Genomic DNA, 57,671 nt, shown 5'->3' on the forward strand with positions numbered 1-57,671 from the left:
ATGCGGGGGCGCTCGGAGGAGGTCGACGACTTCGGGTTCGATCCCGTCTACGATCAGAAGCTCCGCGGCGTCCTCGAGTTCCTCTACACGCGGTACTTCCGCGTCACGACGACGGGCATCGATCGCGTCCCCGCGCGCGGGCGCTGCCTCCTCGTCGCGAACCACTCCGGCACGCTGCCCCTCGACGGCCTCATGCTGAAGACGGCGGTGAAGCTCGAGCACCCCGCCCCGCGTGACGTGCGCTGGCTCACCGAGGACTTCATCACGCACATGCCCTGGCTCGGCTCCACCATGAACCGCCTCGGCGCGGTGCGCGCGCACCAGGAGAACGCGGAGCGGCTCCTCGCCAAGGAGCAGCTCGTCGCCGTGTTCCCCGAAGGCGTGAAGGGGATCGGCAAGCTGTTCGGCGAGCGCTATCGACTCCAGCGGTTCGGACGCGGCGGCTTCATCAAGCTGTGCCTCCGCACGAAGACGCCGATCGTGCCCGTCGCCGTCGTCGGCGCGGAGGAGACGAACCCGCTCCTCTTCCGCTTCGAGTACCTCGCGAAGACGCTCGGCGTGCCGTACGTCCCCGTCACGCCGACCTTCCCCGCGCTCGGCCCGCTCGGCCTCGTCCCCGCGCCGACGAAATGGCAGATCGAGTTCGGCGAGCCGATCGACCTCGGCAACCACGGCCGCGACGCGGCGGACGACGAGCTCCTCGTCGGCAAGCTCGCCGAGCGCGTCCGCGCGACGATCCAGGCCATGCTCGACCGCGCGGTGGGCGCGCGAAAGAGCGTCTTCTTCGGATAACGAATGCGTGAGCGAGAGCCGCACGGCGTCCTCGTCGTCGACAAGCCGCGCGGACCGACGAGCCACGACGTCGTCGCGCGCGTACGCAAGGCGCTGAAGACGCGCGCGGTCGGACACGCCGGCACGCTCGATCCGATGGCGACCGGCGTCCTCGTCGTCGCGGTCGGCGAAGGCACGAAGCTCGTGCCGTGGCTGACCGCGGACGACAAGACGTACGCCGCGACGATCCACCTCGGCACGACGACGCACAGCCTCGACGCCGACGGCGACGTCACCGCGTCGGCGCCCGTCCCCGACGACCTCGCGAGGCGCCTGCCCGCCGCGCTCGAGGCGGAGCGCGCGCGCAAGGAGCAGGTGCCGCCCGCCGTCTCCGCGATCCGGATCGGCGGCGAGCGCGCCCACGCCCTCGCGCGCGCCGGCAAGCTCGGCGAGGCCGCCCTCCCCCCGCGGCCGGTCGAGGTGCGCTCGCTCACGCTCGAGCGGATCGCCGGCGCCGACGTCGACGTCGTCGTCGAGGTCATGAAGGGCTACTACGTCCGCTCCCTCGCGCGCGACCTCGCCGCCGCGCTCGGCACGGTCGGGCACCTCACCGCGCTCCGCCGGATCCGCTCCGGCGCGTTCACGATCGAGCACGCGATCGCGCTCGACGACGTCGGCCCCGAAGCGCTCATCCCCCTCGATCGCGCCGCCGCCATCGCGCTCCCCGTCACGGTCCTCGACGACGACGGAGTCCGCGCGGTCTCCTACGGCCAGCGCGTCGCGCCCGCGCAGATGCGCGATCCGCATCGCGCGCCGTCGGCGTGGCTCGACCAGAGCGCGCACCTCGTCGCCGTCGGCGAGTGCCTCGAAGACGGCACCGGCCGTGTCCTCCGCGGCTTCCCGCGACCGACGTGAGCTACTTCTTCTTTTTCTGCGCGAGCTCGATCTTCTTCTTCGCCGCCGCGGCCATCGGACCGTCGGGCGAGAGCTTCAGATACGTCTCCCACTCCGCGATCGCGTCGGCGAGCTTGCCCGCGTCGGCGAGCGCGTTGCCGAGCGAGTAGTGCGCGACGGCGTTGTTCGGCTCCTTCGCGACCGCCTCCTTGAAGTCCGCCGTCGCCGCGGGCAGGTCCTTCGACCCGAGCTTGCAGGTGCCGCGATAGATGCGCAGCTCCGCGACGTCCTTCACGCCGATCGCCTTGTCGAGGACGAGGACGCACTGCTTGTAGTCCTTGAGGTTCTTGTACTCGAGCGCGACGGACGCGAGGACGCCCGGATCCGACGCCGCGATGCCGGCCGCCTTCTGGAGCTGCGTCGCGGCCTCCGCCTTCTTGTTGTTGCGCCCGAGGTGCGCGGCGTACGTGACGATCGTGATCGCGTTGTTGGGATCGAGCTTGATCGCCTCCTCGAACTCCTTGTTCGCGGCGGCGGGGTCTTCGCCCTTGCCCGAGAGCGCCATCGCGAGGTTCACGCGGATCGCGGCGCTGCGCGCGTTCTTCGCGACCGCGCGCTTCATCAGCGCGATCGCGTCGTCGAACTTGCCGGCGTCGATCTGGAGCGCGGCGAGGTTCACCGCCGACTCCTCGAGCGCCGGATCGAGCTCGAGCGCCTTCTTGTAGTCCTTCTCCGCCTCCGCCCTCGCGCCGGTCTGGTCGTTCACGACGCCGCGGTAGTGATACGCGTCCGCCTTCTTCGGGTCCTTCTGGATCGCCGCGTCGAACGCCGCCTTCGCGCCCGGCATGTCGCCGGCCTTCAGCGCGGCGATGCCCTTCTTCACGTCGTCGCCGCTCGGCGGCGCGGTCGGGCCGGAGAGCGCGCCGGTCGGCGCGGGCGCGCTCGAGGGCGGATCTTGCGCCGCGCCGGTGGAGGCGGGCGGGGTCTCCGGCGGCTTGCTCTCGCCGCCGCACGCCGCGGTGAGGGCGAGCACGAAGAGACCGGGGATCGAAAAGCGCATCGGGTTCTCCTATTCGGGCCGCGCGGCCGAGGCCGCGACGACGCGCATGCTCTCACGTGCCTCGGGCCCTCCGCGAGCGGCTTCGAGCAGGGCCTCGCGGATCTCTTTGAACCGCGCGCCGGGGGCGACCTTGGCTCCGTCGAGCTCGTTCACGTAGAAGACGTCCGCGACCTTGGTGCCCTCGGTGTTGATCTTCGAGAGCGCGATCGAGAGCCCGAGGTCGTGGAGCGCGCGCGCGAGGCTGTAGAGGAGGCCGGGGCGGTCCTTCGCGAACACCTCGACGACGGTGTGTCGCGGCGATGCGCGGTCGTCGACGACGACCTCGGAGAGGACCGCGGGCGACGGGCGCTCGCGCCACGGCGACGCGCTCCCGACCCGATCGCGCAGGAGCTCGTCGGCCGACCGCTTCCCCGCGCAGAGCTGCTCGAGATCGCGGAGGAGCCGCGGCAGCGCGCGCGCGACGCCGTCGGCGCCGCTCCGTGCGTCGCGGATCCAGAACAGGTCGACCGCCTCGCTCGCCTCGTGCGCGCGGCCGGCGGGGCGGATCCCGCGCGAGTAGACCTGCGCGCCGAGGACCTCGAGCCGCGCGGCCGTGATCGCGGCCGCGATGCGGGCGAGCAGGCCGGGCGCGTCCTCCGCGACGACGCAGAGCTCGCTCACCTCTGGATGGCGCGACGGCACGAGCGCGGCGTGGACGACGGCGTCGGTCGCCGCGCGCTCGATCGCGACGCGGGCGTGCGCGACGATCGACTCCGGCGGGTTCGCGAGGAGGTAGCGGTCCGGCATCGTCTGGAGGAACGCGCCGAGCTCGGCCTTCTTGCCGCTCCACGCCGAGAGCGCCATCGTGCGCACGCGCTCGGTGCGCGCGACGTCGAAGGTGTCGCGCGCGCCGGCGAGGTGCGCGTCGGCGGCGAAGTACAGCTCGTCGAGCATGCGCGCCTTCCACGACGTCATCGCGGTGGGCGAGGTCGTCGTGATGTCCGCGACGGTGAGGAGGTACAGGTTGCGGAGGCCTTCCCTCCCCCGCACGACCGGCACGAACTCCTGCGCCGTGCTCGGATCGTCGAGGTCGCGGCGCGTCGCGGTGTGGTACATCGCGAGGTGCCCGAGCACGAGCGATCGGATCTCGGCCGCGTCGTCGCCGCCCACGCCGAGGCGCGGGAGGATCGCGTCGCACAGCTCGGCGCCGCTCACGGAGTGGTTCTTCCGCGAGCCCGACGCGTCGGGGTAGCCCTTGCCGACGTCGTGGAGCAGCGTCGCGAGGAAGAGCGGGAGCGGCCGCGCGATCTCGGCCGCGAGCCGCGACGCGAGCGGGCGCTCGTGCGCGAGGTCGCCGCGGCAGATCGCGCGGAGGCAGTCGACCGCGGCCACGCTGTGAACGTCGACCGTGTACACGTGGTAGACGTCGTGGTGCACGCGGCCGGTGACGGGCTGAAACTCCGGGATCATCGCGAGGAGGAGCCCGACCTCGTGCAGCTCGCCGACGACGGACCCGCGCTTGAGCGGCGCCTCGGGCACGGTGCACAAGAGCGAGAGGAAGAGGCGCGCGGCCTCCTCGCTCGCGCGGAGGCGCGAGGACCACGTCGGGTCGGCGGCGAAGCGAGCGATGAGATCGCGCGCGAACGGGAGCACCGGCGCGCGCTCGTGAATGCATGCATCATACACGCGTAGCGCGAGCGCGGGATCGTCGAGGAGCGCGTTCGAGTCGACGGTGACCTGCCCGTCGAAGAGGCGCACTCCGTCGCCGAGGTCCTTCTCCACCGGCTTGCCGCGGCGCCTCGGCGGCTTCGCGCGGAGGAGGAGCGCCTCGCGGCTGCGCGACACGACGCGCGCCTGGCCGAAGTAGTCCTGCATGAAGCGCTCCGCCGCCTCCGCGCGCGCCTCCGGCGACGCGCTGGAGGGCGCGGCCTCGATCGCGTCCGACTCGGCGTCGGACTCCGCGTCACCGCCGGGCGGGCTCGACGGCTTGCGCGCGTAGCCGAGCTCGATCGCGATCGTCTCCTGCTGATCGAACGTGAGGCGATCGCTCTTCCGTCCGGCGTGCGCGTGGAGCCGGTTCCGCACGCGCCACAGGAGCTGCTCCGCGCGCGCCATCTCCTGCGCCTCGCGCGGGACGATGACGCCGAGGCGCACGAGCTCGGTCCACGGATCGGCGCCGACGCGGTACCGCGCGCGCGCGGCCCAGCGCGCGATGTCGATGTCGCGCAGGCCGCCCGCGCCGGACTTCACCTCCGGCTCGAGGAGGTAGAGCGACTCACCGAAGCGAGCGTGCCGCGCGGTCGCCTCTTCTTCGAGGCGCTCGACGAAGCGCCCGAGCTCACCCTCGCTGAAGAGGCCGAGGTACGCGCGGTCGACGAGCTCCTGCACGAGGCCGCCCTCGCCCGCGATGACACGGAGATCGAGGAGCGACGTCGCGGTCGCGAGATCGGTTTGCGCGAGCTCCAGCATCTCGGACTGCGATGTGACCTGGTGCCCCACTGACAGGCCGGCGTCCCACAATGGATAGAGGAGAGCGTCGGCGACCTTGGCGGCGGCGGCCTGGCGGCGGGCGCCGTCCTTCGTGACGAGGCGGACGTCGATGTCGGATCGCAGGGCGACAGCCCCGCGCCCGTAGCTCCCAACCGCGGCGAGGGCGATCGGCTCGGTCACGCCGGTCTTGGCGAGGGCGAGGTCGAACATGCCTAGAAGGAGCTCGTCGAGCATCCCGGCCCGCCGGCGCCCCATCCGCACCCCGTCCAGGTGCTCGTCTTTCCTCTCTTTTTCCGCGCGCCCGGGCCGCCGGCGCGCGGACGCGGCGAGGAGGTCTTCGTCGAGGGCCGCCCAGTGGCCGGCCACGCGGGCGGCCACGTCGGCGCTGAATCGACCGGGCTTACCTCCGTCCAAAGCAGGCTGACGCTAGCACACGGCTAGCGAGCGAACGGGCCGCACCCCGCGGACCATTTTGTCGTAGCCCTTCCCAACCGGGCGGGTTTCTCGTAGCGTCTCGCCAGCTCAAACAATGGGGCCCCGTCATTTGCGCGGGGCGGGAGCTCGGGGGCACCGCCCTCGAACCCCGAGGAAGAGCGCCGGCCGTGGCCATCGCTCGTCGAGTTTGGCCGAACGTTCGGCATCTGAGGAGGCATCATAGTCATGTCCAAGAAGGTCATCTTCCCGCTTATGGCGGTGTTTGCGTTGAGTGTTGGCGTTGGTTCGCTCGGCTGCCAGGCCGAAGCCAAGATCGGTAACGCGGAGCCGAAGGCCGCGACGCCGCCCCCGCCGGAGCCCCCGCCGCCGCCCGCGTCGACGCCCGCGCCGGAGCCCCCGCCGCCGGCGCCGATCAAGTCGACCGGCAAGGCAAAGGTCGAGGGCGACACGATCAAGATCCCGGGCAAGATCCACTTCAAGGTCAACAGCGCCGTCATCGAGGAGGACAAGGAGACGAAGGAAATCCTCCAGACGGTCGCGGACGTCCTGAAGGAGAACACGCAGATCACGAAGCTGCACATCGAGGGTCACACGGACGCGGACGGCGGCCACGACCACAACCAGAAGCTCTCGCAGGACCGCGCCGACGCGGTCGCGAAGTGGCTGACGGAGAAGGGCGGCGTCGACAAGGGCCGCCTCGATCCGAAGGGCTGGGGCGAAGAGCGCCCCCTCGCGAAGAACGACACGCCGGCGAACAAGGAAACGAACCGCCGCGTCGAGTTCAAGATCTGGGAAATCAACGGCAAGCCGACCGACGCGCAGAAGAACGACGCCGCCCCGCCCGCGGCGAAGTGAATCCCACCCCGGCCAAGCCAACCTGATCACGGCGCGCTTTCGAAAGAGAGCGCGCCGTTTTTTTCTACAAACGCGGGGCTTCGGCCCTGCCCGGCGTCCGCTTGGAAGCGGAGGCTTGGGCGCGCGAGGGGGGTGCTTTGGCACGGTGGTGCCGCGAGGCGTTGCTAACGGCAGATCCTCACAGCGCCCCAGACCGACGACGTAGCGGCGTACTGGCTCGCCGTGCGGGCCATTAAATCGCTCCCTGAAGCGACCGCACCGCGAGGGCGAGAGGCGGGCAAGGCCCCAGAAGCAACCCGAGCGCAGAGCGCGAGGGCCGTGTCTGGGGCCTGGGGGTGTCGGGGGCGAAGCCCCTGACCGCAACAGCGCCTGCTAGGTGCCGCCGAAGTCCTTGCAGGTGCCGGATTCGCTTGGGTAGAGGCGCGTGCCGCAGGCGTTCGCGGTCGGGTTGCAGTAGGTGCTCGCGCACTGGTCGTCGTCCGTGCAGGGCTGGCCGGTCTGCGCGATCGCGATGCAGGTCGTGCCGTTGCAGAACGCGGTGTCGATGCACGGCGTCTCTGCGTTGCAGGCCTCGCCGAGGGCGCGCGCCTTGCGGCAGAAGCGCGAGCCCGCCGGGCCGTCGCAGAAGAGACCGTCGTCGCAGATGTCGCCGGCGTTGTTGCAGGCGTCGGCCTCCTTGCGCGCGGTCTTGTCGGCGCAGAAGCCCTTCTGCAGATCGCACACGAGGCTGCCGCTGCAGTCGTACTCGTTGGCGCACGGCTCCGACTTGTTCTTCGCGCCTGCGAAGACGCGGGCGCAGGCGTCGTTGCGCGCGTCGAGCTTCGCCTTCGAGGTCGGCTCGTTGTACGCCGCCGTCGTCGCCGCGAGGCAGGCGTCGACGCGGGCCGACGTGTACCCGCGGCCCTGGCCCGTCGCGCGCGAGGACGCGTCCAGGCAGGCCGCCTTTCGCGCGTTCTTGCATGCGTCGGGAGTGACCGCGCACTTGCCCGCGGTGTCCTTGCATTCGGTGTCGGCGACGGCGGCGCAGAACGCGTCCGTCGAGGGGTACTTGTCGACCGGGTCGTCGTCGCCACACGCGGCGACGCAGACGGCGGCAGGGGCGAGCAGCATCAACAATCCAAGCGTCTTGCGAATCATCAGGCCTCCAAGCTCAGTCGGTGAGTCTCTTCGTTTTCGGCCCAAGGAGCAATTGTCCGCATGGTTCCGATGGGCATGAAGCTGACCCTGGTGACTTCGACGATGGCGGCCCTCGCCCTGTTCACCCTCTCCTCCTCGGCCGGGGCGCAGACGCAGACGACGCGGACCGCCGACTACACGGAGCAAAAGGACCTCGCCGGCGATCAGGTCGTGAAATTCACGGGCGACGAGCTCGGCGGCCTGACGGGCGACGCGGATGGGCTCATCAAGGTGCGGACCGGTCCCGTGAAGGTCCCGCTCATCCGCCCGCGGCTGAACTTCGTCCCGGAGCTCTTGAAAAGCGTCGAAAATCTCTAGTCCTGCGGCGCGCGAACGGTTATGTATGCCGCGCCTTCGCGAAGGTGGCGGAATTGGCAGACGCGCTGGTTTCAGGTACCAGTACCGCAAGGTGTAGGGGTTCAAGTCCCCTCCTTCGCACCACAATCGACCGCCGCGCCATGAGCGCGGTCAGTTTAGCGGGTCGGCGCAGCAGCGGAAGCCGATGTCGTTCTGGCTCGTGTTGATCGGGACGTCGGCGTACTTGCCGGTGGGGCCGATGTTGCAGCGGTCGTAGATGCCGGGGTTGCCGGCGCGCGCCGAGCCGCCCCGGACCAGGCACCGGCGGAGGCCCTCGCGGAGCTCGCACGCGTCCTCCCACTCCCAGACGTTGCCGACCATGTCGCAGACGCCGGCGTCCGTTCGGCACGTCGGGCGGTTGCAGACCGTCGGGGCGACGTCGGTGTCGACGTTGCAGCTCGCGGAGAGCTGGTCCTCCGCGTTGCCGTAGGGGTACGTCGTCGCGCCGAGGTTCGAGCAGGCGGCGTACCACTCGCTCACCTCCGGGTTGACGTACGCGCCGTAGTCGAGCTGCGTGCGCTCGCCGATGCGACCGCATAGGTGCTTCCCCTTCCAGGCGCAGTACGCGCGCGCATCGCACCAGTCCGCGCACGTCATCGGGACGTCCGGTCTCGTCGCCGGGTCGAGCTGGAAGACCGGCCGGCTCAGCTCGCACTCGGGCGAGCCGCCGGGGTCCTGCGGCTTCGAGAAGTCGGTGTTGAACGCGCACTCCGGCGGCTGCGTGCTCGCGTCGGCGGCCGTGCTCTTCAGGAACTCGTCGTAGGCGCTCGTCGTGACCTCGGTCGTGTCGATGCAGAAGCGCTTTCCTCCCGGCGTGGCGATCAGCGTCATCTCGCGCGGCGCGCCGGGACACCGCGTGGCGACCGGCGGGCCGCCGTCGCCGGCGTCGCCGCCGCCGTCTCGCTCCTCGGCGCCGCTGCACGACGGCGCGCTCGGGACCGTGCCCGTGAAGTCGGTCGTCGTCGTGACGTCGGCGCACGTCGCGCCGCACGCGCGGCAGAGCGACAGGTGCACGAGCGTGCTCTTGCCGTCGGTCATGCGGACGACGGCGGTGCGGCGGAGCACGTCCGCGCCGCCGCGCTTCGCGACCGCGACGATGGTCAGGTCCGCGCTCGGGTTGCTCCCGGCCTGCACGCTGAAGCTGAGCGGGAGCGACGCGGCCTCGGCGGAGCGATCGCCCGCGTTGCCGTTCGGGCCGGTCACCGTCACGTCGACGCGATCGACGTCGGAGGGCGCGAGGTCGGTGTCGACGACGATGACGACCTGCGTGAGCTCCGAGCAGTCCGTCGCCGCGACGACGGCGCCGCTCGCGAGGAGCGAGAGCAGCGCGAGGCGCGGGAGACTTCCGCGGAGGGCCATCGTAGGCGGACGATACTGCGTTCGTCGTGGGCGCGCGACTGTGCGAACATCTCGGGTCAGCGCATGCCGTCGGTCGGGGACACGCTCGGACGTTACGAGCTCCTCGCGCGCCTCAAGGCGGGCGGGATGGCGACGCTCTTCGTCGGCAAGCGCGTCGGCGCGGCCGGGTTCGCGCGGCCCGTCGCGATCAAGGTGATCCACTCCCACCTCGCCGACGATCCGAAGCTCACGCGGATGTTCATCGACGAGGCGATGCTCTCGGCGAAGATCCAGGACCCGCACGTCGTCCACGTCGAGGAGTTCGGCGAGTCGGACGGCACGTACTACCTCGTCATGGAGCTCGTCGCCGGCGTCTCGCTCGGCGAGCTCCTGCGCGCGCTGCGGACGAAGAAGCGCGCGCTCAGCGTCGACGTCGCGGTGTGGCTCGCGGCGCAGGTCGCGGCCGGGCTCCACGCCGCGCACGAGTCGTCGACCGAGACCGGCGAGCCGCTCGGGATCGTGCACCGCGACGTGTCCCCCCAGAACGTGCTCCTCGCCTTCAAGGGACACGTGAAGCTCATCGACTTCGGGATCGCGAAAGCGCAGTCGAAGGACACGCAGTCGTCGGTCGTGCGCGGCAAGGTCGCGTACATGCCGCCCGAGCAGGCGCGCGGCGAGGAGATCGATCGGCGCGCCGACGTCTACGCGCTCGGCGTCATCCTCTGGGAGATGCTCACGATGCGGCGGCTCTTCGACGCCGAGAACGAGTTCGTGCTCCTCGACATGGTGCGAAACCCGAAGGTCGTGCCGCCACGCGAGCTCGTCCCCGCGATCCCGCCGGCGCTCGACGCGATCGTGATGGAGGCGCTCGCGCCGGATCCCGCCGCCCGCATCGCGACCGCGGAGACGCTGCGGATCCGGCTGCTCGAGGCAGTGCCGGCCGCGAGCACGAAGGGATCGAGCCAGCTCGCGGCCCTGCTCGCCGCGACGATGCCGGACGCGATCCAGAGGTCGCGCGACCTGCTCAAGGACGTGCTCGCGGCCGAGGGCGGCAGCGGCGAGCGCTCGGTGCCGCCGCCCGCGGCCGCGCCGGCCGAGGCGCTCGAGACGCTCACCGTCGCGCTCGACGAGGTGGAGCTCGAGGCCCAGCGCCGGCGGAGCCGCGAGAGCATGCCCGAGCGCGCCGCCGACGCCGGCACCGGCGCGATCCCGATCGAGCTCGAGTCGCAGCCGAGCGTGGAGCGGCCGGCGCGGCGGGGCGTCGGTCTCGTCCTCGGCCTCGGCGCGCTCGTGGGGATGGGCCTCGTCGCCGGTGTCTTCGCCTACCGCGCGACGACGCCGCCGCCCGCCGAAGCGCCGCCGCCACCACCGCCGCCGCCTGTGACGAGCGTCGTCGAGATCGAGAGCGTGGACGCCGGGCCCGCGGTCGCGCCGCCGACGCCGCCACCGCCGCCGTCGGCGGAGCCCGTCGCGTCGACGCGTCGTTCGACGAGGCCGCGGACGGGACCGAGGCCGGCGGCGCCCGCCGCGTCGAACGTCGAGATGCACGAGAGCACGCCGATCTTCAAGCGCGGGCCGTAGCGCTACGGCAGCACGATGCCCGGGACGCTGCCGCGGTAAGGATCGTCGGCGCGGCAAAAGACGGTGACGCAGAGGGTCGCCGTCGTCGCGCCGGCGACGACCACGCCGGCGATCACCCAGAACCACGGCGAGCTCGTGATCGGCCGCTCGCGCGGGCGCTCCGGCGTCGTGACGACGGGCTTGTCCGGCGCCGGCTTCGGCTGGAGCACGATCGAGACGTTCTCGGACGCGCCCTCGGCGAGGGTGACGGTGAGGTGCGCGGGCTCCCAGCCGGGCCGCGTCGCGGTGATGGAGCGCTTTCCCGGGTTCACGGGGTAGTCGACGCCGAGCGCGGCGGGCGCGAGCACGGCGCCGTCGACCTCGACGCGATCGGCGGCGGTGGCGGCGGCGACGTCGATGCGGACGTGCGCGAGGCGCGGCTCCGCCTTCTTCATCGCGCCCTCGACCAGCGCGGCCTCCTCCTTCGTGAGGTCGCCGCGCTTGAGGCACTGCCGGTAGTGCTCGACGCCCGCGACGATGTCGCCGGTCTTCACCTCCGCGCCGGCGAGGTTCGCGAGGATGATCGTCGACGACGGATAGAGCGCGTGCGCGCGGGAGAACGCGTCGAGCGCCTCCGCCCAGCGCTCCTTCGCCGCCTCGGCGACGCCGGTCCGGTAGAGCGTGTTCGCGACGCGGACGTCCGCTGCGCTCGGCTCCGCGTGCGCGGTGCCCATGAGCGCGACGACGAGCGCGCAAGCGAGGAGGATCCGGGCGAGCGACATCGGCCTCGCAGTATCGCAGCCTGCGCGGCCGGATCCGAGCGCGTCGTGTCAGAGCTTCGTCGAAGCGGTGACGAACCCGCCGAGGACGCGGCGCGCGAGGTCGCTCGCCTCCTTCGCCGCGGGGAGCTTCGCGTGGTCGGTGGACGGCAGCTCGACGTGCTCCACGCAGCTCGGGTGCCGCCCCGACTCCTCGCTCACGAGGACGTCGTTGACGCCGCGCATGCAGCGGTACGCCGGCGCGCGCGGGAGCTTCTCCTCCGCCGCGAGGAGGAGGTTCGGCCACGTGTCCGTCCCCGATTCGCCGCAAGGCATGAACTTCGTCTGCGCGAAGACGCCGTTGCGATCGAGCTCGGCGAGCTCCTTCGCCGACATCCAGGGTTTGTTGGCCTCGTTGATGATCGCCTCCGCCGACGCGAACGGGACGCCGAGGTGGGGCGTCGCGAGGAAGAGCACGCTCTCCACCTTCTCCGCGCCGCCGACGAACGTGATGAACGAGCGCGTGACGAGGCCGCCCATGCTGTGCGTGACGATGTCGACCTTCGCCGCGCCCGTCGCGCGGAGCACGCTGTCGACCATCTGCGCGAGGTCGTTCGCGAACTCGTGCTCCGTCCCGTCGTCGTAGACCGTCGCGCTCGGACGGATGTGCCCCTTCCCCGCCGGCGCCGCGCACGTGAAGTCGCCGTTGCTCCCGATCCGACCCGGGCCTGCGGTGTAGGAGCCGCGCTTGTCGGTTTTTGCATGTTTCACGTAATAGTCGAAATTGAAGAGCCAGGACCGGCGCGGGACGCTCTTCGCCTCCCAGGCCTGGTGGTCCTCGGTGCCGACCGGCTGCCAGTCGTCCCAGCGCTCGCCCTCGACGAGCATGCGGTCGAGCAGCACCTTCCCGTCGTCGATGCTCCCGGTGTGGCCGTGGATGAAGATGACGGGCCGCTCCGCGCACGGGCTCTTGGGGCACGGGAGCGCGTCGGAGACGGGCGGCGGGGGCGGCTCGCTCGTGTCGACCGGCGAGACGGGCACGGGCTTCGGGCCGGCGTCGACCGCCTCGCGCGCGGGCGGCGAGGACGCCGGCGCGTCGTCGGAGCACGCGACGGCGCCGACGAGGATCGCGAGCACTGCCACCACGCCGCGCACCCAGGTGGGTTAGCACGCCTCACCTCACGTGGGTAGGCGCCCGGAATTACGGCTCATTTGCCGCAGCCGCGTCGGTGACCTTGTCGTTGGAGCTGACGGTGCCGGCGGAGGGCTTCGGCGCGGCCGCCGCCTCGGCGCGCTCGGCGACGGTCTTCTCCGTCGGCCGCTCGGAGGCGCTTCGGTCGCACGCGGCCACGAGCAAGAACGCCAAGGACGCGAGGCAGAGGGAACGAGCCATGAACGCGAAGCGTGCAACGTTCGTGCGAGCGGCGGTCGTTTCGCGGTATCTCTGGGGCATGCGTTGGGACATGCGCTCCGCACTCGTCGTCGCCGCGCTCGTCGTCGGGATCCCCGCCGTCGCGTACGCGGAGCCGACGCCGCAGGACATCTCGCAGGCCCGCGATCTCGGGCAGCAGGGGCAGGCCGCGTACGAAGCGGGGAACTTCGCGGAGTCGGAGCGGCTCTTCACCGCCGCCTCGAACCTGTACCCCGCCGCCCCGACGCTGACGCTCGGCGCGGCGCGCGCGCAGGTGAAGCAGGGCAAGCTCGTCCTCGCGCGCGAGAGCTACAACAAGATCATCCGCGAGCAGGGCAACAATCCGAGCGCGTCGCAGGCGTTCAAGGACGCCGTCGCCGCGGCGCAATCCGAGGTCAACGACGTGGCGGCGAAGATCGCGCGCGTCACGATCAAGATCGAGGGCGGCGCCGAGAACGCGCGCGTCACGATCGACGGCGAGACCGTTCCGCCGGCCGGCCTCGGCGTCGCGCGGCCCGTCGATCCGGGGAGCCACACCGTGAAGGCGGAGGCCCCCGGCTACACCCCCGGCGAGACCACGTTCGAGGTCGCGGAGGCGGGGAGCGCCGAAGCGACGCTCTCGTTGACCAAGGTGCCCGACGCGCCTCCGCCGCCGCCTCCTGCCGGCGGCGCCGTGACCGCACCACCGAAGCGCGATCGCACGCTCGCGATCGTCGCGCTCGGCGTCGGCGGCGCGGGGCTCGTCTTCGGCGGCGTCACCGGCGCGCTCGCGATGAGCAAACACGGCGACCTCGACACGCAGTGCCCCGCCGGCCGCTGCCCGCCGAGCGCCTCCGGCGACGTCGACAGCTTCCGGACGATGGCGACGCTCTCCACCGTCGGCTTCATCGTCGGCGCGGTCGGCGTCGCGGCCGGCGCGGTGCTCTGGTTCACCGCGCCGAAGAAGCAGACCGGGTTCGAGTGGCACCCGTACGTCGGCGGCGTCGCGGGTCGCTTCTGACGGCATGAAGGCATGAAGGTCGAGCGCGCTTCGGTCTGGGCCGAGGCCGTCTTCCACGTGCTCGCCCACGTCGACGTGCCGTTCGCGTCGTCGTGCTTCGATCCTGTGTATATTGCATGGATCCGGGAGCGCCTCGGACGCCCGGTCGAGACGCTCGCGCACGAGATGTTCGCGCTCACGCACGACACGTTCGCCCGCGCGCAGGCGCTCGCGTGGGTCTTCGGCTCGGCGGACGAGAACCGACGCTGGAGCGATCGCGACCTCGACGAGATCGAGGTGCACGACGACGAGGCGCTCCACGTCGCGCGCGCGGCGGGGGCGTTCGCGGAGGTGCTCCGCGCCACCGCGGAGCTCGAGATGCCCGATCTCGAGGCGCTGGCGCCGGCTCCGTTCGACGCGGCCGCGCTCGAGCGCGCGCTCCACGCGGTGCTCCCCGCGGCGCCCGCGCTCGCCGGCTTCACCGTCGCGGTGACGCCGCCGCTCCCGCGCCGAGGCCGCGTCCACCGGCGCGTGATCTTCGCCGGGGTCCCCGGCGTCGCCGGCGCGACGAACGAGCACGTCGCGTGGCAAGCGGCGCACGAGGCGACCGTGGTCGAGGCGGCCCGCGACCACGACGCGTTCCTCGCGGTGGAGCGCGAGGCGATCCAGCGCCTGCGCGCGCGCGCCGGCGCGGCCGGCCTCGCCGGCGCGCACGCGGCGTGGCTCGCGACGCTGGACCTCCGCGCGCTCGGTCCGCTTTGAGCGCGGCGACGCCTCTGCGATACTCGTCGGATGTTTCGGCTTCGCAGCGTCGCGCTCGCGCTCGCGCTGACCGCGTGCGGCGGCGCGATCGCCCCGACGTCGAGCGACGAGCCGGAGGCGACGCCGGCGACGCCGACGGAGAGCCCACCGTCACGCCCTTCCAAGCCGCCTTCCTCGCTTCCGCCGCCGCCGCCTCGCGTCGACCCGGCGCCTCCGTCGCCGTTCGCGCCGAGCGGCGAATGCGCGACGTACACGGCGGGCTCGGCGAGCCTCGGCGCGGGCGACTTCGGCTGCCAGGTCGTCACGCGCGAGGGCGCGTCGTTCCGGCACGTCACGACCGGCTCCGCCGGCGGCGCGGAGCTCGACGACGAGACGCTGGTCCTCTGGTGCGGAGAGGGCACGCGCGTCTTCTTCCAGGCGGCGCTGCGCTGCTTCCAGGGCAGCGGCGACTACACGATCGCGCCGGGCGACCTGAAGCTCGGCGACGAGCTGTCGAACCGGAGCTGCACGGTCTCGCTCCAGCTCGGGAGCGACCACGTTCGCGGGTTCATCTCCTGCGACGACCCGCTCGACGATCCCACCGACATCTTCGCGCAGACGCTAGCGCCCGTGGGCATCGGCTCCTTCATGCTGAAGCGCGCGTTCTGAGCGATCGCGGACGTAGACGACGGGGCCGAGCGCCCGGCGCGCGATCGCGCCGTCCGCGTCCTTGTCGACGACGACGAGCTGGCCGCCCGCCGGCGCGACGAGGCGGCCGCCGGGCGCGAGCGCTTCGAGCCACGCCGCGGGGATCGCGCCGACGTCGAAGCCGGCGACGACCTTCCGCGCGCCGCGCCAGAGCGCGACGTCGTGCGCGTCGCCCGCGACGACGTGCACGTTGCTCGGGCACTGCGCGCGCGCGACCGCGGAGAGGGTCGGGTCGATCTCGATCGTCGTCACCGCCCGCGCGACGCGCGCCGCCAGCGCGGCGCCGTAGCCGCTGCCGCCGCCGAGGTCGACGAGCTCGTCGTCCGCGCCGAGCTCGAGCGCGCGGAACGCGGCGGCGTAGGCGTGGAACGCGGACACCGTCGCGAGCCCCGAGTCGTCGAGCGCGAGCGCGCGATCGCGATGCACCTCCGGCAGCGCGTCGATCGGGACGAACCGCTCGCGCGGCACCTCGACGAGCGCCCGCGCGACCGCGTCCTCCTCCGCGCCGTAGAGCTCCGCCCGCGCGGCCCGCGAGGCGCGCGCGAACGCGGCGTCGTCCTCGATCCGCGCCGGCTCCGCGTCATCGAGCAACGTCGACCAGAGTCGATCGAGGCCGAGCGTGCGCGCCTCCTTCTCCGGACGCACGAGGTCGATCTGCTCGGCGATCGCGCGGCGGAAGTAGTCGGGCGCGGGTCCGCCGTAGCAGAACGCCTTCGCGATGCCGGCGACGAGCGGACGAAACAGCTCGTGACGGAGCGCGAGGCAGCGGCGGAAGTCGAGGTCGTGCGAGGGATCGACCCACTCGGAGAGGAAGTCCTGATCGCCGTCGTGCCACCACGGGTAGCGCTTCACGCGCACGCCGGTGGACGCCTGCCAGTCCGCGAACTCCTCGTCGATCGGCGAGCCGGGGTAGAGCCGGAACGGATCGACGGAGAGGAAGCCGGTCGTCCCGCCGGGCCCGAGGAAGAGCCGCTCGAGGTACTTCACGGTGGTGCGGATCGACCGCTCCGTCTCGCCGGGGTGGCCCACGATGACGTTCGCGCCCCACGGCACGTCGAGCTCCCGCGCCCACCCCGCGACGCGCATCATCTGATCGAGGTAGTCCGAGAGGCGGCCGACCTTGCGGATGCGGCGGACCTGCTCCGGATCGCCCGACTCGAGGCCGAACCCGGGCGCCACGTTCGCGCGCGCCATCAGCGCGATGTCCTCGCGCTCGAGGAGGTCGATCCGGACGAGGAGCCAGACCTTGCGCGCGCGGATCGGCCGCGCCGCGAGCGCCTCGAGGAACGTGCGCCGCCACGCCGTCTTCATCCCGAAGAGCGCGTCGGCGATGAACAGCGTCCAGCGCGACAGATCGAGGAACCGATCGAGGCGGTGCATCTCCTCCACCGCCTGGAGCGGCTCGAGCGCGCGCCACGAGGTGTCTCGCTTCGCGCGTTCCATGCAGAATGCACAGTCGTAGGGACAGCCGCGCGAGAGGTAGATCTCGGCCTGCGCCGCGACGCTGCGCGCGACCGGCCGGTAGCGATCGAGGAGCGTCCAGTCGACGGGGGGCATCTTGCCGGGGTCCGCGACCGCCTCGGGGCCGAGGACGCGGAGGAGCGGGCGCCGCCCGGTCTCGAGCGCGGACGCGAGGCGCGCCATCGGCCCCTCCCCGTCGCCGACGACGACGTAGTCGAACGCGGTCCCTTCGAAGTCGGCGGGGCGCGCGCTCGCGTGGTAGCCGCCGGTCACGAGCCAGGCCTTCGGGAGGAGCGCGCGGACGCGGCGCGCGAGCTCGACGACCTTGAGGTAGTCGTACGACGAGTAACACGCGATGCCGACGAGGTCGTAGCCCGGCGCGGTGAGGCGCGCGAGGTCGACCGGCCCGAACGCGCGCTCGATGTCGAGGTCGACGACGTCCACGTCGACGCCGGCGGCGGCCTTCATCGCGCTCGCCATCGCGAGGATCTGCGGCACGCCGAAGTTCGCGCCGCCGCCGAAGAGACCGCCCGGCCAGACGAGGAGCGCGCGCGGCCGGTCGCGGCGCGCGGTCATTTCTTGGTGCTGTCCGGCGGTCTCACCGGCGTCAGGCACGGTTGCGGCCGCGGCGGCGGCGGGCCGGCGTCTTCCCGTTCCGGGTTCGCGACCGAGAGGCACGGGTGCGGCGCCGGCTCGGGCAACTTCATGGTCGTGCTGCCCGCGTCGACGGGGGGCTGCGGCGGCGGCGCGAGGCACGGCTGCGGCGCGGCGGCGGCGTCGGGCTTGTGGTCGATCGGCACCGCGAGGCACGGCCCCGGCGCGGCCTCGGGGTTGTAGTCGATCGGCACCGCGAGGCACGGCTCGGGCTTGTCCGCCGGCTCCTTCTGGCAGGCCACGCCCGCGAGCGCGGCGGCGATGAAGGACGCGCGGCGCGCGAGGATCTTGCTCTTTGCGTCGTCGCTCATCGGATCACCTCGAGCCGGATCGGCTTCTTCTTGCGCTCGTGCTCGAGGCGCGCGCCGAACTCGTCGTCGACGTGCTGCCAGACGAACGGGTCCGGTACGTCGCGCGCGCCGAGCACCCACTCCGAGGCCGCGCCGCAGCCGCCGCCGCACGACGACGCGTGGCTGCAGCCGGCGCAGAACTCCGGGAGCGTCCGCTTGTAGTCGCGGACCTCGCTCCCGGTCACGATCGCGGCGACGTCGGTCTCGAGCACGTCGCGATCGCCGCCGAGCGCCGATCCATGCAGAGTGCAATGACGGAGGCGGCCGTCGGGCCCGAGCGCGAACTCCTGGTACTTGGTCCCGATCGCGCAGGTGCCGAACTCGAGCGGCGCGAGCTCCTCGACCTCCACCGCGCACGGCGGCACCGGCATCGTGCAGGTGAAGCGCATCGGATCGTCCGCGAGCTTGGCGAACGGGATCGCCTGGCGGAACGCGACGAGGAGGTCGTCGCGCGAGGGCAGGAGCTCGGCGGCGTGGCGCGCGGCGTAGCCCGCCGGGCTGAAGCGCGAGAGCGCCATGTGGCGGACGCCGAGCGAGCGGAAGAGCGCGATGATCTCGCCGAGGCGCGCCGCGTTCTTCCGCGTGATGACGGTGCACCCGACGACGGGCACGCCCGCGCGCTTCATCGCCGCGATGCCGGCGATCGTCTTGTCGAAGTGGCCCTTGCCGCCGACGTGCGCGTCGTGGAGCTCGGCGTTCGGGCCGTCGAGCGTGCATTGCACGTACGAGACCTGGTACGGCGCGAGCCGCGTCGCGATCGCGTCGTCGATGAGCCCGCCGTTCGAGATGATCTGGATGCCGACCTTCTGCGCGCGGACGAGGTCGAGCAGCTCGAAGATGTCCTTCCGCGCGAACGGCTCGCCGCCCGTGATCGTGACGTGGTCGACCTCGATCGCTGAGAGCACCTTCTCGACGCGCGCGTGGAGCTTCTTCTGCGCGCCCGCCTCCATCCCGGCGCCGTTGTCCTCGCGCCACGCGTTGTAGCAGTAGTCGCACTTCTGCTGGCAGTGCGCGGTGACCTCGATCGCGACGGAGTAGACCTTCGGCCGCATCGTCACCCCGCGTCCGGAGGCGGGAGCGAGAGGCACGGCTGCGGGTTCGCGCCGTCGTCGCCCGCGTCGCGCGGCAGCGGCGGTGAGAGGCACGGCTGCGGGTTCGCGCCGTCGTCGCCCGCGTCGCGCGGCTCCACCGGCGGCTCGAGGCACGGGCGCGGGGAGAGGCACGGCTGCGGGTTCGTGGTCGGCGCGACGGAGAGGCACGGCTGCGGGTTCGGGTTCTTCCCGCCGCCGTCCGGCGACTGGCTCGGCTCGTCGGCGGTGCTCCCGCCGCATCCCTCGAGCCCGGCCACCGCGGTCGCCGCGACGCCGGCGAGCGCGGCCGCGACGAAGCGGGCGCGCCGCGCGAGGATCAGGCGTTTGGCTTCGTCGAGCGGCTTCTTCGGGTCGTCCCCCATCGCGGTTCTCGCATGATACCCGAAGCTCGGCCGGGCGCACGCTTCCGCCGCTCCGCAGCGCGTGCTACTGCGACGCATCGATGCAGGATCTCCTCGTGTTTCGTCGCGTGCGGGCGATCGATCCGGCGCGCGGGCTCGACGCCGAGATCGACGTCGTCGTCGAGAAGCGGCTCATCACCCGGGCCGGGCCGCGCGCGGCCGAGCGGCTCGAGGCGGATCCGAGCCGCATGAAGGTCTTCGATGTCGCAGGGGCGCTACTCTTCCCGGGGCTCGTCGACATCCACGCGCACCTCCGCGAGCCGGGTCAGGAGTACAAGGAGGACATCGCGAGCGGCCTCGCCGCCGCCGCCGCCGGCGGCTTCACCGACGTGTGCGCGATGCCGAACACGCGACCGGTGAACGACTCCCGCGCGGTGACGGAGCTCCTCATCCACAAGGCGCGGGCGATCGGCGGGACGCGCCTCCACCCCATCGCCGCGATCACGATCGGCCAGAAGGGCGATCAGCTCACGGAGATGGCGGACTTGAAGGACGGCGGCGCGGTCGCGGTGAGCGACGACGGCCGGTGCGTCACGCGGAGCGACGTCATGCGGCGCGCGCTCGAGTACGCGACGACGTTCGATCTTCCGCTCATCCAGCACGCCGAGGACCACGCGCTCACGGCGGGAGCGGAGATGCACGAGGGCGGCGTCTCGACGCGCCTCGGTCTCCGCGGCTGGCCGCGCGTCGCGGAGGACGTCATCGTCGCGCGCGACGTCATCCTCGCGGAGTACGTGAAGGCGAAGTACCACGTCGCGCACCTCTCCACGCTCGGCGCGGTCCGCATCCTCCGCGAGGCGAAGTCGCGCGGCATCACGGTGACGGCGGAGGTGACGCCGCACCACCTCCTCCTGACCGATCAGAAACTGATCGGCTACGACACCGCCTGCAAGGTGAACCCCCCGCTCCGCGAGGACGCCGACCTCCTCGCGCTCCGCGAGGCGCTCGCCGACGGCACGATCGACTGCATCGCGACCGATCACGCGCCGCACTCGCCGCTCGAGAAGGACTGCCCGATCGACGAAGCCGCGCCCGGGATGATCGGCCTCGAGCTGTGCCTGCCGCTCATGCTCGGCCTCGTCGACAAGGGGATCCTCCCCATCGCGCGGCTCGTCGACGCGCTGACGCGTGCGCCGGCGAAGGTCGTCGGCATCGGCGCGCCCACGATCGCGGAGGGCGCGCCGGCGAACCTGTGCTTCGTCGATCCGGCGCGACAGTGGCGCGTCGATCCGGAGCGCCTCCGCACGAAGAGCAAGAACACGCCGTTCCTCGGCCACACGATGAAGGGGCTCGTGCTCGCGACGGTCGTGAACGGCGGCGTCGCGTTCGAGCACCACGATCCGAAAGCATCATGAGCGATCCCACGAAGAGCGAACGGATTCACCTCGTCCTCGCCGACGGCGCCGTCTTCCCGGGCGAGCCGTACGGCGCGCGCGGCACCACGGTCGGCGAGGCGGTCTTCACGACGACGATGACGGGCTACCAGGAGGTCCTCACCGATCCGTCGTACAAGGGCCAGATCGTCACGATGACGGCGCCCGAGATCGGCAACGTCGGCGTCAACGCGCTCGACGCGGAGTCGGTCGACGGCAAGCCGCACGTCGCGGGCTTCGTCCTGCGCGACGCGTCGCCGGTCGCGTCGAGCTGGCGCGCGGAGCAGACGCTCGACGCGTACCTCGCCGAGAGCGGCGTCGTCGCGATCACGGGCGTCGACACGCGCAAGCTCACGCGCCACCTCCGCGACCACGGCTCGCAGAACTGCGCGGTGGGGCCGGAGCCGATCGAGGCGCTGCGGAAGAAGGCGCGCGAGGCGCCGGACATGTCCGGCTCCGACCTCGTGAAGCTCGTCACGCCGAAGGAGCGCTACGCGTTCGCGGACGGCCGCGGCGCGTGGAACGTCGATCCGAAGGGCGAGCGGAAGCGGTTCAGGGTCGTCGCGATCGACTACGGCGTGAAGAAGAACATCCTGCGCTGCCTCGTCGACACCGGCTGCGACGTGACGGTGGTGCCGGCGTCGACGAGCGCGGCGGACGTCCTCGCGCTCTCGCCCGACGGCGTGTTCCTCTCGAACGGCCCGGGCGATCCGGCGGCGGTGAGCTACGCGGTCGAGACGATCAAGGGCCTCCTCGGGAAGAAGCCGCTCTTCGGCATCTGCCTCGGGCACCAGCTCCTCGCCCTCGCGCTCGGCGGCAAGACCTACAAGTTGAAGTTCGGGCACCGCGGCGCGAACCAGCCGGTGAAGGACCTCGCGACCGGGCGCATCGAGATCACGACCCAGAACCACGGCTTCTGCGTCGACCTCGCCTCCCTGCCCTCCAGCGTCGTCAGCACCCACGTCCACCTGAACGACGGCACGAGCGAAGGCCTCGCGGCGAAGGACCTCGGGGCCTTCAGCGTCCAGTACCACCCCGAAGCCGCCGCCGGCCCCCACGATTCTCTCTATCTTTTCGAGCGCTTCCGCGAATCTATGGCGACCAAGCACTGACCTCCTGGCACACGTAGGAGACAGTGCTAAACCAGGACACATGATCCAGGGGCACCTCCGATCCTGGTCCACTTACCTGGCCGGTCTCGTCGCTTCGCTTTCGCTCGTCGCCTGCATCCAGGAGGCGCCGAAGCGGGCGCCGCTCTCGACCACGCCGGACGACAAGTCGGCGATCGAGGAGACGGAGACGTCGATCGACACGCTGGAGCCGGAGACGAACACGGACTCGGGGGCGTTCGGCAAGACGGCGTCCTCCTCCGGCAGCGGCATCGCGCCGAAGAAGCTCTGCGCCGGCGAGCTCAAGGCGGGGGACCTCGCCGTCGTCGAGATCATGATCTCGTCGAAGAGCGGCTCGGGCGACAGCGGGGAGTGGGTCGAGGTGAAGAGCACGCGCGACTGCTGGCTGAAGGTCGGCGGCGTGGTGGTGGAGTCGCCGCGCGGCACGACGTCGACGGACTCGGCGGTCGTCGACGAGGGCTTCGAGCTCGCGCCGGGCGGCACGTTCGTCGTCGCGAACTCGCTCGACGCGACGAAGAACCACAACCTCCCGGGCAAGGTCTTCTCCTGGGACGCGACCGACGTGCTGAAGAACGACGGCGACACGATCATCGTCCGCGCCGGCGCGGTCGAGATCGACAAGGTCACGTACCCTTCGCTCCCGCTCACGCCCGGCGCCGCGCTCGCGTTCCCGGAAGAGTGCGGCGACCACAAGGACTTCACGCGCTGGGTCGAGACGACCGACAGCTACGACGCGACGTTCCGAGGCACCCCCAACGCCGTCAACGACGACGTCGTTTGCCCGCGCTAGCGCTTGCCTGAGCGGCGAAGTCGACTACGGTGCCGGCTTCCTGTGGCGAAGAAGCGCATTCATTTCGTCAGTCTTGGCTGCCCGAAGAACCGGGTGGACACCGAGGTCATGGTCGGCGTCGCGGGCGAGCAGCGGTGGGAGCTCACGAGCGAGGCGGACGAGGCCGAGGTCATCGTCGTCAACACGTGCGGCTTCATCGGCGAGGCGAAGAAGGAGTCGATCGAGACGATCTTCGAGATGGCGGAGCTGAAGAAGCTCGGCGCGTGCAAGAAGCTCGTCGTGACGGGCTGCCTCTCGCAGCGCTACCCGCAAGAGCTCGAGTCGCAGATGCCGGAGGTCGACCACTTCCTCGGCTCGAGCGACATGCTCTCCCTCGGCAAGGTGCTCGCCGATCCGCTCGACGTCGCGAAGCGCAAGGTCCCTCGCATGCTGGTCGGGAACCCCGCCGACTGGGTGATGAAGGCCGAGAGCCCGCGCGTCGTCACCGGCTCGACCGCGAGCGCGTACCTGAAGATCGCGGAGGGCTGCAACCGCGCCTGCGCGTTCTGCACCATCCCGCAGTTCCGCGGGAAGCAGCGCTCGCGCACCGCCGACGACGTCGTCCGCGAGGCCTCGCACCTCGCGGCGCAAGGCATCGTCGAGCTGAACCTCATCTCGCAGGACACGGTGAGCTGGGGCCGCGACCTCCCGAAGGCCGGGCGCGAGTCGCTCGCGCGGCTCGTCGAGCGCGTCGCCGACGTCGCGGGCGTCCGCTGGGTACGTGTATTTTACCTGTATCCGGAGACGATCGACGAGGCGCTCCTCGACCTCCTCGCGAGCCACCCGCGCGTCGTGCCTTATGTCGACATGCCGCTCCAGCACGCGTCCGACGCGATGCTCGCGCGCATGAAGCGCGGCCACGGCAAGGACCGGCAGAAGCGCGTCGTGGAGCGGCTCCGCAAGCACATCCCGGGCCTCTTCCTCCGCACCGCGTTCATCGTCGGCCACCCCGGCGAGACGGACGCGGATTTCGCGGAGCTCGTAGACTTCGTCGAATGGGGGCAGTTCGACAACGTCGGTGTATTCAAGTACTCGGACGAGGAGACGGCGAAGAGCTTCGCGCAGGACGGCAAGCTGAGGCCGGTCGTCGTCTCGAACCGCTGGCGCAAGCTGATGAGCCTCCAGCGCAAGATCGCGCGCCGGAACAACAAGCGCCTCGTCGGCCGCGAGATGGACGTGCTCGTCGAGGGCCCGTCGGAGGAGCACGAGCTCGTGATGGCGGGCCGCCACGCGGGCCAGGCGCCGGACGTGGACGGGAAGGTCTACCTCGGCGGCGGCGAGGTCACGCGCGGCGAGATGCGCCGCGTCCGCATCACCCAGTCGGCCGACTACGACCTCGTCGGCGACGTCATCGACGATCCGCCCCCCCGCGCCGCCGCCGCCGCGAAGCCAAAGAAGCGCGCCCTCCCCGTCTTCGGCTCCCAGCTGATGTCCCGCGGCGCCTGACCCCCCCGCGCCGCCGCTGATGTCGCGCGGGCGTCTGATGTCCGCCGCGCTGCGATGTCGGGGCTGCTACCTCGCCGGGAGCGTGATCGCGATCGACGGCGACGTGCCGGTGCCGCTGTCTTGCGTGAGGTCGATGACGTCCTGGGGCTGGCCCTTGACCGTCATCTCCCACGTGCCCTCCGCGTTCGCGATGGTGCCGTTCACGCGCTCTTCGGGCAGCAGCGTCTCGTTCCGGCTCACGGCGACGAGGAGCGCGTTCGGGATCGCGCCGCGCTCGCTCCGCAGCGTGTAGCTGTTCGGCTCGGTCCCCGCGGAGATCGTGGGGAGCGCCGGCGGAGGCAGCGGAAGCGTGGGGCTCGTGCACGCCGCAACGGCCACGATCATCAGCGCGCGCGCGAGCCACCGCCGTCCCATAGCAACGTCGTAGCATGCCCCCACGCGGCGCCGCCACCAGCATTCGCCCGATTTTTGAGGCACATAGACAACTCAGTTGGCACTAGCCCGCCGGCTGCCATGAGCGACGTGCTTGGGCTTGTTCCAACAACCGCCGTAGGCTGGGGAGAACAGCCCGGCGACGCTCGGGCGTTACCTCGCAGGATCCCGTGAAGATCTGGCTCCGGCCGCTCCCCTTCGCACTGCTCGCGGCCTACGGCGTCGCGAAGGCCGGTCGAGCGCCCGTCGACGACGCGGCCCCGAGCCGATCGGCCGCGCTCTGCGGCGCGCTCGAGAAGCTCCACGACGTCACGTGCGACCCGAACGACGTCGTGTGGCTCCAGGGTCCGTCCGGCGTGAGCGGCGCGATGCGCGGCAAGGGTCGGGCGCTCGTGCGCGGCAAGGAGAAGAGCGTGGTCCCGTCGTCCGCCGATCCGAGCGCGCCGCCGGACGCCGAGACGTTCGACCTCTTCACGGTCGACGCGCGGCTCTCCCCCGAAGGGCAGCTCCTCGACGTCGGGGACATGCACAACCTCACGAAGTCGACCAACGCGGACGAGACGCTCCCCGTCACGCGCGGCTCGCTCGTCGCGTACGTCGTCGAGGTCGACGGGCATCCGCAGGCGGTGCAGGTCCTCGACCTCGCCGGCCACGACACGCACGCGTACGAGGAGCTCACGCGCACCGAGCGCTGGCAGGTGAAGATCGCAGACCTCCAGGCCACCGGCTCCACCCACGGCGTGAAGAAGACGGTGTTCGCGCTCGTCCCGCCGCCGAAGACGGCCTCGGTCGCGTTCCGCGACGACGGGACGCTCGAGGTGAAGACCGATCCGCCGTCGGAGCCGCCGCTCGTCTTCGACCCGGTGAAGGCGACCGTGCCCGAGGGCGCTCACGCGCGCGCGACGCCGGAGGGCGTCCTCGCGAAGCCGCCGACGTTCGGACCATGGATGAGCGATCGTCTCCGCGCCGCGTCGTGGTTCGGCGACGAGAAGAACCAGATGCTCAAGGCCGTCGTCTTCACCACGCTCGAGTGGGTGAAGGGCAAGAAGGCCGCGCTCACCGGCGACACCGGCGCGGAGCAGGCGCAGGAGGACCTCGGGTCGATCGTCACGATGCAGACGGTCAACGTGACCGATCCCGAGCTCGGTTGGCCGCCGAAGCCGCTCGAGCCGATGCTGAAGCCGCCGCTCACGGGCGAAGGCCAGTGGATCCGCCTCGACGACGATCCGTTCATCACGCCCGTCGCCGGCAACGCGACCCCGTTCGTGACGACGTTCGTGCGCACCGATCCGAGCGCGCAGCAGACGCGCGTCTACGTGACGCTCTGGGACCCGCGCCTCGTCGCGCTCCACATGGAGGCCGGCTCGGTCGAGCCGGTCAGCTCCACCGGCGAGGCCGGCACCGGGCAGATCCCGCGCGAGCCGCAGGTGATCCGGAAGCTCGTCGCCGGCTTCAACGGCGGCTTCCAGGCGACGCACGGCGAGTTCGGCATGCAGGCCGACGGCGTCCTCTACCTGCCGCCGAAGCCGTACGCCGCGACCGTGCTCGAGATGAAAGACGGCGCGACCGCGTTCACCGCGTGGCCGCCCGACCAGCGCACCGTGCCGGAGGACGTCCTCTCGTTCCGCCAGAACATGACCCCCATGGTGCAGAACGACAAGTACAACCCGTGGGGCCGCGCGTGGTGGGGCGGCGTCCCGCCGGGCTGGAAGGACGCCGTCCACACGACGCGCTCCGGCCTGTGCCTCACGAAGGAGGGCTTCGTCGCGTACCTCTTCGGCCACGACATCGGCCCCGAGCCGCTCGGGCGCGCGATGCTCGCGGCGCGCTGCCAGCTCGGCATCCACCTCGACATGAACCCGGGCCTCGCCGGCTTCGAGTTCTACAACATGCAGTCTGCAAGTACCTTCAAGCCGCTCGGCCGTCCCCTCCAGCCGGACTGGGAGTACGAGGGCACGGTGAAGGACATGCCGGACTTCAAGTACCGGTCGCGCCGGATGACGAAGACGATGGGGCACATCCAGTTCCCTCGCTACATCCAGCGCGACGGACGCGACTTCTTCTACCTCACGAACCGCGCGGTCCTCCCCGGCGCGCCGCTCGAGCCCGAGAGCGAGTGGCGCGTGAAGGGCCTCCCGCAGCACGGCTTCCCGTACGCGAGCGCGATCACGACCGCGCGCCTCTTCCCGAACGGCGACCCGAGCCGCAAGGTCCGCGTGCTCCGCGTCGATCCGCGCGCCGTCGACCTCGACAAGCCGGACGCCGACGAGAAGGTGCAGACCGTCCTCGTCCTCGGCCGCCCGCCGAAGGTGAAGCCGAGCGCCGAGGCCGGCGACAAGAAGCTCTGGCTCGGCGCGCACGTCTTCTCCGTCTCCGCCTCCGCGCCGCCGAACGCGTCAGCGCTCGTGCCCGTCCTCGCGCCCGGCTCCGTCACCGCGCGCGGCGCGGTCGGCGTCTCGGACGAGGACGGCTTCTTGCACTGGCTCGAGCTCCCGCCCGACGATCCCCCGAGCAGCGACGCGAGCGCGGCGATGCTCGACCTCCTGCAACGCGCAGGTTGCACGTCGCGCGGCCTCGTCGCCGGCGATCTCCGCGCGTACCTCGGCGGCGGCCTCGACCTCGCGGGCGAGCCGGCCGGCCCGACAGCGGTCGCGATCCGCCTCGCGCGGACCCCCTCCCCCGCCGCGAAGCAGATCTTCGAGGACGTGGCGATCGTGCAGCAGGCGGTCTGGGCCCCGCTCCAGGCCCAGCGGGTGAAGTGGCGGCCGACCCTCGCCCCGCCCGAGAAGCCCGCCCCCTCCGCCAGCGCGTCGGCGTCGTCGTCGGCCGCGCCTCCCCCGAAGCCGCCGCGCTAGCGCTGCTTTGAGATTCGGAAGAGACGTTCGACCTTGGGGCCGACCCGCGCGGAACGCCGTTGTTTCCATGGGTCGCGCGGGGCCTCCCCTCGAAAGCTGAGAAACCGCATTAAGTCGCTCGCCAACACCAGGACCCGGCGCTATGAGGACCCGCCCTCCCTGGTTTTGGCGGAAGTTTTCGCTTCAGCCGGATCCCGCGGGGGGTGAGCCCATCGAACGGCGACGGCCGGCACCCACGGCGAAGGTGCCCGGCATCGCTGTTAAAACAGGAGTGCGGGCGATATGATGCAGTTTCAGGAGCGGCGGATGTCAGACGAGAACAAGCGCGGCGGCGGATCCGACCTCGATATCTTCGAGGGTCTCGGTCGGAAGAACTCCGAGAAGATGCCGATCGCGCCCCCGCCTCCGCCAGGCTCCTCCTCTTACGTCCAGGCCGCGCGTCCTGCCCCCATCGACGCGAAGAAGACGCTGCTCGGCATCCCCGGCCCCGCCACGCCGCTCGCTGCGCCGCCGCCTCCCCCGTCGACGCGCCCCTCGAGCGCGGGCCTCATCGACGCCGCGCACCCGGCGTCGGGCTCGATGCGCGCGAACGGCAAGTCGTCGGACGCCCCGCCGGGCCGCGGCTCGCTCCCGAACCTCGCGGCGTCGAAGAGCAATCCGCCGATCGAGGCCGCCGCTCCGCACCGCGCGAGCGGCCCGCACCGCCTCCCCTCCGATCCCCCGCCGCGCCCGCACAACCCGGCGCCGCGCCATCACTCGAGCCATCCGCCGCCCGCGATCGTGAAGGCCCGCGCGGGCAAGCTCGATCCGGATCCGTACACGGACGAGGACGACGCGGCGGACACGCACGTCTTCGAGAAGCACAAGGTCAACGAGGCGCAGGCGAAGGCCGCCCTCGGCCACGCGCCGACGCAGGCGTTCGAGCAGGTCCCCTCGACGCAGAACGCAGGCGGCTCCAACGATCGCACGCTCGCGCGCACGAACGACGGCGAGTCGCTCGACACGCTCGTCGCGTCGTCGGAGCAGCGCGCCGCGTCCGAGCGCACGTCGGCGCGGCTCGCGACCGCGAAGACCGAGATGGCGATGCCCGCGCAGCCGATGCCGCAACCGGCGCCGATGCCGCAACCGGCGCCGGTCCCGGAGCCGCCGGACACCGCGTCGCTCTCCGCCGCGTTCGGCGCCCTCGGTGAGCCGGAGGCCGCGTCGATCTCGAAGAGCCTCCGCTCCTCGCAGCCCGCGAGCGGCTCGATGCGCTCGGCGCCCCCGCCGCCTCCGCCGTCGATGAAGCCGGGCCTCACGACCCAGCCCGCGATGCCGCCGCCGCCCCCTCCGCCGCCAGGCGCGGCCGCGCCCGGGATGCAGACGCTCCCTTCCGCGCAGCAGATCGCGCTGCCGCCGCAGTCGGTCCCGCCGCCGCCCGTCACGCAGCCGTACGCCGCCGGCGCCGTGTCGCCATCGGCGCCGCCGCCGCCGGTGCAGTCCTATCCGCCGGCCGCCCCGCAGCAGAGCCTGCCGCCGGTCGCGCGGATGGATGCAAGCTACACGTTCCCGGAGAAGAAGGAGCCGAAGAGCAACGGCTTCGTCTTCGCGGTCCTCCTGACCGTAATGGCGATCGCCGGCGCGGCGGTGTTCTTCTTCATGCCGCGCACGGGCACGGTGGTCGTGAACGTCGCCGACGCGAAGGGCGGCGTGGTCTCGAAGCTCGAGGTCACGATCGACGGCGCGAAGAAGTGCGACAGCGCCCCGTGCATCGTCCGCGACCTCCCCGCCGGCACGCACGAGGTGAAGGTCAGCGCCGCCGGCTACGAGCCGGTCGCGGCGAAGGCGGTCGCGATCTCGGGCGGCAAGGACGTGACGACGGACTTCCAGCTCGTCGCGGCGAAGCCTTCGAACGGCACCGGCTTCAAGGTCGCCGGCCCGGCGGGCGCGAAGCTCACCGTCGACGGCAAGGAGATCGGCGTCCTCCCGCAGGAGCTGAAGGACCTCGAGCCGGGCGATCACAAGCTCCACTTCAGCGGCGATCGCTACGCCCCGCTCGACAAGACGATCACGGTCGGCAAGGACGAGATCGTCGACGTCGGCACGGTCCCGCTGAAGGTGACGAAGGGCAAGGCGACGATCCAGCTCGGCACGCCGGGCGCGAAGGTCACGCTCGTCAACGGCGCCACGAAGAAGGAGGTCCCGCAGTTCCCGATGGCGATCGAGTTCGATCCCAACGAGAAGTGGGAGCTCCAGGCGACGAAGGACGGGATGGACCCCTACAGCGAGAAGATCGCGTTCGAGGACGGCCAGGCCGAGAAGACGTTCACGATCACGCTGAACCCGAAGGGCACCGCCGCCGCGAGGGCAGCCGCGGAGAAGCCGGCCTCCGCCCCGGTCGCCGCCGCGATGACGCCGAAGGCAAAGGTCTCCTCGTCGTCGAGCGACGACGAGAAGCCGAGGAAGTCCACCGCATCGGAATCGACCGGCGAAACGGCGCTGAAGATCAACTCCCTCCCCGCCTCCTCGATCGTCCTCGACGGCAAACCCATCGGCGTCACCCCGCAGGCACACGTCACCGTGACCCCGGGGACCCACACGATCATGTTCGTGAACTCGGAGCAGTCCCTGAAGAAGACGATCACGGTCGAGGTCAAGGCCGGCGAAACAAAGGCCGCCTTCGCGAAGCTGCGGGACGAGTAACCGCGTACGCTCCCTCCACGTGAGGGAAGCGTGAAGGAAGCTACACGCGACGAGCTCCGCAAGGCGCTGCTCTTCGCAGCGGCAGTCGCGTCGCTCGTCTTTGTCGCGCTCGCGTATCGCCCGGCGCTCGAGGCTCCCTTCGTCTGGGACGATCACGTGCTCCTCGACGGTGCGGCCTCGTATCGCCGTGCGCCGTTGCTCGATCTGCTGACCGAACCATTCTGGCCCGAAGGATCGCTCACGGACGCGCGACCACGGTACTACCGGCCGCTGGTCCTCTTGTCGTACCGCTTCGACCTCGCGCTCGGCGGCGCGCCGGACCAGTTTCACTTCACGAACGTTCTGCTTCATCTCGCGACGTGCACGCTCTTCGCGGTGTGCGCGCGTCGCCTCGGCGCATCGTGGGAAGCCGCCGTGCTCGCGGCGCCCACGTGGGGCGTGATGCCGAGGCTCACCGAAGCCGTCGCGTGGGTCTCGGGACGGGCCGACGTGCTGGCCTGCTGTTTCGGGCTCGGCGCGCTCGCGGTGTGGCCGGCGGCGCGAAGTGACGCTGAGCCCAGGCGCACGTTGATCGGTACATGGGTGCGCGCGGTGCTCGCCGGCGCGCTCGTCTTCGCGTCGTGCCTAAGCAAGGAAGTCGGTCTCGCCTTCGCGCTCGTCGTCGCGATTCTCGCCGGGCGGCGCGACGCGCGTCGCGCGGGCCTGTGCCTTGGTCTTCCTGTCCTCGGCTACGCGGCGTTGCGGACCATTGCGCTCGCCGGCCCCTCATCGGCCTCGCGAGACCTCGGGGCGGGCACGCGTCTTGGCACCGTCTTCGAAGCGGTAGCGCGCTACGCCGAGATGATCCTCGATCCCTTTCGTTCGCGCACGAGCATCGGGCTCGTCGGAGAGGTTGATACCGTTCGTGCTGCCGTCGGCGGAACGCTAGCCGCGTTGGCGCTAGTGATCGCCGCGGTGTTCGTGCGACGCGCGCACGCGAAGGGTTCGACATCGAGACAGGGCATGCAGGTCGGCCTCGTCCTCGCGGCGACCTCCCTCGGTCCCGTCCTTCACGTCGTACCGCTCGCACTCGCCGGATCCGTCGCGGCCGATCGCCTCCTCTACGTGCCGCTCGCCGGCATCATGCTCGCGATCGCGTGCGCACCCTTGCCACGTCCGCGCGTCTTCGCCGCCGCGGCGCTCGCCGGAACGCTCCTCCTTGGCGCGACGACCACCGCACGCGCGAACGACTACACGGAGGAGCTCCGTTTCTGGATCGTCGCCGCCGAACAAGCCCACCCGCACAACACGATGCCGAGGATGGCGCTCGCAGGAGTGCTGCTCGGACGTAGAGAGCCCGAGCTCGCCTGCCGCCTCTATGATCGGTCCCTCGAGACGCTCGCGCAATCGCGCGCTGCGCCGTCCGCCGAGCGACGGGCGAGAGAGAACCGAGCGGTGTGTGCGGTGAGGCTCGGCCGGTACGAGGAGGCGCTTGCCCTCACCGAGGCGCTCGCGAGATCGCATCCCGAGAGCGCGCGCATTCAGCTCGCGGTTGCGTTTGCGCATCTCCACCTCCGCGCCTTCGACGCAGCGGCGTCGTCGTTCGCGCGGGCCGCGGCGCTCGATCCAGCGCTCACCGCACGGATTGGCGTCCCCGCGGAGCGGCTGCGACGTATACAAGCGGCCGATCGCTTCTTCGAAGACCTTGAGGCTCGGAAGAATGAGCCGGTGAGGTATGCGAAGCACCTCGCCGACCTCGGCCGCCTGCCGGAGGCATGCGACGCGTTCCTCGCGGTCGCAACGAACCGGCGGGCGGCCCCCGACGCGCGCTACGACGCAACCGCGTTCCTCTTGCTGCACGGATCGCTCGAGGCCGCCGAGCTCGCGACGGCGGCGTTCCCGCCAGGACCAGACTGGGACGACGATCTCCGCCCCGTCCTTCCCCGCCGCCGCGCGCACCGGCGCGCTCTCGAAGCGGTTCTCCCGCGGGTCGAAGCGCTCGCTCGCTAGCGTCCTGCTATGCTGCCCGCGAATGGGTGACAAAGGCGACGTGCTCGTGATCGACGACGAGCCCGGGCTGCGCGACATGCTCGCGATCCTGTTTCGGCGTGAGGGCTACAACGTGACCACGGCCCCAGGATTCGTCGCCGCCCGTGACGCGATCCGCAACGCGCCGCAACCCTATGGCGTCGTCTTGACGGACCTCATGATGCCGGACGGCTCGGGCCTCGACGTCATCCCGCTCGTCAAGGACGCCGCGCACGACGCCGAGGTCATCGTGATGACGGCGCACTCGACGCTGGAGACCGCGATCGAGGCGATGCGGCGCGGCGCGTACGACTTCGTATTGAAGCCCTTCTCGAGCTCGGAGCTTCGCGTCCTGGTCCAGAAGGCGTTCGAACGTCACGCACTGGTAGAGGAGAACGCGCGGCTCCGCGCCCAGGTCGACCGGCATCAACCGAAGGACCTCATCGGGCGCTCCGCCGGCATGCGGAAGGTCCTCGAGTTGGTCGAACGCGTCGCGTCCGGCCGTAGCACGGTACTCATCACGGGCGAGAGCGGAACGGGCAAGGAGCGCATCGCGAGGCTCCTCCACGAATCCTCCGATCGAAAGGACAAGCCCTTCCGCGTCATCAACTGCGGCGCGATCCCCGAAGCGTTGATCGAGAGCGAGCTCTTCGGCCACGAGAAGGGCGCCTTCACGGGCGCGAGCACTCGAAAGCTCGGCTTCTTCCGCGAGGCGGACACGGGCACGGTGCTCCTCGACGAGGTGGGCGAGCTCCCTCCGCCGATGCAGGTGAAGCTCTTGCGCGTTCTTCAAGAGCGCAAGGTCCGCGGTATCGGCGAGGCCGACGAATCGTCGGTCGACGTTCGCGTCCTCGCCGCGACGAACCGGAACGTCGAGGATGACGTCAAGAACGGCAAGTTCCGTCAGGACCTCTACTATCGCCTCAACGTCATCCGCATCGAGGTGCCACCCCTCCGCGAGCGCCGCGAGGACATCGCAGAGCTCGCACGCCACTTCCTCGAGCGCTGCGCGCGCGAGCACGGAAAGGTGGTGCGGGCGCTCGGCGCCGACGCGCTCCGCGCGCTCGACGCGTATTCGTTCCCCGGCAACATCCGCGAGCTCGAGAACATCATCGAGCGCGCGGTCGCCCTCGCGGTCGGCCCCAAGATCGGGCTCGGAGATCTCCCGACCGAGGTGAGCGGCGCGACCGCGCGGACGACACCGGCGTTGCTCGATCTTCCGGAGGCAGGTTGCGACCTCGACGCCGTTCTCGCCGAGGTCGAGCGCCGACTCATCCTTCAAGCGCTCGAGCGATCAGGCGGCGTTCGAACGGCGGCCGCGAAGCTGCTCGATGTCACGTTTCGTAGCCTCCGCTACCGGATGCAGAAGCTCACGCTCACGACGTCGGATGATGCCGCCGGGCCCGACTCTGAAGGCGAGGCATGAGCCGCTTTTCGTCGCTCGACCAGGCGCGTTTCGTCGGCGCACACTCGCAGCACGTGTAGTTGCCCGCTGAAACGTGCTCGAACCGAAGCCGCCGTTGTAGTCTTCGATGAGCGAAGAGGGAGAGTCGATGATGGAACGGTCAATGCTTCACTGGACGCCCGTGACGATCCGTCAACGAGGTCTTTGCTCGCGTACTCGCGGCTTCACGCTCGTCGAGCTCGCCATCGTCGTCGCGATTGTTGGTGTCCTCGCCGTGCTCGCGATCGTCGGTTACCGCAGGTACATGCTCAACGCGAAGGTGAGCGAAGGCCAGTCGATGCTCGGCGGGATCAAGGTCGCGCAGGAGAGTCATCGCGCCGAGGTCGGCATCTACGCGAAGATCGGCACCACCAACTGGTGTCCAGAGAACGGCGGCGTCGGCAATCGCAAAGTCGGCTGGAATCCGGCGTGCAACGGCGGAGACGCCCCCTGGTCGCTCCTTCCCGTCCACGCCGAGAACGCGGTCTCCTTTCAGTACATGACAACAGGCGGCGGCTCCGGGTTCACCGAACCAACCGACGGGGATTGGGGGTGGGTGACGTGGGGAACCCCCGACACGACGAAACCATGGTACTGGGCCACCGCGAAATGCGATCTCGACCCCGGTGGCGACTTCACGATGCTCGTCGGGTCATCGCTCGATAATCGGATCTTCGTGCACAACGCCGGCGAGTAGTCGCTCTGCTCCTCAGGCGCCTGGCACAGGCCGCCGTCCCGCTCGCGAGCGGCGTCGCCTACACGCTGACCGCGACACGCGAGATACTAGGAGGCGACACCGGCGAGCTCGCGTCCGCTGGCGTCTCCGCGGCCGTTCCTCATCCGCCCGGATATCCCCTCTTCGTCCTCTGGTGTCAGGCATGGAGGTGGTTGCCGGCGGCTTCGCCAGCCCACCGCGTCGCGCTCGCGACAGCGATCGCCGGCGCGCTCGCCATCGACGCGCTAGTGCGAGCTTGCCGCGCGTGGGGTGCGACGCCGATCGCATCCGCGATCGGCGCCGCGATCTTCGCGGTTTCGCCGCTCATGTGGCGCCTCTCGACCGAGCCCGAGGTGTTCGCGCTCAACGTGCTCATCGTGCTCACGCTCGTGCGTATCGCGGGCCCCACCACGCTCTCGCCCATGGGAGAACTTCGGCGCGCATGGCTACTAGCACTCCTCGCCGGCCTCGGCATCGCGAACCACCACACTTGCGTGCTCATTGCTCCGCTTGGGCTCTTCAGTTGGAGGCGCGCCGTTCGCGCGGCTCCGCGTCCACTGCTCGCGGTCGCGGGGAGCCTCGGCGCGCTCACGATAGGCCTTACGCCGTATCTCTTCCTGATCGTTCGCTCTCGGTCGATGCCGGTCGGGAGCAACTGCGACTGGGGCGATACCTCGACACTCTCGGGCCTTCTCCATCATTTCCTGCGCCGCGACTATGGCACTACAAGTCTCGCCTCCGGTGACGACCCACACGAGCCGTTTGGCCAGCTCGCGCTCCTAGGCCGGAGCTCGCTCGAATCGGGGATCGGTCCTCTCGCCGTCGTCGCCGCCCTCGCGGCCGCCGCCAAGCGCCGATTCTCCTGGGCGTTCGCGATGCTGGTCCTGTCGATCGCCCTCGCGGGACCGCTCTTGATCCTGCGGTTCAATCTGCCGCCGCGCAACCTGATGGCCCTCGTCGTCGAGCGCTTCCATCTGCTTCCGCTCTCCCTCGCGTCGATCGTCGCCGCGCGCGGTATCGACGTCATCGCCTCTGGGCTTCAATCCGCCTCCTTCCGGAAGGGCGTCGTTGCCACGAGTATCGCTTCGATCGCGACACGTGGAGCGATCACGTTGTACGACGTGCTGGCGACGCACCGCCCCACTACCGAGAGCTACCTTCGCAACGTGCTCGCGATGCTGCCGGAGCGGAGCATCCTCCTCGCCAACGGCGACGATGTCGTCGGCGGCCTCGAGTACATGCAGTGCACGATGAGAGAGCGTCGCGACGTTGTCGTTGTAGCGCCGCGCCTTCTCCTCGCCGAGTGGTATGCGCGCCGAATCGAGGCCCAGCTCGGCCAGCCCGTCGAACACGGCGTCGTCCCACCCAGAGAGCGCGTCCCCGTGCTGAGTAGCCTACGGCTTGTCTCCCAGCTGCTGGAGACAGGGCGGCCCGTCTACGTCACGAGCTGGTTCGCGAGGGACCTGGATACGACTTTCCCGAGCTATCCCATCGGTCCGCTCATCCGACTAACGAGGACTCCCGCCGAGGTGCCGTCGCCCCACGAGCTGATGGAGAGGAACGAGGCCCTCTTCGCGAAGCTGACGTTGGATGCCACGCCCCCCGCGGCGCATACTTGGGCGGGCGCTCGCTACCAAGACTATGCGCGGCCATGGTTTGTCCTCTCGCAAGCACTTGCCACTGCGGATGACATGGAAGCATCCGGCCGCTGCCGCGCGCGGGGAGCTGCGCTGCTTCCGCGCGCCCGTTGACGATCGACCAATTTTGTCCCTCCCGCACCCCAAAGTTGTCAGCGCCACCAGATTGACACTAGTATTCCCCCGCGATAGTAGCTTCTGGACCCTGGTACCCGCCTTGCTTCAGAGGCGTACCGCCGTTCAAGCAAGGAGCGCTCGATGGTCAGGATTCGTAAGAGACTCAAGCAGGGATTCACACTCGTCGAGCTCATGATCGTCGTCGCGATCGTCGGTGTCTTGGCCGTGCTTGCCGTGTACGGCGTCCGCAAGTACATCGCGAACGCGAAGACGGCAGAGGCAAAGAACTCGCTCGGCCAGATCGGCAAGGATGCCGTGACCGCTTTCGAAGGCGAACGTATGGAGGCGACGGTCATCACCCCCGGCACTTCGACTGCAGTCATCCGCAAGACGTGCGGTACCGCCTCCAAGGCTGTCCCCGCGTCCGGTTCCATGGCCCTTCTTCAGGGCAAGAAGTATCAGTCCGCAAAGCTTGACTGGTCACCGGAAAACGACGTCAAGCTGAATAGGGGCTTTCCTTGCCTAAAGTTCGAGATGACGGCACCTCAATACTACTCCTACATGTACAATGGCGGCGACGTAGCGGGCACTGACGAAGAGGGCAAGGCGATCTCCGCGACCGCGATCGGCGACTTGAGTGGCGATGGCGCTCTCTTCTCGACGTTCACTATGAACGGTAAGATTCAGGAAGGCCGGCTTACGATCGCGCCCTCGATCGACGAGGTATCTCCGGAGGAGTGACCTTCACTCGCACGCATTTCCTGCTAGCTGTTAGGCTAGCTAGCGGCCCGGCTGTACCCAGTCGGGCCGCTTTTCGTTTGTCGTCTCCCGCTCCGGTACTCCGTCCCCTGGGTTATCCGTGATTTCACCACTTCGCCGCGTCGTCCCCTTTCTCTTCTTCTCGGGCGCGTGTGCGCTCGTCTACCAGATCGCTTGGTTCCGTGAGCTGAGGCTCGTCTTCGGCGGAAGCACAGCCGCCTCGGGCGCTGTGCTGGCTGCCTTCATGGGTGGGCTCGGTGTCGGCGGGATCATGCTAGGCCGCCGGGCCGACCGCTCACCGAACCCGTTTGCGTTCTACGCCAACCTCGAACTCTTCATCGCTGTGACGGCCGGGCTGAGCCCCCTCCTCGTCGTGCTCGCTCGCGCGGTCTATCTCGGCATCGGCGGCGCCGCGACACTCGGAACGGTGGGTGCTACGGCGCTGCGGTTGGTGCTCACCGCGCTCGTCCTCGGGCCATCCACAATCGCGATGGGCGGAACGATGCCAGCGGCCGCGCGCGCGGTCGAACGCTGGGACGACGTCGGCCGCTCGCGGGTCGGACTCCTGTACGGCGTGAATACGATCGGGGCCGTCGCGGGCACGCTGCTCGCGAACTTCCTCGCGATCGAGCTGTTCGGAACGCGGATGACGCTCTGGCTCGCTTGTCTCGTCAACGCGCTCGTCGGCGTCATTGCGCGATCGGTCGCGCGACGGATGGCGGGGGACGCGGCGGCGGAGGCTAGCGCGGACACGAACGCCTCGGAAACCAACGTCGCAGAGGTTCCCACTTGGTTTCCGCCGGCCGCGGCAGCCATCGCCGGCCTCTCCTTCATGCTGATGGAGCTTGTCTGGTACCGGATGCTCGCGCCGCTCCTAGGCGGTACCTCCTACACCTTCGGGCTCATTCTCGCAGTCGCGCTCGCCGGAATCGGCATCGGCGGCGCGCTCTACTCTCGCGTGACCCAGCGTGCCACGCTCGTCCTATTCGCGACGACATGCGCGCTCGAAGCCCTCGCGATTGCGATCCCCTACGCTCTCGGCGATCGCATCGCCACACTCGCGCTCCTCCTCGGACCGCTCGCGCAGATTTCATTCCTCGGCGCCGTCTCCGCATGGACGCTTGTCACCGTCGTCGTTGTCTTTCCAGCCGCGGTGGTATCGGGTTTCCAGTTCCCCGCCATCATCGGCCTCTACGGACGTGGCGCCCGTGACGTCGGCTCCGACGTCGGAAAGGCGTACGTTGCCAACACGGCGGGCGCGATGGTCGGCTCGCTAGCCGGCGGTCTGGGCCTCCTCCCGCTCCTCTCGGCTCCGGGCTGCTGGCGCGCCGTCATCATCGGCCTGAGCGCTGCGGCCCTGGTCAGCCTCGCGGTCGATCTTCGCATGCGCGCGCTCCACGCTCTCCCGCCATCCGTCACGGTCGGAGCCCTCGCGATCGCCGCGCTGGCGACCCTCGGCGCGACAGGACCGACACACTTCTGGCGTCACTCCGGCATCGGCGCCGGCCGCGCCATCAATTCCTCACGGATGAACCAGCATGACCTCCAGCCCTTCATCAGGCACTGGAACTGGGCGATCGCATGGGAAGCGGATGGGGTCGAGAGCGCGGTCGCCCTGACCCGCGCGAACGGGTACGCCTTCATCGTCAACGGAAAGAGCGACGGACACGTCCACGCCGATCGCTCGACGCAGGTCATGAGCGGCCTGCTCGCTACGCTCCTCCACGAGGACCCGCGCCGAATGCTCGTCGTGGGGCTCGGCACGGGGAGCACGGCGGGGTGGCTCGGCGCGATCCCGTCGGTCGAGCGCGTCGATGTCGTGGAGCTGGAGCCGGCGATCGTACGCGTGGCGCGGGATTGCGCGGCCGTCAACCAGTCTGTGGTGACCAACCCGAAGGTCCACATCACGATCGGCGACGCGCGCGAGGCGCTCCTCACGACGCGTGAGCGCTACGATGTCATCTTCTCGGAGCCTTCAAATCCCTATCGTGCTGGCATCTCGAGCCTCTTCACCTCTGATTTCTACCGCGCAGTCTCCGGTCGCCTTAACGACGGCGGTCTATTCGTGCAATGGATGCAGACGTACGACGTCCAGCCGTTCGCCGTAGCGACTGCGATGATGACCCTGCGCTCGGTCTTTCCGGCCGTAAGCGTGTGGCAGACGGAGTCCGGGGACATTCTGCTCATTGGGGAGCGTGAAGCGCGCCCACTCGATATGGATCGGGTCCGTCAGCGTGTGAGCCAGGAGCCCGTCGCGACGGCCCTCGCGGCCACGTGGGGCACGACAACGGCGGAAGGCGTACTCGCCCACTACGTGGCCGCACCGGCCCTGATCGACCGCGTCGCCGAGGCGGGACTCGGCGTCGTGAATACAGACGACCAGAACGCGCTCGAGTTCGCCTTCGCGCGAAACCTCGGTCGGAACAACCAGATCGGACACGAGGTCCAGCGTGTCGCCTTCCTGCTTGGACTTGGAACTCCACAGATCGTTGGCGCGTACGATCGCGAGCTCGTGATCGAGGAGCGTCTGTGGAACCAGGCCACGACCAACCATCCGCTGGACCCGCTCGCGCCCCCCTCCGCCTCGGTAGCGGCGACCAGCGATCTCATCGTGAGATTCATGTCGTCAGGCCATCCGCAGGCCCTCGCGCGATGGCGGCGGCTCGGCCGCCCTCCCCGGACGTACATGGAGCGCCTGTACGTCGCCAGCACGATGGCGGACGAAGGAGATGATGCGTTTCCCGGCTTCGTGACCGCTGAGGTCAAGCCCGCGATCGACCGCGAGCTCCTGAACGGACTCTGGCTGGTCAAGAAGAAGCGCACCGACGATGCCGCTACCGTCCTAGGTCGTGCCTTCACTCTCGCACGCACCGAGCCCTGGTTCCCGACCGACACGATGATGCGAGCGCTCAACGAGGCCTTCGCGATTGGTCGCGAGTCCCCCGAGTTGGCAAAAACGCTCGCATCGTCCCTGAGCGAGCCGTTCGCAGTCTCGATCTTCGAGGCGTTGCGGGTCCAGGTTTATCTCAGGCTCCTCCGTGCGACCGGCGACTTCAGGCACTGTGTCCAGGGTATCGACCGTTGGTCTCCGCTTCCCTTCGAACGTCCCATCATCGATGTCCGCATTGCCTGCCTGGAAGGGGCCGGCGATCCGCGCAAGGCGCAGGCCGAAGAGGATCTCCGCGAGCTCCTCATGCACACGACAGCGTTCGGCGCCGCGATCCTGCCAGTGCCCGTGAAGGTGCCGCCAGCGCCGGGGGCGACTCCCGACACGGATCAGGCGGACGCCGCCGTTCCACCCGACGCCGCCGCGCCGTGATATCGTGACGGTCGTGACGAGGCAGCGCGGGTTTTCCGCGATCGAGCTGATGAATTTCTTCGCGCTCGCCGCGATCCTCGCGGCGGTGGCGATGTATGGCGTTGCCCGTTACGTCCGCCACGGCAAGACCACTGAGGCGCAGGAGTCCGTGAAGCGCCTCGCCAGCGAGACGGCGGAGTTCTACAACCGCTCCGACGCCAACCAGCCGAGCGGAGCGACGCCCAACGCGGTCCACGCGATGCGGCACTTTCCGCCGAGCTCGCGCGCACCCGTCCCGGAGGACCCGCTCAACGTCCGTGGGAAGCGCTACCAGAGCAACGCCTCCGACTGGGCCGTAAGCCCTTGGAAAGAGCTCAAGTTCTCCATCGTCCAGCCGCAGTGCTACCAGTACTCGTTCACCGCGACCGGGGCCGGCACGACGGCGCGGGCGCTCGTCGTGGCCGAGGGCGATCTCGACGGGGACGGGACGCGCTCGCACTACGGCCTCGCCGTCGTCCCCGACGAGACGCTCTCCGCGCAGGTCGCGAAGGAGATGGAACGCACCGATCCGGAGGAGTGAGCGGTGCGCCGGTTCACTCCGATCGAGCTCGCAATCGCGCTCTCGCTCGCCGGCACCATCGCCGCGATCGCGGTCCCGACCTTCGCGCGCGAGCTCCACGCTTCGCGTTTCAGCGAGCCCATCGACGCGCTGCAACGCATGTCGACCCAGACGATCTCATACGTCGAGGTCCATCACGAGCTGCCCGCGAGCGCGCCGATGACGCCGGAGGCGCCGCCGCGAGGAGCGAAGCAGGCGTACCCGGCGGAGATCTGGGAGCACCCCACGTGGAAGGCGCTCTCTTTCCAGCCCGCCCCCGACGGCGTGCCAATCGCGTACGCGTATGCCTTCGACGCGCATGCCGACGGATTCGTCGCGCACGCACACGGCGACCTCGACGGCGATGGCGTCCTCAGCACTTTCGAGATGCGCGGCAAGGCGAAGCCGGGCGAGCCGCTCGCGATCGAGCCGGGCCTCTATGTCGAAAGCGAGCTCGAATGAAGGTAACGGCGGGCGAGCTCGTCGCGGTCGCGGTCGCCGTGTGCGCCGCCGCCGGCATCGGCCTCACGCAGCAGGGCACGCTCGCCAAGCACGCCCATACCGCGCGAACGTTGCAGGTCGACATCGAGCCACTCCCCCCGCCCGGGCATCTGAAGCGGCTCGTGCTCGGATATCGAAGCGCCGCCGTCGACTACCTCTGGGTCAAGGTGCTCGTCGAGCAGGGCATCCACATGCAGGAGAAGCGTCGCTTCGAGTCGCTGCCCAGCTACATCGACGGGATCATCGCGCTCGAGCCGGACTTCCGCTCCCTCTACGAGTTCGTCGACACGCTCTTGTTGTTCCAGTTCGTTCCGGGCGAAGAGAAGGACGCTCGGCTCGCGCGCCGCTACCTCGAACGCGGGCTGCAGGAACGGCCCTACGACCACAAGATCTGGCTGCACTACGGCCAGTACGTCGCGTTCCTCGCGCCCTCATATCTGACGGACAAAGCCGAGATCGAGCAATGGCGAAAGGATGGTGCGCTCGCGATCATGCGCGCAGTGGAGCTCGGAGCGGACTCGGATCGCTCGCTCGCTGCCGCCACCATCCTCCGGAAAGCGGGCGAGCAGAAGGCCGCCATCGCGCATCTCCAGAGAAGCTACGCGCTCGCCAACGATCCCGAGACGCGGCGGCAGATCAAGGGCCACCTCGAGCGCCTCCAGGCCAAAGTCGAAGCAGAATCCACCGTCGACGCCGTGGAACAGGAGTGGCGTGGGAAGTTCCCGTTCCTGTCTCGCGGCACGGCATTGCTCCTCGGGCCACATCGCGCTCCGCTCCGCTGTGCAGGCACTGGCTCGACCCGCAACGACTGCCCCGCCGCGTGGACCGACATCGAGCAGTAAGTCAATCGACAACGATCGTACGCAGCCCCACCATCGTCTGCTCCTCCGAGCCTGGGAGCTTCGCCCAGACGCTCACCTCGTAGAGGCCGGGCTGCTTCTTGTCGTCGAGCGGGACGTCGATCGCGATGTTGGTGCCGTTGATCTTCGCCTGGATCGGCGTGACGAAGCCGGGGCCCCAGTACACCTGGTACGGCTTCGGGACGGGGTAGCTGCGCCGCTTGTTGAGCTCGCTCGCAGAGAGTGGCTTCGGAAGCGCGACGCGCGCGAGGCCGACGCCGGTCGGGCGCACGCCGGGCTTGAGGTTGGCCTCGACGTGGATCGTCGCGCCGACCTTCGCCGTCTTCGGGAGCGGCGTGTACGTGCCGTAGCCGTCGACGAACTCCTGCGTGAAACATGGGACCGCGAGCTCCTTCGCCGTCTCCTTCGACTGCGCGACGCCGATGCCCACGCGCGAGTGTGACGCCTTGAGGATGTTCCTGCGATGGCCGTCGTTCGGCGGGACCTCGTTGAAGTAGAGCGCCTCGGCGCGCTCGATCTCGGCGGGTGCGATGAGCGCCTTCGGATCGACATCGCGCTTCTGCTCGTCGGTGAAGCACAGCGCGTTCTCGAGCACCATGTCCGCGCCCCCGGCCTCCGTGTGACGCTGCTCCGGCACCGAGCCGTCGCTGCCCCAGTGGCCGAGATAGCCGAGACGCACCATGTCTTCGGCGTGCGCCTGACCGGCGAGCGTCGGCGCGCCTTCGTCGAGCTCCACCGGCGCGAGGCCTGCGGTCGCACGATCGCGGTTGATGAGCGTCAGCATGTAGCGCCGCGCCTCCGGGATCGTGAGCGGTTTCGTCGGCGCGGCCGCCTGCGGCGGCGAAGGCTCCGCCGACTTCGAAGCAACGGGGGCAGGCGCCGGCGGCGGAGCAGGAACCGGAGCCGGCGCAGAAGGCGCGCTTCCCGCGCAGGCGGTGAGGAGGACGAGGACGGCGGAGCGCACGGCGTGATAGACCATACTCGATGGCACGCTCCCTCGCCGTGCTGTGTGGACAGCTCGTCGTCGTCGGCATCGGCGGCGTCGAGCTTGCGGCCGCGGAAGCCACCTCGCTGAGGAGCGGCGAGCGTGGCGGCGTCGTGCTGTTCAAGCGCAACGTCGTGCAGGGTGAGCTCGGCCGCCTCGTCGCGCTGACGCGGTCGATCCGTGAGGCCGCGGGAGAGGACGCGCTCGTCGCGATCGATCAGGAGGGCGGGCGCGTCGTTCGGATTGGCTCCCCTGCCCTCGCGCTCCCGCCGATGCGCCGCATCGGGGACCGCGGGGACGTCGCGTTCGCCCGGCGGCTCGCGGAGGCGCAGGCGAAGGAGCTCGCCGCGCTCGGCATCACGATGAGCTTCGCGCCGGTCGCGGACATCCACACGCGTCCCGAGAACCCGATCATCGGCGACCGCGCGTTCGGCTCGACCGCCGAGGTCGTGACGCGGTTCGCGGGAGCGTGGGCCGAGGGGCTCGCTCGAGGCCAAATCCTCTCCTGCCTCAAGCACTTCCCCGGGCACGGCGACACCACCGTGGACTCGCATCTCGCGCTCCCTCGCGTCGAGCGCGATCGGGCGGGCCTCGACGCGATCGAGCTCGCGCCGTTCCGCGCGCTCGCGCGTCATCCCGACGTGCATTCGATGATGACCGCCCACGTCGTGTTCCCCGCGCTCGACCCCGACGTCCCCGCCACGCTGTCGCGTGCAGTTTGCACCGATCTCGTCCGGCGCGGGCTGGGCTTCGACGGCGTCCTCTTCTCGGACGACCTCGAGATGAAGGCGATCGCGATCCCCGCCGGAGAAGCGGCGGTGCGCGCCGTCGGCGCCGGCTGCGACGCCGTCCTCGTGTGCTCCCGCGCCGACATGGCGGCCGAGGCTCACGCCGCGCTCGTGCGCGAGGCCGAAACGTCGCCGGCGTTCCGCGCGCGCTGCGAGGAAGCGGCGGCGCGGATGACGGCGATGCGCAAGAAGCTCCAGCCCCGGCCGGTCGAGGAGCGCGAGCTCGACGCGGTCTTCGCCGCCTCGCGCGCGATCGCGACGGAGCTCGGATGAGCGGCACCGTCGGCATCTCCGCGAAGCGCATCGTCACGTGCGATCCCCGCAACGCGACGCCGGACAACCCGCTCGCGGTGGTGGAGGACGGCGCGATCCTCTACGACGATCACTCGATTAGCTGGATCGGGCCGCGCGCGTCGGTCAAAGACAAGGTCGAGGTCATCGACTACGGCGACCGCGTCGTCACGCCCGGCCTGATCGACGCGCACACGCACGCGGCGTGGGTCGGGTCTCGTCACAACGAGTACGTGACGCGCATGGCGGGCGGCGACTACCGGAAGATCGCCGAGGGCGGCGGCGGCATCCTCGCGACGTACCGCGCCGTCGCGAAGGCGAGCGAAGACGCGATCGCCGAGGAGCTCACCGCGCGCCTCCGCCGCATGGCGGACCTCGGCGTCACGACGGTGGAGGTGAAGAGCGGCTACGGCCTCGAGCCGGAGTACGAGCTGAAGCAGCTCCGCGCGATCGCGAAGGCGCGCGCCGATGCTTCGCTGCCTTCCGTCGCCGCGACGTACCTCGCCCTCCACGCGCTGCCCGAGATGGCCCGCGCGAACCGCGACCACTACGTGCTCCGCGCCGGGACAGCGCTCGTGCAAGAGGTCGCGGAGCAGCGGCTCGCGCACTTCGTCGATGCCTACGTCGATGACAACGCGTTCACCGCCGATGAGGCGCGCATCGTCTGCGAGAGCGCGCGGCGCAAAGGCCTCGGCGTGCGCCTCCACGTCGGGCAGTTCGCGGACGTCGGCGGCGTCGAGCTCGCGATCGAGGTCGGAGCGAAGTCGGTCGATCACCTCGAGCACGTCAGCCCCGGCGGCATCGCCGCGCTCGCGAAGGCCGGCGTCGTCGCGACGCTCCTGCCGATCGCGAGCTTCACGCTCCGGCAGGAGCCACCGCCGATCGAGGCGCTGCGCAAGGCCGGCGTCACGATGGCGATCGCGAGCGACGCGAACCCCGGGACCGCGCCGAGCGAGAGCCTCCCCCTCGCGATGGGACTCGCGATCGCGACCTACGGCCTCACGCCGGCGGAGGCGATCCTCGGCGCGACGCGCGCAGCGGCGATGTCGCTCGGGCTCCACTCGAGCAGCGCGGGCCGCCCCCGCGGCTCGCTCGCCCCGGGCGCACGACCGGACATCGTCGTGTGGGACCTCCCCCACGAGCACGCGATCTTGCAGCCATGGGGCGCGGCGAAGACGCACCTCGTGCTCCGCAACGGCCGCCCGATCGGCGGCAGCACCACGCGCGCATAGCTATTCGACCAGTCTTCGTCCAACGCGCCACGATCGGATCGCGTCGAGATCGAGGTCGACGATCTCGGCGAGGAGATGCTGCATGCGCTCCGCCCGCGCGGGCTCGGCGCGTGCGAGATCGCGGCGCTCCTCCGGATCTGCGCAGACGTCGAAGAGCACGCGATAGCCCGCGCGCCCGTCCTCCACGAGCTTGTCGCAGCCGTCGACAACCGCGAGTTGATGCGCGTCTTTGTCGCCGTTCTCCGCGAAGACCCAGCTCGCGCGGCGGGTGCCGCCGCGGAGCAGCGGAACGAGGCTCTCGCCGTGACGGCGGTACGGCACTTGCACACCGGCGAGGTCCATCAGCGTCGGCGTAACGTCGACGAGAGAGACCGCTGTCTCGATAGTCCGCGGAGGGCCGACGTCGTCCTCCGGCGCGCAAAGGACCAGCGGAACGCGCAGCTCTTCGTCGAAGAGCGTGTGACCGTGACCTATGGCCCCATGCTCGCCGAACGCTTCGCCGTGGTCGGCCGTGAGCACAACGACGGCATCGGCGGGAAGCGACGAGAGAAACGCGGCGAGCGGTTCGTCGAGAGAGAGCGCACTGCGAAGGTAGCCGCGCCGCCCGGCACCGCCGCGGTACGGCGTGTGGAGATCCATAAGATGGATGCGGAGGTGGAGCGAACCGCGCTCCGCACGCGCGATCTCGGCGCGCGCAGTCTCGAAGGCCGTCTCCGCGAGCGGGAAGACCGTGTCGTTGGTGTCCGGTAGCGTGCCGCCCTCGACGTAGCCGGTGAGGAACGAGAAGTTCTGCGAGTGGAACGGCGGGAACACGACTGCCGTCCGGTACCGCCCCACGACCGCGAGCGACGCCGCGAGCGTCGGCGGGCGCGATATGATGCCACGCTCCGGAGCCGCGAGCGCGATCTGCCAACCTCCCGCGTCGTCGAGGAGGTGACGCGCGAAGACACCGGTGTGAAGCGCGACGAGCGACGGCGCGGTGTACGACGCGGTCGCTCGTGCGTTCGAGAAATGCACGCAACGATCGGCCCACGCCGATGTACGCGGGAAGAGCTCGCGACCGAATGCATCCGCACGCCACGCGTCGATCGTGACGAAGAAGACCGACGGCCTCCTCTTGCGCGGCGAGCGCGCGGCATCGGGCACGTGGATGCCGCCGGGTGCGAAACGGCGCATCGCGAGCGTGATTCTTGCGTCTCCTCCGCGGCAGTTCTGATCGACGCCATCGTCGGGGATGTCAGTTGCGTGCGGGGCGACGGACGGATCGATGTCGTCGCAGTCGAGGCCGAACGCGCGCGAGGCGCCGTCACCATCGAGGTCGGTGACGGCGACGAGGAGCGCCTTTCCCAGCGGCGCGAACGGCGCGACCTGGCTCTCGAAGCGCGAGAGCTCGGGCTTCCACGCGTTCAACGCGACGAACGCGGACGCGATGACGTAGCCGAGCGCGACGCTGCGACCTCGTAACGGACCGCGAGGGAAGTCAACGGTGGCGCGCACGAGCACGAACGCGAGCGCGGCCGAGAACGCGGTGGCGCGAGGAGCGAGCAGCGGCACGACGCAAGTCGCGAGCAGGCCTCCCGCAAGCGCCCACAAGAGCGCTCCGGCCGGATGGACCGTGCCGCGGAGGGTCCACGACTTACGGGCCGCAAGCGTGATATCGACCACGAGCGCCACGAACGCGATCGCAGCGGCACCGAGCGCTCCAGCGTGCCAGGGAAGCTGGGTGCGCTTGCCCGCCGTGAGCGCGACGAGCGGAAGCGCGACCGCGGCGAGAAGGAGGACGCGAAGGACGCACGGCGGATGCGTCGCATGCGCCGCGAGACGGACGAGAAACGACGAAACGCGCGCGCCGTACTTCGTGCGCGCGACGGCGGTGAGGACGAGATCGACAATGAGAAAGACCGGAGCGAGTGCGGCAACGCGGCCGAAGTGCGCGCCAACGTCGAAAAGCGCGTCCTCCGCACCGGCGAAGCGCGCGGCACCGACGGCCGTTCGGACGGCGAGCTCGAACGCCGTCAACGAGAGCACGAGTACGAGCGTCCTCGATCCGCTCGCGCGAAGCGCCCTCGCGCCTTCGGCGTCGAGCATCGGCACACACGTACTCTACCACGTCGAAGCGTGCACTAGCTGCCACGGTGTCGATCCCATCGACACCAAGTTCGAAGGCTTTCCCCGACCGATTGGATATACTTCCGCCCGCGCTCGTCTCCAAGGAGCACGAGAATAAGCAGCGCTCCAGTGGCGAAGCCAAGTCCGACGCCGTAGCCGCGCGGCATGCGAGCGGATGCCTCGAGCCGATGCCGGCCAGGAGCGACTCTCACGGAGAAGAATCCCGGAGCGACGCGGCGTGTCGGCAAGAGCTGGTGCCGTTCGCGCACCTCCCAGCCCCTGTACGCAGTTGCTCGAAAGACGACATCGACCGGGGTCGAGGTCTCGATCTCGGCTTCAAAGGCTCCCGGTTCGCGCGGTTCCTCGAGAACCTTGGCCAAGTTTGCGTCGCACCCGTCCGCGGGAAGCGCCTCACGTGCGAGCGGGATGTTCTCCGACTCGAGCACTACGAGCTCGCGGGGATCATCGAGGAGACGCGCCCCCTCCCGGTACGCCGCGAACATCGAGTGGAGCTCCGCCGAGAGGTCCTTCTCTCTGCCGCGAAGGGCTTCGCGGACGCAGGCAACGCCGACGAAGTCTGTTCCTCCGAGGCGACGCGAGAGCTGGAGGCCACCGGACGCTTCGACCAACTCCCATGCGGTCGCCGGTCCAGGGCGCCGCGCAGGCGTATGTACGAGCGACCGAATGCCGAGGCTCTCGGCGCGGCCTGCGCTCATGGGAAATTCGGGGTCGACCGAGTCGAAGGCGACGAGATTGACACCGACGTGTGCCCCCGCGCCGTAGCTCGATGCGAGCGCACCGCTATGCGGAAGCACCGCGCCGTGGCTTGCCGCGCACGCGTGAAGCGCTGAGCTCTCGAAGGCGGTCCGCCCGTAAGGCGCCGACGACAGCCAGCGCTCGACTGCGCTCGTGTCGAGGTACTCGAGGAGCGGGGCACATCCGTCCGGCATGCGGTCCCGCGAAAGCTCGACCGCATGACGGTGCAGTCTCTCCACGCGTGTCGGTAGCGTCAGACAAGCCCCGACGATGAGCAGGGAGGGAAGTGCCGCTCGGACGAGCTCACGCGCTCGCGGTGCAATGTGCTCGGTCAACGCGACGATCCACGCCGCGAGCTCATCAAGTGCCACCGCAATCGATGCGGCAGCAATCAGCGGGATCAGAGCGAGCGCACGCATCGGCTGAAAAATGGAGAGCAGAGCGGAACCGAACGCGCCGGTCGATGCGAGTGCAGGTCCGATGCTCGCCATGGCAAGGGTGACGCACGACGCCGTGAGCAAGGCGCGAGACCGCGGCAACTTCCAGCGAAGCACGAGGACGACGGTAGCTGCACCCCACATGGCCCCGACGACGGGCGTGTGCTTGTAGTCAAGAAGATCGCCATCGACGATCGAGTCGAACATCCTCGACGCGCCGAAGCCGACGTGCCGCCACGTCAGGTTTGGCGGCCATCCGAAGGGAACCTCCATCGAGGCGATCCCGGGCAGATAGAGAGCAGCCGCGACAAGGCCGCCTCCAAGAACCGAACGTAAGGCTCTACCAACGACGGGGCGTTGCCATGTTGCGACGGCTCCGGCGACGAGCACGGGCGCCATCACGGTGAAGACCTGAGGGTGCGTCGCAGCGCACAAACCCGCGAGAAGTGGAGCTAGCTCGAACCGCCAACGCCGCGTCAGCGTCGCCACCCAAGCAACGGCAATGGGAACAACGAGCACCTGCGAGAGCAGCCCGATAGCGAAGAACGGCTCCCAGCCGCCGGTGAACTGTGTGTACGGAGCCACCCACACGCTAGAGATCGCGGCGGCGGCGGCGGAGAAGGCGCGAATCCTCGAGAGATGTCCCGCAAGGAGGATGAGGATAGGAGCTGCGAGGAATGCTGCGAGGCCGAGTCCTTTGACAGCGACCACGGGGTGCACGCCAATTCGAAGGAGCACCGCGGTTACGAGCCAGGGGAGCGGAGGATAGTGGAGCGCGAACGGGAACCCCCCGTTGTACGTCGGGATCCAGCCGTGAGGCAGGCCAGCACGTGCGATGTCCTGGGCGATAGCGAGGTGCGAGCTCGTGTCAACGAGGAGGCGCGAACGTGGCCCTGCCAGGAGTGCAGCGTCGACGAGAAACGGAGAGAGAGCGAGGACCACGGCGACGGCGGCCATCATCCATGCGCGGCGCGATGACGACGAAGGCGCTGTAGTTGTTCGCGTACGCATCACGGCCAAGCGAATGACGAGCACAGCGGCGATCAGCGTGAGGACGATCATGGTGGCCCGCGGCGACGCCAGATCCCGAGCAGGGACCAGCTAAGAAAGCTCCGTTCGACGGAGATGAGAGACATCGACTCGCCGAGAGCGAGCCGCTCGAGCCGCGCTTTGTCAAACTTCGTGGGGTGGATGTCGCGGCGCGAGAATCCGTCACGGCGCGCGAGCCACTCGAGGGCCGTCGCTTCGAGCAATGGCAGCGTGGAAAACCGGCCATAGTTCGGCGTTGTGAGGACGAGCGATCCTCCGGGACAGAGGCGCGCGCTGAGTGTGCGCGCCCATCGGATCGGCTCGAGCGTGTGCTCGATCACCTCCTTCGCGATGACGACATCGAACGGGACATCGAACTCACCCCCGCGCGGAAGCTCGTAGGGGCCCGGACACACCGCGAAGCTCGCGGCGCGCTCAAGCCGCGCTTCTTTGCACTCGCGTATGGCACGGTCGTCGATGTCGCAGCCGAACCAGCGTGTCGAGGGCGGTGCACCGACGATCTCGGTCTCGAGACCGCAGCCGACGATGAGGACGCGCGGGCTAGCACCATGTTCCGCGATGACGCGAGCGATGCGGCGCGTGAGCGGCCGGTGGTAGAGCGACCACGGAAGACGCTCGCGTCTTCGATGGTTCGAGAAGTAGTCAGCAGCGGCCCGCATCCTTAGCCACCGCGCTTATGCGCTACGATCAAGTACTCGGCAGGGCTGTCCGCGTCGGGAGCCATTCGGCCGATCGCGTTCACGATCGCGCGTGAGAGGTCGACCGTCAGAGGGCGAAGCGCAGGGAGCGCGATCCACCGTCCGGTGAGCTGTCTCGTGACCCAGCCGAGCAAGCTCGGATACAGCATCAGATCGAAGGCCCATGACGTGGGACGCATCGCGATCGGGCGCACTTCGTCGACGTCGAAGCCCGCCCGGTAAAGGCGCTCGCGCCATCCAGCAGCGTCGTAGAGATGAACGTGTGAAAACACGCGATCGAGTGCGTCACCGTAGGCCTGGGCCAGCCCCGTCAAGCCAGCGGCTCGAAGCGCCTCCGGAATCGCGAGATGGTAGGTCCAATCGGGCGTCGGCACTATGAGCACGAGCTGACCTGCAGGCTTGAGCGCGCCGCAGATATTGACGAGGGCGCCGTGAATATCGGGGACGTGCTCGAGGCTGCAGTTTGCGATCGCGCTTCCGAAGAACGAGGTCGGCAAATGAACCCCAACGATGTTCCCACAGATGAGGGTTTGATAAGCGGCGGTGCGCTGGGCGCGCTGAACCTCGCTGGGGTTGATGTCGATCCCCCAGGCTTGCTTCTGTGGATACGCAAGGCGTGCGAACAGGCCATCCCCACACCCCACGTCGAGCAGAGGTTCGGCGAGAGCGATCTCGCGTACGGCCCGAAGCCGGACGCATTCGCGGATAGCGAGCGCGGCCGGTGCGAACGAGTAGTAGGCCGAGAAGTCGCGCGGATCGATCGGCCATTCCGACGTCATGCTGAGCACTGAGCATGACCCGCGAGGCGGGCGACCTGCAAGGATCTCGCGCAGTCGAAAGCGGCTGAGATCGCGAAGCTCTACACGGGATGCTTGCCGATCCCCGCGGGTGGCCGCACGCCGGTGCCTTTGCGGCGGCTCACTACCGCGAGCGCTACAAGCGTCGCGGCGAAGGGCAAGATGCCGAAGAGCTGCGACGGCACGCGTGTCTGGTTCTGGAGGACGATCTGGAGGGCGTCGAGGGTCGCGAACGCGGCGCAGGCGGCGAGGGCGCGCCAGGGGCGCCAGCCGGCGACGATGACGGCGGCGAGCGCGATGAAGCCGCGGCCGCCGGTCATGCCCGACTGGAACTGGTGCAGCTCGAAGGCGAGCGCGGCGCCGCCGAGGCCGCATGCGGCGCCGCCGAGCGCGACGGCGAGCATCCGCGTCTTCGCGACGTCGACGCCGACCGCCTGCGCGGCGGCGGGATCCTCGCCGCATGCGCGGAGACGCAGGCCGAGGCGCGTCCGCGCGAGCATCCACGCCGCGACGCCGCAGGCCGCGACCGTGAGGAGCACGAACGGATCGAAGAGCGTGCGCACGAAGAGGCCGCCGCCGATGCGGACGCCGGGGATCGTCGGCGAGTTCGAGCTCGAGTCGTAGAGCGCGCGGAGCACGACGCGCGTGCCGCCCGCCGCCGCGAGGTTGATCGCCAGGCCGCTCACGATCGCGTCGATGCGGCCCTTCACGACCAAGGCGGCGTGGCCGAGCCCGATCGCCGCGCCGCACGCGACGCCGGCGGCGATGCCGAGCGCGCCGCTGCCCGTCGCGCCGTTCACCGCGACCGCCGCGAGCGCCGCGGACAGCAGGATCCCCTCGAGGCCGATGTTGACGATGCCGCTCCTCTCGCCGAGGACGCCGCCGAGGCTCGCGCAGGCGTACGGGATCGTCATGCGGATCGTCTGCGCGAGCATCGTGCCGCTGACGATGACGTCGAGCGCGCTCATGCCGGCCTCACGCGCGCGAGCACGGCGGCGCGGAGCTTCGTGTCCGCGAGCGCGACCGCGCAGATGACGACGCCCTGGAGGACGTCCATCAGCTCCTTCGGGACGTGGGCGTTGAGCGCGAGGCCGCCCTGCTGGAGCGTTCCGAAGAGGAGCGCCGCGAGCACGAGGCCGACCGCGCTGCCACGACCGAGCAAGGCTACCGCGAGTCCACCAAAGCCCGCGCCCGCGCCGAGGCCTTGCTCGAAGTAGGCCTTGTAGCCGAGCACTGTGCCGAGGCATCCCGCGCCCGCGATCGCGCCCGAGAGCACGAGCGCTTGCTCGAGGCGGCGGCGCACCGGCACCTTCTCCGCCCGCATCGCCGTCTCGCCGAGGCCGATGAGGCCGAGCTCGCGGCCGAAACGCGTGCGGCGATGCACGACGACCATCGCGCCGGCGGCGACGAGCGCGAGGAACGCGGTCACGTTCGCGGCGCTGCCGCGGAACGCGCTCCAGAACACCTCGAGGCGCGGGAGCTGCGCGCCGCTCACGACGTCGGCGGTCCGAACCGTGCCCGGCAACGCGAAGCCGCCGGACTCGAGGACGAGGCCGATCACGCCGTCGGCGATGCGGTTCATCATGATCGTGGAGATGACCTCGTGCGCGCCGAAGCGGCCCTTGAGGACGGCCGGCACGTAGGCCCACGAGCCGCCGGCCGCCATCGCCGCCGCGATCACGAGCGGGAGCGCGACCACGGCGGGCGTGGCGGCGGGGAGCGAGCTCCCCACCAGGCCGGCCGCAAGGCTCGCGATCATGAGCTGCCCCTCTGCGCCGATGTTGAAGAGGCCGCCGCGAAGCGCGAGATCGACCGCGAGGCCGGTGAAGAGGAGCGGCGTCGCCTTGAAGATCACCTGCCCCGCGCCGTAGCTCGTGCCCCACGTGCCCTCGAAGAGGAGCGCCGCCATCGACGCGGGCGACGCGCCGTACGCCCACACGAGGAGGCAGAACGCGATCCATCCCGCGGCGAGCGCCGCGACGGGAGGCACCGCGCGCTCGGGCTCGATGCGAAGGCCCTTCATGCGCGCGCGTCCTCGCCCGCGCCGCCGAGCATGAGGCGGCCCAGCTCGTCGTCGGTCGTCGTCGGCGGCACCTCCGCCGCGAAGCTCCCGCGGACGAGGACGAGGATGCGATCGGAGAGGGCGCGGAGCTCGTCGAGATCGGCGCTGATGACGAGGACGCCCGCGCCGGCGCTCGCCGCGTCGCGGAAGCGCGCGTGGATCTCGCTCGCGGCCGCGAGGTCGACGCCGCGCGTCGGCTGCGAGGCGATGACCGCCTTCGCCGATCGCGCGAGCGCGCGTGTCACCACGATCTTCTGCTGGTTCCCGCCCGAGAGCGTGCGCGCGGTGCGATCGAGATCGTTCGGCGCGCCCGAACGCGCGAGGCGGTCGGCGGCCTCGGCCTCGAGCGCGGCGCCGCGGAGGAAGCCCCACGACGAGAAACGTTCGAGCTCGCCGAGCACGATGTTGTCGCGGAGCGTGGCGTCGAGGACGAGCCCTTCGGACTGCCGGTCCTCGCGCACGATCGCGAAGGGGCCGCCGGTGACGCGACCGGAGTCGGGGACGACGTCACCCGCGAGCACGGCGACGAGCTCCTTCTGGCCGTTCCCCTCCACGCCGGCGACGCCGACGATCTCGCCGGCGCGCAGCTCGAGCGACGCGCCGCGGAGGCCGCGCGCGACCGTGACGTCCTCGAGCGCGCAGACCGTATCGCCGACCTTGCGCTCCCGCGCCTCGTCGTCGGTGCGCTCCTTCACGCCCGCGCCGCCCATGATCGCGCGCGTGATGTCGTCGACGTCGCCGCCGCGCTCGATCGGTCGCGTGAAGACGACGGCGCCTTTGCGCATCACGGTGACGACGTCGGCGTACGCGCGGACCTCGTCCATCTTGTGCGTGACGACGACGATGCCGGTGCCGCCGTCCGCGAGCCGGCGCAGCGTCGCGTACAGCGCCGCGACCTCGCTCTTCGTGAGGACCGCGGTGGGCTCGTCGAGGATCACGAGCTTCGCGTCGCGGTAGAGCGCGCGCGCGATCTCGATCCGTTGGCGATCGCCGATGCCAAGCTCCTCGATCGGCGTGTCGAGCGGGATGTCGACGCCGAGCTCCTTCACGATCGCGGCCGCCTTCGTGCGCGCCGCCGCGACGTCGAGGACGCCGCCGCTGCGGACCGGCTCCGCGCCGAGCATGATGTTCTCGAGCGCGGTGAAGACGGGCACGAGCGCGAAGTGCTGGAGGACCATCGCGACGCCGCGGTCGATCGCGCCCTTCGGCGTGTGCGGCTCGAGCGGCGATCCGCCGATCAGGACCTCGCCGGCGTCGGGGACGATCATGCCCGCGACGAGCTTGAGGAGCGTGCTCTTCCCCGCCCCGTTCTCGCCGCAAACGGCGTGGATTTCGCCGCCGCGAAAGCTCGCGCTCGCGTCCACCACCGCCCGCACCTGCCCGAACGTCTTCGCGACCGCACGGGCCTCCGCGAGCAAGCTGGCCGCCACGGGCGCGTAATGTATCATCGAACGATGCGCCGCTTCGGGAGCCGCGCTCGCGGGGCGGGCGTCGTCGAATACGCGATCATCGTGGTCGCGGTGCTGCTCATCGCGGCGGGCAGCTACAAGATGCTCGGCGGCCAGCTCGCGAAGCGGGGCAGCGGCGCGGGAGACGTGGTCTCGGGCGACGACGAGGGAGGCGGCAAGAAGGGCGGCGGTGAGGCGGCCGGCGGCGGCAAGAGCGGCGGCGGGAGCGGCGGCGACGGCCACGTCGCGGGCAAGGCCCACGTCGCGGGCGCGGGCGGCGGCGGCTCCGAGAGCGGCGGCGGCGCGACGAGCGCGCGCGACACGAGCGACAGCAACGGACCGAAGAACGCCCCCGCGTCGGTGACCGGCAGCAGCGGTCCCACGAACGTCGACGAAGGCTTCAACAGCAAGCGCTGGATGGGGATCGGCTTCCTCGTCGTCGGCGTCATCGCGCTCGTCTACGTGCTCATGACGATGCGCGGCGCGAAGAAGATGGGCAACGCGCTCGGCCCGTCGAAGAGCGGGAAGCGCGCTTAACTAGGGCTTAGCGAGTGGGGGACTGGCGGACGTAGACGACCGCCATGGCGCTCGCGTGGACGCGCCGCCAGCGCGGATCGTTGTACAAGAGGGCGTCGAGGGGGTGGCCCCATTCCCACAGGACGATCCCGGCTTGATAGACGTCGAGAAGCTCTAGCGACCTCGGATCGCCACTCCACATCAGACCCGCGTCGTCGAAGGCCCCGTTCCCAAAGAGCTCGAGGTGGTCGCGGCCGTCGATGAAATACCTCGGCTGTCCCCTCCACGCATAGGCGAGGTAGCCGCCCCAGTGGAGAGGCGCCACGACGTTGGCCGGTTCGTTTGCGGCCGAGCGCGCACCGTGCGCCTCACGCGCAACGGCTGCGGCGAGGGCGGGGACGTCGTGGAGCGGGTTCTTCGGTGTCCTCGGCAGGAGCCCGAGCCAGTACGGCGTGGGAACGAGCGCGGCGAGCGCGGCGAGCGCCGCGACGGCCCGCGTGCCGCCATGCCGCCGCCGGAGGATCGCCTCGACGCGCGGGTGGCTCCACAGTGCGTCGAGGAGCGGGCCGGCGAGCGCGATCTCGACGGCGACGAGCGCTGTAGCCATGCGTCGCGACCGGCAAGCGAGCGCCAGGAAGCAGAGGAGGAATGCCTGTTCGGCGACGCGCATGCGGGTCGGACCGTGGTTCCGCGCGAGCGCGATCACGAGCGCGAGGGCGGGAGCGACGAGCCAGGAGATCTCGTGGAAGTCCGGCGAGCGGAAGAGGTCGAGCTGCACGGTGCTTGGGTCGAACGCAGTGCCTAACGCGAGCCGTAGGTAGCTCGGACCGTACGGCGTCACGCACGCAGCGGCCGCGGCGAGGCCCGAAACAGCGAGGAACCGCCTCACGGGCGGCCGCGTGGAACGAGGCTCCAGCAGGACGATCGCGGCGCAGAGCAGCGGGACGAAGATGGCCGCGAGGAACGAGAGATGTAGGTTCGCCCATGCGACGGTCAGACCGACGACGAGCAGCGCGGGTACGCGTTTGCCGTCGCGGAGACGACCGAGGGATCCGAGGAGGAGCACGAAACCGAGGTCTCCGAGGATCTGACCGCGTGCGCTCAGATCCTCGGCGTCGACCTGTACATAGAAGAGCGCGAGCGGCAGCAGCACCGCGCGGGAGAGCGTCCTGCGCGCGGAGCTCCTCCAGAGGAGCCAGACGGCGAATGCCTCGATCCCGGTTAGGACGATCATCAGCCCCTCGAGACGAACGGCTTCGACCACCGTCGCGAAGAGCAGGCACGCTCCGCTGCTCACGATCATCCAGCGGCCGGCCGATCCGAAAGCGAACGGATCGGATTCGGGTAGCGCACGATGCTCGAGGAGCCATCGTCCAGTCGCGATCGTCCAGAACCCGTCGCCGAGGATCGCCATGTGGTGCCATACGAGGGCGACGAGCGCGACGAGCCCTGCGGTCAGCAGCGCGACGGAGAGGAGGCGTTCGCTCCGCGAGAGATCGACTTGGGGGCTCACTCGCCCCACTCGTTCCGGAGCTCGTTGGCCTTGCGTCGCACGGGCTCCGATTCGGCGCGGGCCAGGACCTTCGAAAGGACCTTCCGCGCCTTCGCACGTTCCCCGAGATCCCAGTCGACCATGGCAAGCTCGAGATACCCGTCGCTCGGGACGGGCTCCCGCTGCGCCCACGCGAGCGCCACCGCGCGAGCATGGTGGAGATTTCGCCGACCGCGCCAGTAGACGACGGCGGCGCGGGGATCGTCGGGCGGCGCGGGGGTCGTCCGCACACTCGCGGCCGGGACGACGAGCCCGATCGAGCCTGCGACGAGGAGCGTCGACGTGAGCCAGCGAGGCGCGATGGTGGAGGCCACTTCGGCAGGGCGGCCGAGCCGGATCACGGCGACGGCGACGAGGAAGCACGGGACGACGAGCGCGCGAACGGCGAGCGACGCGAGGAAGAGCAGCCCGAGCGCTCCGACCACGACCTCTGGGCGCGAGAACCGCGGCACGCGCAGACGAACGAGCGCGAGGAACAAGAGGCCGATGCGCACGCCGAAGAGCAGGCCCTGCCCGGGCTCGTGCGCCGCGAACGGCGCGAATGCCGCGCGGAGACCGAGCACGTCGCTCTCGCGAGGGATCCACGCGAGCGCCGCGCACGGGAGGAGGACGCCGACGAGGTCGCCGAGACGGGGAGTCCGTCCCAGCACCGCAAGCGCGCCGAGCGCCGCGGCGACAGCAGACGCCACCGCGAGTACCGCGCTCGTCGGCACGAGCGCACGACCGACCGTCAGGGTGACGACCGGCACGGCACCGAGAGCAGTCCACCGCGAGAGCGGAGTCTCGAGCCAGCCTTCG

Annotated in this window: 48 protein-coding genes and 1 tRNA gene (2 of these 49 cut by a window edge); 27 read left to right on the top strand and 22 right to left on the bottom strand. The window is 70.3% G+C overall.

Features of this window, described 5'->3' with window-relative positions:
- Both KF837_30090 and truB read left to right on the top strand, forming a co-directional pair.
- Nucleotides 1-792: the 3' portion of an acyltransferase family protein gene (locus KF837_30090; protein ID MBX3231613.1), read on the top strand. The gene continues 480 nt to the left of window position 1, outside the view; the window shows 792 of its 1,272 coding nt (coding positions 481-1,272); its start codon lies off the left edge, out of view; its stop codon occupies nucleotides 790-792.
- A 3-nt stretch (nucleotides 793-795) separates the two neighbouring features.
- Nucleotides 796-1,686 (top strand): tRNA pseudouridine(55) synthase TruB, encoded by an 891-nt coding sequence (gene truB / locus KF837_30095; GenBank protein MBX3231614.1) that lies wholly within the window; start codon nucleotides 796-798, stop codon nucleotides 1,684-1,686.
- 1 nt (nucleotide 1,687) lies between these two features.
- On the opposite strand, the gene KF837_30100 is transcribed toward truB, so the two are convergent.
- On the bottom strand, nucleotides 1,688-2,725 hold the full coding sequence (locus KF837_30100; GenBank protein MBX3231615.1) for a tetratricopeptide repeat protein: 1,038 nt from the start codon (nucleotides 2,723-2,725) through the stop codon (nucleotides 1,688-1,690).
- A 9-nt stretch (nucleotides 2,726-2,734) separates the two neighbouring features.
- Nucleotides 2,735-5,449 (bottom strand): HD domain-containing protein, encoded by a 2,715-nt coding sequence (locus KF837_30105; GenBank protein MBX3231616.1) that lies wholly within the window; start codon nucleotides 5,447-5,449, stop codon nucleotides 2,735-2,737.
- Between the two features lie 405 nt (nucleotides 5,450-5,854).
- Here KF837_30105 and KF837_30110 point away from each other — a divergent pair, with 405 nt between their 5' ends.
- A complete protein-coding gene (locus KF837_30110; GenBank protein ID MBX3231617.1) occupies nucleotides 5,855-6,484 on the top strand; it encodes an OmpA family protein in 630 nt (209 codons plus the stop codon).
- Between the two features lie 372 nt (nucleotides 6,485-6,856).
- Here KF837_30110 and KF837_30115 read toward each other — a convergent pair whose 3' ends face one another.
- The gene (locus KF837_30115; GenBank protein MBX3231618.1) at nucleotides 6,857-7,621 is read right to left on the bottom strand and encodes a hypothetical protein; all 765 of its coding nucleotides are present in this window, start codon (nucleotides 7,619-7,621) and stop codon (nucleotides 6,857-6,859) included.
- Between the two features lie 75 nt (nucleotides 7,622-7,696).
- Between KF837_30115 and KF837_30120 the strand changes: the two genes are divergently transcribed.
- Entirely contained in the window at nucleotides 7,697-7,978 is a 282-nt protein-coding gene (locus tag KF837_30120) for a hypothetical protein (protein MBX3231619.1), read from the top strand.
- 38 nt (nucleotides 7,979-8,016) lie between these two features.
- Nucleotides 8,017-8,101 (top strand) — tRNA-Leu (locus KF837_30125).
- A gap of 27 nt (nucleotides 8,102-8,128) precedes the next feature.
- Here KF837_30125 and KF837_30130 read toward each other — a convergent pair.
- Nucleotides 8,129-9,376 (bottom strand): SUMF1/EgtB/PvdO family nonheme iron enzyme, encoded by a 1,248-nt coding sequence (locus tag KF837_30130; GenBank protein ID MBX3231620.1) that lies wholly within the window; start codon nucleotides 9,374-9,376, stop codon nucleotides 8,129-8,131.
- A gap of 63 nt (nucleotides 9,377-9,439) precedes the next feature.
- Here KF837_30130 and KF837_30135 point away from each other — a divergent pair, with 63 nt between their 5' ends.
- Nucleotides 9,440-10,936, top strand: coding sequence for a serine/threonine protein kinase (locus KF837_30135; GenBank protein ID MBX3231621.1), 1,497 nt, complete (start codon nucleotides 9,440-9,442; stop codon nucleotides 10,934-10,936).
- A gap of 2 nt (nucleotides 10,937-10,938) precedes the next feature.
- On the opposite strand, the gene KF837_30140 is transcribed toward KF837_30135, so the two are convergent.
- The 3 genes from KF837_30140 to KF837_30150 are packed head-to-tail and all read right to left on the bottom strand — an operon-like array spanning nucleotide 10,939 to nucleotide 13,066.
- The gene (locus KF837_30140; protein MBX3231622.1) at nucleotides 10,939-11,697 is read right to left on the bottom strand and encodes a tetratricopeptide repeat protein; all 759 of its coding nucleotides are present in this window, start codon (nucleotides 11,695-11,697) and stop codon (nucleotides 10,939-10,941) included.
- A gap of 48 nt (nucleotides 11,698-11,745) precedes the next feature.
- Nucleotides 11,746-12,816 carry a hypothetical protein gene (locus KF837_30145; GenBank protein ID MBX3231623.1) on the bottom strand — a complete coding sequence of 357 codons (1,071 nt, stop codon included), beginning with the start codon at nucleotides 12,814-12,816 and terminating at the stop codon, nucleotides 11,746-11,748.
- Nucleotides 12,817-12,874: 58 nt separating this feature from the next.
- Nucleotides 12,875-13,066, bottom strand: a complete 192-nt coding sequence (locus KF837_30150; protein MBX3231624.1) for a hypothetical protein — start codon at nucleotides 13,064-13,066, stop codon at nucleotides 12,875-12,877.
- Nucleotides 13,067-13,136: 70 nt separating this feature from the next.
- On the opposite strand from KF837_30150, the gene KF837_30155 reads away from it, so the two are divergent.
- The 3 genes from KF837_30155 to KF837_30165 are packed head-to-tail and all read left to right on the top strand — an operon-like array spanning nucleotide 13,137 to nucleotide 15,473.
- Nucleotides 13,137-14,084 (top strand): tetratricopeptide repeat protein, encoded by a 948-nt coding sequence (locus tag KF837_30155; GenBank protein ID MBX3231625.1) that lies wholly within the window; start codon nucleotides 13,137-13,139, stop codon nucleotides 14,082-14,084.
- 12 nt (nucleotides 14,085-14,096) lie between these two features.
- Nucleotides 14,097-14,825, top strand: a complete 729-nt coding sequence (locus tag KF837_30160; protein MBX3231626.1) for a hypothetical protein — start codon at nucleotides 14,097-14,099, stop codon at nucleotides 14,823-14,825.
- A gap of 30 nt (nucleotides 14,826-14,855) precedes the next feature.
- Nucleotides 14,856-15,473 carry a hypothetical protein gene (locus KF837_30165; GenBank protein MBX3231627.1) on the top strand — a complete coding sequence of 206 codons (618 nt, stop codon included), beginning with the start codon at nucleotides 14,856-14,858 and terminating at the stop codon, nucleotides 15,471-15,473.
- Here KF837_30165 and KF837_30170 read toward each other — a convergent pair.
- The 4 genes from KF837_30170 to KF837_30185 are packed head-to-tail and all read right to left on the bottom strand — an operon-like array spanning nucleotide 15,426 to nucleotide 19,430.
- The gene (locus KF837_30170; protein MBX3231628.1) at nucleotides 15,426-17,549 is read right to left on the bottom strand and encodes a cobalamin-dependent protein; all 2,124 of its coding nucleotides are present in this window, start codon (nucleotides 17,547-17,549) and stop codon (nucleotides 15,426-15,428) included. The genes KF837_30165 and KF837_30170 overlap by 48 nt on opposite strands.
- Nucleotides 17,546-17,938: a hypothetical protein gene (locus tag KF837_30175; GenBank protein MBX3231629.1), complete on the bottom strand. Its 393-nt coding sequence runs from the start codon at nucleotides 17,936-17,938 to the stop codon at nucleotides 17,546-17,548. Before KF837_30175 ends, KF837_30170 begins: the two co-directional genes overlap by 4 nt.
- Nucleotides 17,935-19,029: a radical SAM protein gene (locus tag KF837_30180; protein MBX3231630.1), complete on the bottom strand. Its 1,095-nt coding sequence runs from the start codon at nucleotides 19,027-19,029 to the stop codon at nucleotides 17,935-17,937. The genes KF837_30175 and KF837_30180 overlap by 4 nt, the downstream gene beginning before the upstream one ends.
- A gap of 2 nt (nucleotides 19,030-19,031) precedes the next feature.
- Nucleotides 19,032-19,430 (bottom strand): hypothetical protein, encoded by a 399-nt coding sequence (locus tag KF837_30185; protein ID MBX3231631.1) that lies wholly within the window; start codon nucleotides 19,428-19,430, stop codon nucleotides 19,032-19,034.
- Nucleotides 19,431-19,510: 80 nt separating this feature from the next.
- Between KF837_30185 and KF837_30190 the strand changes: the two genes are divergently transcribed.
- Genes KF837_30190 through rimO form a run of 4 tightly spaced genes read left to right on the top strand, consistent with a single transcriptional unit; the run spans nucleotide 19,511 to nucleotide 24,247 of the window.
- Nucleotides 19,511-20,824, top strand: a complete 1,314-nt coding sequence (locus KF837_30190) for a dihydroorotase (GenBank protein ID MBX3231632.1) — start codon at nucleotides 19,511-19,513, stop codon at nucleotides 20,822-20,824.
- A complete protein-coding gene (gene carA / locus KF837_30195; protein ID MBX3231633.1) occupies nucleotides 20,821-21,954 on the top strand; it encodes a glutamine-hydrolyzing carbamoyl-phosphate synthase small subunit in 1,134 nt (377 codons plus the stop codon). The genes KF837_30190 and carA overlap by 4 nt, the downstream gene beginning before the upstream one ends.
- Nucleotides 21,955-21,994: 40 nt before the next feature.
- A complete protein-coding gene (locus KF837_30200; protein ID MBX3231634.1) occupies nucleotides 21,995-22,762 on the top strand; it encodes a hypothetical protein in 768 nt (255 codons plus the stop codon).
- A gap of 42 nt (nucleotides 22,763-22,804) precedes the next feature.
- Nucleotides 22,805-24,247 (top strand): 30S ribosomal protein S12 methylthiotransferase RimO, encoded by a 1,443-nt coding sequence (gene rimO / locus KF837_30205; protein ID MBX3231635.1) that lies wholly within the window; start codon nucleotides 22,805-22,807, stop codon nucleotides 24,245-24,247.
- Between the two features lie 66 nt (nucleotides 24,248-24,313).
- Here rimO and KF837_30210 read toward each other — a convergent pair whose 3' ends face one another.
- Nucleotides 24,314-24,661 carry a hypothetical protein gene (locus tag KF837_30210; protein MBX3231636.1) on the bottom strand — a complete coding sequence of 116 codons (348 nt, stop codon included), beginning with the start codon at nucleotides 24,659-24,661 and terminating at the stop codon, nucleotides 24,314-24,316.
- 188 nt (nucleotides 24,662-24,849) lie between these two features.
- On the opposite strand from KF837_30210, the gene KF837_30215 reads away from it, so the two are divergent.
- The 11 genes from KF837_30215 to KF837_30265 all read left to right on the top strand — a co-directional run bounded on the left by KF837_30215 (nucleotide 24,850) and on the right by KF837_30265 (nucleotide 42,134).
- Nucleotides 24,850-27,534 (top strand): hypothetical protein, encoded by a 2,685-nt coding sequence (locus tag KF837_30215; GenBank protein ID MBX3231637.1) that lies wholly within the window; start codon nucleotides 24,850-24,852, stop codon nucleotides 27,532-27,534.
- Nucleotides 27,535-27,840: 306 nt separating this feature from the next.
- Complete coding sequence (locus tag KF837_30220; protein MBX3231638.1) at nucleotides 27,841-30,216, top strand: PEGA domain-containing protein; 2,376 nt, start codon at nucleotides 27,841-27,843, stop codon at nucleotides 30,214-30,216.
- 30 nt (nucleotides 30,217-30,246) lie between these two features.
- Complete coding sequence (locus KF837_30225; GenBank protein ID MBX3231639.1) at nucleotides 30,247-32,205, top strand: hypothetical protein; 1,959 nt, start codon at nucleotides 30,247-30,249, stop codon at nucleotides 32,203-32,205.
- A 22-nt stretch (nucleotides 32,206-32,227) separates the two neighbouring features.
- Nucleotides 32,228-33,649 carry a sigma-54-dependent Fis family transcriptional regulator gene (locus tag KF837_30230; GenBank protein ID MBX3231640.1) on the top strand — a complete coding sequence of 474 codons (1,422 nt, stop codon included), beginning with the start codon at nucleotides 32,228-32,230 and terminating at the stop codon, nucleotides 33,647-33,649.
- Between the two features lie 127 nt (nucleotides 33,650-33,776).
- A complete protein-coding gene (locus KF837_30235; GenBank protein MBX3231641.1) occupies nucleotides 33,777-34,364 on the top strand; it encodes a prepilin-type N-terminal cleavage/methylation domain-containing protein in 588 nt (195 codons plus the stop codon).
- Nucleotides 34,365-34,369: 5 nt separating this feature from the next.
- Nucleotides 34,370-36,133 carry a DUF2723 domain-containing protein gene (locus KF837_30240; GenBank protein ID MBX3231642.1) on the top strand — a complete coding sequence of 588 codons (1,764 nt, stop codon included), beginning with the start codon at nucleotides 34,370-34,372 and terminating at the stop codon, nucleotides 36,131-36,133.
- 144 nt (nucleotides 36,134-36,277) lie between these two features.
- Nucleotides 36,278-36,877 (top strand): prepilin-type N-terminal cleavage/methylation domain-containing protein, encoded by a 600-nt coding sequence (locus KF837_30245; protein ID MBX3231643.1) that lies wholly within the window; start codon nucleotides 36,278-36,280, stop codon nucleotides 36,875-36,877.
- 118 nt (nucleotides 36,878-36,995) lie between these two features.
- Complete coding sequence (locus tag KF837_30250) at nucleotides 36,996-40,214, top strand: spermidine synthase (protein MBX3231644.1); 3,219 nt, start codon at nucleotides 36,996-36,998, stop codon at nucleotides 40,212-40,214.
- Nucleotides 40,215-40,227: 13 nt separating this feature from the next.
- Complete coding sequence (locus tag KF837_30255; protein MBX3231645.1) at nucleotides 40,228-40,773, top strand: hypothetical protein; 546 nt, start codon at nucleotides 40,228-40,230, stop codon at nucleotides 40,771-40,773.
- Nucleotides 40,774-40,776: 3 nt separating this feature from the next.
- The gene (locus KF837_30260; protein MBX3231646.1) at nucleotides 40,777-41,253 is read left to right on the top strand and encodes a hypothetical protein; all 477 of its coding nucleotides are present in this window, start codon (nucleotides 40,777-40,779) and stop codon (nucleotides 41,251-41,253) included.
- Nucleotides 41,250-42,134 carry a hypothetical protein gene (locus tag KF837_30265; protein ID MBX3231647.1) on the top strand — a complete coding sequence of 295 codons (885 nt, stop codon included), beginning with the start codon at nucleotides 41,250-41,252 and terminating at the stop codon, nucleotides 42,132-42,134. Before KF837_30260 ends, KF837_30265 begins: the two co-directional genes overlap by 4 nt.
- 1 nt (nucleotide 42,135) lies before the next feature.
- On the opposite strand, the gene KF837_30270 is transcribed toward KF837_30265, so the two are convergent.
- Nucleotides 42,136-43,116 (bottom strand): CAP domain-containing protein, encoded by a 981-nt coding sequence (locus tag KF837_30270; GenBank protein MBX3231648.1) that lies wholly within the window; start codon nucleotides 43,114-43,116, stop codon nucleotides 42,136-42,138.
- Between the two features lie 20 nt (nucleotides 43,117-43,136).
- Between KF837_30270 and nagZ the strand changes: the two genes are divergently transcribed.
- The gene (gene nagZ, locus KF837_30275) at nucleotides 43,137-44,198 is read left to right on the top strand and encodes a beta-N-acetylhexosaminidase (protein ID MBX3231649.1); all 1,062 of its coding nucleotides are present in this window, start codon (nucleotides 43,137-43,139) and stop codon (nucleotides 44,196-44,198) included.
- The gene (hutI, locus tag KF837_30280) at nucleotides 44,195-45,448 is read left to right on the top strand and encodes an imidazolonepropionase (protein MBX3231650.1); all 1,254 of its coding nucleotides are present in this window, start codon (nucleotides 44,195-44,197) and stop codon (nucleotides 45,446-45,448) included. The genes nagZ and hutI overlap by 4 nt, the downstream gene beginning before the upstream one ends.
- Here hutI and KF837_30285 read toward each other — a convergent pair whose 3' ends face one another.
- The 7 genes from KF837_30285 to KF837_30315 form a co-directional block, all read right to left on the bottom strand.
- Nucleotides 45,449-47,002 carry a sulfatase-like hydrolase/transferase gene (locus KF837_30285; GenBank protein MBX3231651.1) on the bottom strand — a complete coding sequence of 518 codons (1,554 nt, stop codon included), beginning with the start codon at nucleotides 47,000-47,002 and terminating at the stop codon, nucleotides 45,449-45,451.
- A gap of 569 nt (nucleotides 47,003-47,571) precedes the next feature.
- On the bottom strand, nucleotides 47,572-49,812 hold the full coding sequence (locus KF837_30290) for a hypothetical protein (protein MBX3231652.1): 2,241 nt from the start codon (nucleotides 49,810-49,812) through the stop codon (nucleotides 47,572-47,574).
- Nucleotides 49,809-50,459, bottom strand: a complete 651-nt coding sequence (locus KF837_30295) for a class I SAM-dependent methyltransferase (GenBank protein ID MBX3231653.1) — start codon at nucleotides 50,457-50,459, stop codon at nucleotides 49,809-49,811. The genes KF837_30290 and KF837_30295 overlap by 4 nt, the downstream gene beginning before the upstream one ends.
- A 2-nt stretch (nucleotides 50,460-50,461) precedes the next feature.
- Nucleotides 50,462-51,277, bottom strand: a complete 816-nt coding sequence (locus KF837_30300; protein MBX3231654.1) for a class I SAM-dependent methyltransferase — start codon at nucleotides 51,275-51,277, stop codon at nucleotides 50,462-50,464.
- 80 nt (nucleotides 51,278-51,357) lie between these two features.
- On the bottom strand, nucleotides 51,358-52,263 hold the full coding sequence (locus KF837_30305) for an ABC transporter permease (GenBank protein MBX3231655.1): 906 nt from the start codon (nucleotides 52,261-52,263) through the stop codon (nucleotides 51,358-51,360).
- Nucleotides 52,260-53,318, bottom strand: a complete 1,059-nt coding sequence (locus tag KF837_30310) for an ABC transporter permease (GenBank protein MBX3231656.1) — start codon at nucleotides 53,316-53,318, stop codon at nucleotides 52,260-52,262. The genes KF837_30305 and KF837_30310 overlap by 4 nt, the downstream gene beginning before the upstream one ends.
- Complete coding sequence (locus KF837_30315) at nucleotides 53,315-54,787, bottom strand: ATP-binding cassette domain-containing protein (GenBank protein MBX3231657.1); 1,473 nt, start codon at nucleotides 54,785-54,787, stop codon at nucleotides 53,315-53,317. The genes KF837_30310 and KF837_30315 overlap by 4 nt, the downstream gene beginning before the upstream one ends.
- A 24-nt stretch (nucleotides 54,788-54,811) precedes the next feature.
- On the opposite strand from KF837_30315, the gene KF837_30320 reads away from it, so the two are divergent.
- Entirely contained in the window at nucleotides 54,812-55,342 is a 531-nt protein-coding gene (locus tag KF837_30320) for a hypothetical protein (GenBank protein ID MBX3231658.1), read from the top strand.
- A gap of 7 nt (nucleotides 55,343-55,349) precedes the next feature.
- Here KF837_30320 and KF837_30325 read toward each other — a convergent pair whose 3' ends face one another.
- Together KF837_30325 and KF837_30330 are read right to left on the bottom strand one after the other, a co-directional pair.
- Entirely contained in the window at nucleotides 55,350-56,834 is a 1,485-nt protein-coding gene (locus tag KF837_30325; protein MBX3231659.1) for a hypothetical protein, read from the bottom strand.
- A protein-coding gene (locus KF837_30330; GenBank protein MBX3231660.1) for a hypothetical protein crosses the window boundary here: on the bottom strand, nucleotides 56,831-57,671 show its 3' portion. The gene runs 17 nt beyond the window's last position; only the last 841 of its 858 coding nucleotides appear in the window; the start codon falls outside the window, past its right edge; its stop codon occupies nucleotides 56,831-56,833. The genes KF837_30325 and KF837_30330 overlap by 4 nt, the downstream gene beginning before the upstream one ends.

Origin of the sequence: Labilithrix sp., from assembly GCA_019637155.1 — a bacterium.
In the GTDB taxonomy this organism is placed as follows: domain Bacteria; phylum Myxococcota_A; class Polyangia; order Polyangiales; family Polyangiaceae; genus Labilithrix.

Coding starts and splice junctions, on each gene's coding strand:
- KF837_30295 (MBX3231653.1), bottom strand. CDS start 50,459: ATGCGGGCCGCTGCTGACTACTTCTCGAACCATCGAAGACGCGAGCGT.
- KF837_30175 (MBX3231629.1), bottom strand. CDS start 17,938: ATGAGCGACGACGCAAAGAGCAAGATCCTCGCGCGCCGCGCGTCCTTC.
- hutI (MBX3231650.1), top strand. CDS start 44,195: ATGAGCGGCACCGTCGGCATCTCCGCGAAGCGCATCGTCACGTGCGAT.
- KF837_30200 (MBX3231634.1), top strand. CDS start 21,995: ATGATCCAGGGGCACCTCCGATCCTGGTCCACTTACCTGGCCGGTCTC.
- KF837_30305 (MBX3231655.1), bottom strand. CDS start 52,263: ATGAGCGCGCTCGACGTCATCGTCAGCGGCACGATGCTCGCGCAGACG.
- KF837_30115 (MBX3231618.1), bottom strand. CDS start 7,621: ATGATTCGCAAGACGCTTGGATTGTTGATGCTGCTCGCCCCTGCCGCC.
- KF837_30105 (MBX3231616.1), bottom strand. CDS start 5,449: ATGGGGCGCCGGCGGGCCGGGATGCTCGACGAGCTCCTTCTAGGCATG.
- KF837_30300 (MBX3231654.1), bottom strand. CDS start 51,277: ATGACGTCGGAATGGCCGATCGATCCGCGCGACTTCTCGGCCTACTAC.
- KF837_30100 (MBX3231615.1), bottom strand. CDS start 2,725: ATGCGCTTTTCGATCCCCGGTCTCTTCGTGCTCGCCCTCACCGCGGCG.
- KF837_30190 (MBX3231632.1), top strand. CDS start 19,511: ATGCAGGATCTCCTCGTGTTTCGTCGCGTGCGGGCGATCGATCCGGCG.
- KF837_30210 (MBX3231636.1), bottom strand. CDS start 24,661: ATGGGACGGCGGTGGCTCGCGCGCGCGCTGATGATCGTGGCCGTTGCG.
- KF837_30320 (MBX3231658.1), top strand. CDS start 54,812: ATGCGCCGCTTCGGGAGCCGCGCTCGCGGGGCGGGCGTCGTCGAATAC.
- KF837_30130 (MBX3231620.1), bottom strand. CDS start 9,376: ATGGCCCTCCGCGGAAGTCTCCCGCGCCTCGCGCTGCTCTCGCTCCTC.
- truB (MBX3231614.1), top strand. CDS start 796: ATGCGTGAGCGAGAGCCGCACGGCGTCCTCGTCGTCGACAAGCCGCGC.
- KF837_30135 (MBX3231621.1), top strand. CDS start 9,440: ATGCCGTCGGTCGGGGACACGCTCGGACGTTACGAGCTCCTCGCGCGC.
- KF837_30120 (MBX3231619.1), top strand. CDS start 7,697: ATGAAGCTGACCCTGGTGACTTCGACGATGGCGGCCCTCGCCCTGTTC.
- KF837_30310 (MBX3231656.1), bottom strand. CDS start 53,318: ATGAAGGGCCTTCGCATCGAGCCCGAGCGCGCGGTGCCTCCCGTCGCG.
- KF837_30230 (MBX3231640.1), top strand. CDS start 32,228: ATGGGTGACAAAGGCGACGTGCTCGTGATCGACGACGAGCCCGGGCTG.
- KF837_30185 (MBX3231631.1), bottom strand. CDS start 19,430: ATGGGGGACGACCCGAAGAAGCCGCTCGACGAAGCCAAACGCCTGATC.
- KF837_30140 (MBX3231622.1), bottom strand. CDS start 11,697: ATGTCGCTCGCCCGGATCCTCCTCGCTTGCGCGCTCGTCGTCGCGCTC.
- KF837_30170 (MBX3231628.1), bottom strand. CDS start 17,549: ATGACCGCGCGCCGCGACCGGCCGCGCGCGCTCCTCGTCTGGCCGGGC.
- KF837_30160 (MBX3231626.1), top strand. CDS start 14,097: ATGAAGGTCGAGCGCGCTTCGGTCTGGGCCGAGGCCGTCTTCCACGTG.
- KF837_30155 (MBX3231625.1), top strand. CDS start 13,137: ATGCGCTCCGCACTCGTCGTCGCCGCGCTCGTCGTCGGGATCCCCGCC.
- KF837_30180 (MBX3231630.1), bottom strand. CDS start 19,029: ATGCGGCCGAAGGTCTACTCCGTCGCGATCGAGGTCACCGCGCACTGC.
- KF837_30110 (MBX3231617.1), top strand. CDS start 5,855: ATGTCCAAGAAGGTCATCTTCCCGCTTATGGCGGTGTTTGCGTTGAGT.
- KF837_30245 (MBX3231643.1), top strand. CDS start 36,278: ATGGTCAGGATTCGTAAGAGACTCAAGCAGGGATTCACACTCGTCGAG.
- nagZ (MBX3231649.1), top strand. CDS start 43,137: ATGGCACGCTCCCTCGCCGTGCTGTGTGGACAGCTCGTCGTCGTCGGC.
- carA (MBX3231633.1), top strand. CDS start 20,821: ATGAGCGATCCCACGAAGAGCGAACGGATTCACCTCGTCCTCGCCGAC.
- KF837_30165 (MBX3231627.1), top strand. CDS start 14,856: ATGTTTCGGCTTCGCAGCGTCGCGCTCGCGCTCGCGCTGACCGCGTGC.
- KF837_30290 (MBX3231652.1), bottom strand. CDS start 49,812: ATGATCGTCCTCACGCTGATCGCCGCTGTGCTCGTCATTCGCTTGGCC.
- KF837_30235 (MBX3231641.1), top strand. CDS start 33,777: ATGATGGAACGGTCAATGCTTCACTGGACGCCCGTGACGATCCGTCAA.
- KF837_30220 (MBX3231638.1), top strand. CDS start 27,841: ATGTCAGACGAGAACAAGCGCGGCGGCGGATCCGACCTCGATATCTTC.
- KF837_30150 (MBX3231624.1), bottom strand. CDS start 13,066: ATGGCTCGTTCCCTCTGCCTCGCGTCCTTGGCGTTCTTGCTCGTGGCC.
- KF837_30265 (MBX3231647.1), top strand. CDS start 41,250: ATGAAGGTAACGGCGGGCGAGCTCGTCGCGGTCGCGGTCGCCGTGTGC.